Below are 56,627 nucleotides of genomic sequence, written 5' to 3'. Positions count from 1 at the left end.
CCCGAAACCCAAAGCGTATCGTCGGCATCGTAGCCGAACTGCGGGTGATGGGTGCCGAAGCAGGTATCGATGAAGCTGTACTTCTGGGTCTTGGGATCGAACACCGTCACTTGCCGCCCCGAACGTTCGAGCGGGAAGGCCTTGGCCGACGGGTGGTCGGACCCTTTCCGGCAGTAAGTCGGATTTTCGATGCCGCGCACCGCCGCCGCCAACCACACGCGGCCCTTCTTGTCGAACATGCTGTTGTGATTGTTGGTCCGCTGGCTCCAGATCTTCTCGTCACCCCAATAGGCCGAGGGGCTGACCGGATTGAGGAGAGCCGTGCCATGGAGCGGAGGGCCGAAAGATTCCGGTGCATTGGGATCGGCGACCGGCATCCTGGAGAACGTCACCTTGTGCGTCTTCGGATCGAGGATCGGCATGTCGTCGGATGAGTATTCGTTCGCGCCGTACAGTGGGCCGTAGGCGTTGACCGTCGGATAACGCCGATCCGAGGAAATCAGATCGTGGACGAAGTGCTTCTCCGTCGCCCATTCCCACGACGAGACGACGACGTTGCGTTCGATGCCGGCCGGCCGCGGCGGTTTGGATTTCGGCAGTTCGCCCTTGGCGACCCGATCGGTCCAGTCGCCGAAATACTTGAACGGTACGCCGCCGAGCTGGCCCGCGAGCCGATTCACCATCCATTCCCCGGTCTGGCCTGAGGAGATGCGGCGTATCCAGGCTTCCTCGCCCGATTTGAATTCGCCGAACGCGCCCGGGATCGTGCGGGTGGATTCCTGGCCGAGCTGATGGCAGCCGATGCAGTCGACATTGTTCATCCGCTGGCGCCAGATATCCTGCGTGATCTCCTTCGGGATGTCGGTAGTACCGCCGAAATCCTTCGCCGGCGGGATCTTCATCATCGTGTACCAATAGATCGCCGAATAATAATGGGCGGCTGCGGCCTCGTTCGGGGCCGGTACCGCCGTGAGGTTGACCTGCTGGCCGGGCTTGGCGCGCAACCTGGGCGAATCCACCAGCCCATAGCCGCGCACCCAGACCGCGTAGTTCACGCTCAGTGGCAGGTCCGGGATCACGTAACGGCCCTGATCGTCGGTGACGACGATCTTGGCGAATTTCGTCGGCAACTCATTCGTTTCCGCGATGACCCAGACGCCGGCCTCCGGGCCGTTGGGTCCGGCTACCACGCCGCCGATGTCGTCATTGTCGATCGCAACCGCCGGCGGTTGCTGCGCATGCGCCGGCGCCGCCAAGGTGAGCACGCCCGCTGCCGCAGCCAGGGTGAAGGAGAACAGGATCCGATTGAGATTCATCGCTTCTCTCCCCGTGGCCGTGAGCTTGCCGCTCGTTGTTTGGCGCAAGCCTACATCAAATTAGGGTTGAGGCGCGAGCATGTCACGCGCGCGATTTCCTCATGCTTGATGCCGCGAACGGCCAGCGTGCGTCGCAGCAACGCACAAGCGTCGCATATGTCTTTTGCTTTTGGGGCGACTGGGCTAGACACGCCAATTCTCATGAGAAGGCGTAACTCCGATGATCACCGAAATCGCACAAATCGACGTCAAGCCCGGCACCGAGAAGGATTTCGAGGCTGCCGTTGCCAAGGCGCGTCCGCTGTTTCTGCGCGCCAAGGGCGGCAAGGGCTTTGAGCTGCACAAATCGATCGAGAAGCCGCAGCGTTACCGGCTGATGGCGCAGTGGGAGACGCTGGAAAACCACACCGTGGATTTTCGCGGCTCGGAAGATTTCACCGCCTGGCGCGCGCTGGTCGGGCCGTATTTTGCTTCGCCGCCCGAGGTCGAGCACACCGAGACGGTGCTGACCACGGCCGACTAAGGGCGTTCAGGCGGCCGCTGCTTCGGCCGGCAGACGCTCGGTCTTGAAATGGTCGATCATCACCTTGGCGATCGCCATCAGCGGCAGCGCGAGCGCCAGGCCCCAGATGCCGAACACGACGCCGAGCAGGATCTGGAACGCAAACAGCGTGGCCGGCGGAATATCCAGCGCCTGGCGCTGGATGATCGGGGTCAGCACGTAGCTTTCCAGTGCGTGCACGCCGAGAAACAGGATGAAGGCGGAGAGGGCCGCGACCCATCCCGAGGCGACGCTGGCCAGCACCACGATCAGGCCGCCGAGGATCGCGCCCACCGTCGGGATGAAAGCGAGCAGTCCGGCCTGGATGCCGAGAATGAACGAACTCTGGATGCCGATGATCGATAGCCCGATCCAGGTCACCAGAAACACCGCGATCATGGTGATGATCTGCGCGATCAGCCAGCGCTCCAGCGTCTCGCCGATCCGGTCGACGATCGCGACCGCCCGCGTGCGGTGTCGGGCAGGCGCCATGAACAGCAGCCCGTCGCGGTAGACGCTTGGCTGGGTCGCAAAGGCTATTCCCAGGAACAGCACGATGAAGAAGTTTCCGACCGCGCTTGCGGTGCCCAGAATCAGTTTCAGGCTCTGGCTGAAGATGGCGCCACCGCTGGCCGCAATCGTGCCGGCGCTGGGAAGTGCGTGCGGCGTCGGCGCAGCGCTTGGGGCTGCCGGCGCGGCATCATCCGACGGCGAGGACACGGTGCCGAAGTCGAAGAAGCTGGTGTCGATGCCGTTCCGTTCCAGAAAACCCTTGACGTTGACGAGCTGCGATTTGAGCGTGTTGCTCAACGCCGTCGTCTGCTGGGCGATCGTGGTGCCGCCGAGAAAGACAATGCCCGACAGCATGCCCGCAACCACCAGGCAGACCACTGTGAGCCGCAGCGCATGCGGCAGCCGCACCACGCGCCCGAGCAGGTTGCTCATGGCGTTGAGCGCGACGCCGAGCAGGATACCGGAAAATATCAGAAACAGCGTCGCGGCGAAGTGCCAGGTGAACGCGAGCAGGGCGGTGAACAGCACCACGCCGATGCCGCCGACCGATATCGCCCACGCCAGATCGTTACGGGCCTGAAGGCGATTGTCAGCGGGACCTGTCACGTTGATTCCTTCTCGTGAGACATATTGCGTCGCCAGTCATTCGTCAAAATCGGGCCGGGATCAAGCGGGCGGGCGCGCGCCGGTTTGACGCTGTCGCACCCGGTATGCCAAGCGGTGCATGAATCTGATATGGCGGGCCGGCGAGGATGAGATGAATTTCAAATGGTTCGGCCCGATTGCGCTGCTGGCGGCGCTGGTGATCGGCGACCAGATCAGAATCAACCGGCCTGCCCACAAATATCGCCTGATGGTCGAGGTCGAGACGCCGGAGGGGCGCAAGTCGGCCTCTGGCGTGATGGCCGTCCATCCCGATCGCAGCTACACCCGCCGCGGTCAGACCCGCACGTTGGGTGACGCCGTTTTGGTCGATCTCGGGCAGGGCAAGAACCTCGTCGCGCTGTTGGCCCATGTCGACAATAATCTCGTCCTTGACGACATGAACTACGTGGCCTTGCGGGCCTATGCGGCGGCAGCCGGCAAGCGCGTGCCGTTCAGCGAGATGAGCCGGCTGACCGGCACAGTGCCGGTGAAGGGTGCGCTGATCCCGGTGTTCGTCAGTTTTACCGATCCGGCCACGCCCGGCACTGCGCGCCTGGTGCCGCCCGACGATGCCGAAGCGGTGCTCGGCAAGGGCTATCGCCTCCAGGGGATATCGACTGAGGTGGTGCCGAACGGATATTGGCCGCTTGATTTCGGCGGCGTGCTGGGCGAGCCGGTAACGCGCGGAATCCAGGCAAAATTGCCGTGGCTGAGCGGTGCCGGCGATTCGGCGGCCACGGCGCTCCGCGCGGCCGGGTTGCCCGGGGTCGAGGCGATCGGCGCCCAGGAGGCTTTCACGCGGAAATAGCAGGGCAGCCCCGCTGCCGCTCTGCGGATATTGATCCGCAGCCGGGCCGCAGGCATTATCTTCTGCAATCATGGCCCAACCCGGAATATCCTTGCACAGGACGATGACAGCGGAATTTTTGCGATGAGACGGCCCGTGGTCGGTGTGATCGGGAACGCCTATCGCGTCGAAAATCGTTTCCAGACCCAGATGGTCGGAGAGCGCAATTTGCGCGCTGTCACCGACGTGGCAGGGGCGCTGCCGCTGATGTTCGCGGGCTCGCCCGAGATTACCGATGTCGGCGCGCTTCTCGACGTCGTCGACGGCGTGGTGCTGACCGGAGCGCGGGCCAATGTGCACCCGACGCGTTTCAAGACCGAGCCGCATGAGAGGCACGAGCCCTACGATATCCATCGCGACGACGTCGCGCTGGCGCTGACGGAGGCCTGCGTCGCCCGCGGCGTGCCGATCTTCGGCATCTGCCGCGGCCTGCAGGAGATGAACGTCGCCTTCGGTGGTTCGCTGCATCCGGAAATCCGCGAGATCCCGGGCCGCATGAACCACCGCATGCCGCGGCTGGAGAATGGCGAAATCCATCCCGATCCGACAGTCGTGTTTGCCGACCGCCATGACGTCCACCTGACGCCCGGCGGCACCTTTGCAAATCTGCTCGGCTGCGAAACCATCCGCGTGAATTCGCTGCACGGGCAGGGCATCCTCGAACCTGGCGCGCGCGTCGTGATCGAAGGCATCGCCGAAGACGGCACCATCGAGGCAATCCGGATCGCGGACGCCGCGAGTTTTGCGCTCGGTGTCCAATGGCACGCCGAGTACGACCCGCAGCGCAACCCGATCAACCGAAAGCTGTTCGAAGCGTTCGGCGAGGCGCTGAAGGCGCACGCGCGAACCGGCTAGGCGACCGCAAAGAACGGTCGCATGACAAGGGAGGATGCGATGCGGGACCGCAAATGGTCGAGACGCGACCTGCTCAAGGCATCGACGGCGTCCGCTGCAGGCCTGCTGTTTGCCGAACCCCTGAAGGCCGCGGTGCCGCCGGCGGAGGAGGTGACGCCGGCCCTGATCGAAGCCGCGAAGAAGGAGGGCAAGCTGTCGTTCTATTCGGCGCTTGAACTCAATACCGCCGAGCGACTGGCGAGGACTTTTGAGGCGAAATATCCTGGGATCACCGTACGCGTGGAGCGCTCCGGTGCGGAGCGGATTTTCCAGCGCATCGCGCAGGAGCAGGGAAGCGGCATCAAGGCCGTCGACGTCACCAATTCGACCGATACCGCGCATTATCTCGAATGGAAGAAGAACGACTGGCTGGCGCCTTACCTTCCGAGCGACGTGGTCCGGCATTTTCCCTCCGATCAGATCGACCGGGACGGCATGTACGCGACGTCCTGCGCCTGGACGGAAGCGATCGGCTACAACACCAACCTCGTCAAGCGCGAGGAGGCGCCGAAAAGCTATGCCGACCTGCTCGATCCCAAGTGGACGGGCAAGATGGTCAAGGCCCATCCCGGCTACAGCGGCGCTATTCTGACCACGACGTTCCTGCTGGCGCGTGATCTCGGCTGGCCGTATCTGGAGAAGCTCGCGCAGCAGAAGATCATGCAGGTGCAATCGGCCGCCGATCCGCCGAAGAAGATCCTGCTCGGCGAGCGTGCCGTGATGGCCGACGGCAATGATTACAATCTCGTGCTGCTGAAGGACCAGGGCAAGCCGGTCGAGGTGGTGTATCCGGCCGAAGGCTCGCCGCTGATCATCGTGCCATCAGGCATTTTCCGCAGCGCGCCGAATCCGAATGCGGCAAGGCTTTTCCAGAGCTTCTTCTTCAGCGCGGAGGCCCAGCAGATGCTGGTCGACGTCTTTGCGCATCGCTCCTTTCACTCGCAGGTGAAGGAGAAAGGCGAGCACATCCCGCTTTCCAGCTTGAAACTGCTGAAGGCCGATCCGGCCCAGGTGCAGGCGCAAAGCGAGGAGATCAAGGCGCGCTACGCCAAGATCTTCGGGGTGTGATGCCGGCACCCTCCAGCGCGGGAAATACGCCGAAAGCGGTTGCAACTAAAAGGAATCATTGGATAGTACTGCAACCATCCGAATTTTGGGACGAATCATAAAGGCGGCCTGTATCAAGCGTCCTCCGTACTTCTACGGAGGCGGAAAAGATGGGATCGGGTCCGGGAAGTCGGCTAAGTCATCCATCATCTCCAGACTGGTGAAGCCATGACGCAACCAAGACGGCTCGCGCTGGCGATGGCGTTGCTGGTCGTCGTGACGTCCTGCGTCGTGAGTGCAGTGACCTATTATTTTGCGACGCAAGCCACGCCGGGCGGGCCTCTGGCGACGATTGTCAGCGCGGCGCTGCTGGGCGGTACGATTGCCGGCGTGCTCGCGGTGGCTGTCGCTGCCGGTCCTGCGCGATTTTGGCGTAGCGCGCTGCCCGACGTCACTGGCCCCGTGGATGGTCGCAGCGGACGGGAGCATGGGCTCGCTCATCAGGCGCTGACCGACAGTGAAATGGCGCAGGCGATCGTCGAAAACGCGCTCGATGCCTTCGTCCAGACCGATGGGTCCTGCGTCATTCTCGACTGGAGCCCGCACGCCGAGGCCTTGATGGGATGGACACGCGCGGACGCCGTAGGCAGGAGCGTGGAAGAGCTGGTGTTTCCGGAAGCACAACGCCCCGTGCACCGGCAATGGGTGGACCGCTTCCTGAGCGAGGCATCGGGCGACGCCGCCGGCGGGCGATACGAAACGCCGCTGTTGCACAAGGATGGACGCGAATTCTTCGCAGAGGTGTCGCTGACGGCGCTGCGCCGCGGTGAAGGCTACCTCATCAATGCGTTTGTCAGGGACATCACCGCAAAGCGCGCCGCTGAAGAACAATTGTTCCAGGCGCAGAAGATGGAATCGGTCGGGCAATTGACCGGCGGCATCGCCCACGACTTCAACAACATGCTCACCGTGATCACGGGCACGATCGAAATCCTGGCCGACGGCGTCAAGCACGATCCGGCGCTGACGTCGATCGCCAAAATGATCAATGACGCGGCCGACCGGGCGTCGCAGCTCACGGCGAACCTGCTTGCCTTTGCCAGAAAGCAGCCGTTGCGGCCGCTTGAGACCGACGTCAATGCGCTGATCGAGGAGGTGATCAAGCTCTTGGCGCCGACGCTCGGAAGGCGGATCGAGATCGGGACGGCGTTGAGCGAACAGGCTTGGCTGGCCCTGGTCGATCGCAGCCAGCTCACGTCGGCGCTGGTCAATCTCGCCATCAATGCCCGCGACGCTATGCCTAATGGGGGGAGGCTGCTGTTCAGGACGGGTAATTTCACGCGCGATGCATGCGACGCCGAAGTGGGCGGTCTCGGCGCGGGCGACTACGTCGCCGTCGAGGTCATCGATAGCGGCGCCGGCATTCCGCCTGCCATACGCGACAGGATTTTCGAGCCGTTCTTTTCGACCAAGCAGTTCGGCACCGGCACCGGACTTGGGCTGAGCATGGTGTTCGGCTTTGCAAAGCAGTCCGGCGGCAGCGTCGTGGTCGATGGCGAGGAGGGCAAGGGCGCCTGTTTCCGCATCTATCTGCCGAAGGCCGACGTCGAGCCTTCGGACGCGCTTCCGGCAAGCGATGCCTCGCCGCCTGACGACGACGAACTGCGCGGGGGATCGGAAACCATCCTGTGCGTCGAGGATGATGATGTCGTGCGGGCGCATGTCACCGGCCGTCTCGAAAGTCTCGGCTACAAGGTCATTGTCGCTTCCAACGCGACCCACGCTCTCGAACTGGTGAATTCCGGCGCAGCGTTCGACCTCCTGTTCACCGACATCATCATGCCCGGCGCCATGAACGGCCGGCAGCTCGCGCAACAGGTCGCCGAACTGCGCCGGCCGCTCCGGGTGCTCTACACCTCTGGGAACACCTTCGGCGCGTTCGATGCGAGCGGGCATCTTGGCGAAGGTGTGTTGCTGCTGACCAAGCCGTATCGCAAGGCCGAACTCGCGCGCATGGTGCGGCTCTGCCTCGACCGCGCGATCGACCACATGGGCGATCCGATCCCGCTGCCGTATTCGGTGCAGGAGGATCTGGAGCGGTTTCTGAGAGATAATCCGCCGGAAAAGAAGTAGCCGCGAACAAGCAATACGTAAGCCCGCATGAGCGCAGCGATATGCGGGGGCAGCGAAAATCCTGGATGTCGCTTTCGCTCATCCGGGCTACGCTTGCTGCACGCTCGCCAAGGCTACGCTGGCTGCATCGGAGGTCGCGACGAAGCGTAGTTGCGGTGACGCTGCGTTAGCGAAAACCGAAGCTTTGCAAGAGCCCAGGTGTCTGGCTATTTTGCACTGGCTGCTGCTCCGGTGCTCGGGCGTCCGGTACTGGCGCGATCGGCATCGGTGCACTTTCTTCCCGGGTCCTCACTCGATGATGTCGCGCGGGCCGGATCTCTGCTCGAGCATTTTGCACGGACCGGACCCGTCGGTGCTTTTTCACGGGCCGGACCTGCGCTGGGGCATCTTGCGCCACCCGTACAGGAGCAACTTGCACGGGCTGTTTGGGCTCGACCTGTGCCCGTGTATCTTGTTCGTCCGCCCAGGCCTGGAATTGCTTGAACAAGGCTTCGGTGAGCGGGTGGGCGATCTCGGCCTGGTTCTGATCAGCAGGTTCAACAGCCGCAGCAATTTCGTCGCGCGGCGGCGCCTCACTTGTCGTCGACGGCAAATCCTGAGTGCCGGCGATTGATTGAATTGCTGGTGCCGGCGGATCGGTGTCAGGCTGAAGCGCCGGCTTGTCGACCCATGTAGCCGTGACGTTCGCAACGAGCGCGACTGGATCTCCCACCGACAGGATCGCGATACCGATCGCTGCTGTCGCCGTCACCCCCAAAATACTCGCCTTGAGGATACGTGACGAGAGAGCCGCTCTGCCCAAAGCCTTCCCGATATCCTGCTGCACGGTTTCTTCGGCTTGCTCGGAGAGAAAGACAGGATAACGATCGTCCGGCGGGAAACCGTCTTTTGTCGCCATTTGGTCGATGCCGCCTCTTATTTGTTATCCTGCACCAGTACCTCGCCAGCGAGGTCTAAAAGCGACAATCACCGCCACAATTTAGGAGAAGTTTTGACTTCATTGGGATTCGGGAACCGCAAGATCACGTGGAAGCCCGGATTGCTGGCATAGGTGGAAATGACCGCTGCAAAAACAAAAGGCGCCCCGCAAGGAGCGCCTTTCGCATTTCTCGGCCAGTGTGCCGGCGGAAAATCCGCCAGCGATCACTGCGAATAGTACATGTCGAACTCCACCGGGTGCGGGGTCATCTCGAAGCGCTCGACTTCGGTCATCTTCAGCTAGATGAAGCTGTCGATGAAGTCGTCGTCGAACACGCCGCCGCTCTTGAGAAACGCGCGGTCCTTGTCGAGATTTTCCACCAGTTCACCAGCGATGATGTCGTCACTGGGCCGTGCGACGTGCGGGCGCAGTGGCCGGCCGCAGCTCCAGTGTGGATACGCCTGCGGCAATATTCACGCCCGTCTGCCCCTGCACGGATGCCGGCTGCATGATGACCCTGCGGTCCGGGCCTCCGACCAGGACGTTGGCACTCGCTCCGGCGCCGACCGTGCCGCCGGCGGTCGCACCCGTATGGGTTCCCGCTAATGCCCCCCGGCCCAACGTGGTCGGCGCAAAAACCGCCCAGGCCATCTGGCCGCCGGTCGTGGCACCGATGTCGAGGCCAAGCGTGCTGACGGTGCCCTCATAAGCGTCGCGCGCCCTGCCTCTCGCCGAGGCATAGATGCAGCTCAGTTGCCGCTGCCCCCCGACAACGAGGCCGACACCGGGCGATATGTTGCAGGTGAGCGTGCCGACCCTTGTCCGGTCCTGAGCCGTGGCCGAAGTCATGGCGAGGGCGAGCGCCAGGGCGGCGCATGTGGTTGCGAGACTATTCAAGGTTGTTCTATTCAGCGTTGCTTTGGTCATGGGCGTCCCTCCGTCGACGCATTTGATGGACCCCCTCAACGCGCAACGACACTGCGATGTTCCTGTTCCGAGCTGTAACGGTCGTGCAGGCGGGTCGGCAGGCGGGCGGTGGAAAATTCGCGGCGGCACTCGGCCATGAGTACACGAACCACGCGGCCGAAACGCCTGACTTTCCTACACAAAAAACAAAAGGCGCCCCGCAAGGAGCGCCTTTCGCATTGTTGGATGGTGATACGGGCGGCGCGAACGCCGCGCGAGATCACTGCGAATAGTACATGTCGAACTCGACCGGATGCGGGGTCATCTCAAAACGCTCGACTTCGGTCATCTTCAGCTCGATGAAGCTGTCGATGAAGTCGTCGTCGAACACGCCGCCGGCCTTGAGGAACGCGCGATCCTTGTCGAGGTTTTCCAGCGCCTCGCGCAGAGAGCCGCACACGGTCGGGATCGCTTTCAGCTCTTCCTTCGGCAGGTCGTAGAGGTCCTTGTCCATCGCCGGACCCGGATCGATCTTGTTCTTGACGCCGTCGAGGCCGGCCATCAGCATCGCGGCGAAGCCGAGATAGGGATTGGCCATCGGGTCGGGGAAGCGGACTTCGACGCGCTTGGCCTTCGGGTTTGCCGTATACGGAATGCGGCAGGAGGCCGAACGGTTGCGCGCGGAGTAGGCGAGCAGCACGGGAGCTTCATAACCCGGGACCAGGCGCTTGTAGGAATTGGTCGACGGGTTGGTGAAGGCGTTGATCGCTTTCGCGTGCTTGATGATGCCGCCGATGTAATGGAGGCAGGTCTCCGAGAGGTCGGCGTATTTGTTGCCGGCGAATACCGGCTTGCCGTCCTTCCAGATCGACTGGTGGCAGTGCATGCCCGAGCCGTTGTCGCCATAGACCGGCTTCGGCATGAAGGTGGCAGTCTTGCCGTAGATGTGGGCGACCTGGTGGATGCAGTATTTGTAGATCTGCATCTGGTCGGCCATCAGCGTCATGGTGTCGAACTTCATGCCGAGCTCGTGCTGGGCGGAAGCCACTTCGTGGTGATGCTTCTCGACCTTGACGCCCATCTTGGCCATGGCGCCGAGCATTTCGGAACGCATGTCCTGCACGGAGTCCTGCGGCGGCACGGGGAAGTAGCCGGCCTTGGTGCGGATGCGGTGGCCGAGATTGCCGCCCTCATATTCGGTGTCCGAATTGATCGGCAGTTCCGAGGAGTCGAGCTTGAAGCCGGTATTGTAGGGCGTGGTCTGGTAGCGCACGTCGTCGAACACGAAGAATTCGGCCTCGGGGCCGAAGAACACGGTGTCGCCGACGCCAGACGATTTTACCATCGCCTCGGCCTTCTTGGCGATGCCGCGGGGGTCGCGGTTGTAGGGCTCGCCGGTGGTCGGCTCGAGCACGTCGCAGACGATGACCATGGTGGTCTCGGCGAAGAACGGGTCGATCGTCGCGGTCACCGGGTCGGGCATCAGGCACATGTCGGATTCGTTGATCGCCTTCCAGCCGGCGATCGAGGAACCGTCGAACATCTGGCCTTCAGCAAAGGTGTCTTCTTCGATCATGCCGACATCGAAGGTCACGTGCTGCCACTTGCCGCGCGGATCGGTGAAGCGCAGGTCGACGTATTTTACGTCGTTGTCCTTGATCGATTTCAGGACGTCTTTAGCGGTCTTCATGAATACCCCTTTTAGCTACGGACGGTTTCCAGGACGCGACATTTTCGCAGACGATCGCTCGAGACATCGCGAACGAAATCAGGCCGCTGAAGCAGCCAATTTCTTGTTTTTTAGTCGCAAAATTCGGATAGCACCCGGCTTAGATAGCGTCCAGCCCGGATTCTCCGGTTCTGATCCGGATCGCTTCCTCGATGTTGGAGACGAAGATTTTGCCGTCGCCGATGCGCCCGGTCTGGGCGGCGCGGCGGATCGCGTCGATCGCCTTCTCGACCAGATCATCCCCGATCACGATCTCGATTTTCACCTTGGGCAGGAAATCGACGATGTATTCCGCGCCGCGATATAGTTCGGCGTGTCCCTTCTGCCGGCCGAAACCCTTTGCTTCGGTGACCGTGATACCTTGCAGTCCGACTTCCTGAAGCGCCTCTTTCACCTCGTCGAGCTTGAATGGCTTGATGATGGCTTCAATCTTCTTCACTGAGCGCCTCCCGGGCATTTCCAAATTCAGAGTGCAGATGGTTTCGATGTCGCGCGAGGCGCCGTCTGGTTTGATCCTTGCATCCGGCAAAGCCGGATTGCTCATAATTGCCGCTAACTGCGACGATCATGTGCTCGGTTTTCCAACCGGCTTCCTCAAAAGCAGGGTCTATGCCAAGTTGTTAACGCGGCTGATTTCGAAACGTTATCAGACTTTTAACGGGCAAGTGGAAGAGGTTGAGCCGGACGACGTATGATAGCGAAGCTTACAAAATAGGCAAATCGATCAATTCATGTGCAGGCGAGGCCGGGAGGGCCGCGGGGTGCGACGTGGATATGCCTCCAGAAAAGGCTGACGGATCGAGGATTCGGCATGGAAGTTTTGACCACGACTGAGATGGAGCGTGCTGACCGGTTGACTATTACCGCCGGCACGCCGGGCTTCGCGCTGATGATGAGCGCAGGGCAAGCCGTGGCGGAGGCCGCAATGGCTCTCGTCGAGGAAGGACCCATCATGGTGGTCGCCGGCCGCGGCAACAATGGCGGCGACGGTTTTGTGGCGGCGGCCGAACTGGCGGCGCGCGGCCGCGAAGTGTCGGTCATCCTGCTGTGCGAGCGCGACAGCCTGCAGGGCGATGCCGCGCTCGCTGCACGTGGCTGGAAGTATCCGGTGCTGCCGTTCAACCCACAGGCGATCGGCAAGCCGGCGCTGATCATCGATGCGCTGTTCGGTGCCGGACTCAATCGTCCGATCAAGGGCGACCCGCTCGAGATGATCGAGGCGGTCAACGCCAACGGCGCGCCGGTGCTTGCGGTCGACCTGCCGAGCGGGATCAACGGCACGACCGGCGCGGTAATGGGTGCCGCAATCAACGCCGTGGAGACCGTGACCTTCTTCCGCCGCAAGCCGGCGCATCTGTTGATGCCGGGACGCAAGCATTGCGGCCGGGTCCGCGTCGCCGATATCGGCATCGATGCGCAGGTGCTCGAGGAGATCGCGCCGCGGACATTTGAGAACGTTCCGCAGAGCTGGCAAAAATCCTTCCCCGTGCCTGATATCGACGGCCACAAATATGCCCGCGGCCACGCCGTCGTGCTGTCGGGTGAACTGGCGTCGACCGGGGCGGCGCGGCTCGCGGCCCGCGGCGCCTTACGGGCGGGCGCCGGGCTGGTGACCGTAGCCTCGCCGCGCGACGCGCTGGCGGTGAATGCTGCGGCGCTGACCGCGGTGATGGTTCGCCCCGTCGATACCGTGGTCGAATTCGCCGACATGGTCAGCGACAGGCGCCTCAATTCCATCGTGATCGGGCCGGGCGCCGGCGTCAGCGCCCGGACGCGCGATCTCGTCCACACGGCACTGTCGGCGAAACGCGGCCTCGTGCTCGACGCCGACGCGCTGACGAGTTTTGCCGAAGCGCCGGAGCGGTTGTTTGAAGCGATCAAGGCTGCCGAGGACGCCCACGTCGTGCTGACCCCGCATGAGGGCGAGTTTCCGCGCCTGTTCAGCGACATCAGCAACAAGCATCCCGGCCGCTCCAAACTGGAGCGGGTGCGCGACGCCGCCGAGCGCGCGGGCGCGGTGGTGCTGTTGAAGGGGCCGGATACCGTGGTGGCATCACCGGATGGCCGCGCCAGCATTGCTTCCAACGCGCCGCCCTGGCTCGCCACCGCCGGCGCCGGCGACGTGCTGGCTGGAATGATCGCAGGGATGCTGGCGCAAGGCGTACCAACGTTCGAGGCCGCCTGCATCGGCGTATGGATGCACGGCGAAGCTGCAAGCGAGGCGGGACCGGGGCTGATCGCCGAAGATTTGCCGGAGGTGCTGCCCGCGGTGTTCAGGCGACTCTATGACGGGTTCGGGATCGAGTATTAGGCAACTCGAACTTGCCGACATGGACGTGGCGGCGGGCGTCCATCGCGCGGCGTTCGACCATGCATTGCCCTGGCTTACCGGTCTGCACACGCCCGACGAAGACCGGTGGTTCTACCGGGAACGTGTGTTCACGGAATGTCACGTGCACGGGGCTATCGAGGGCGGTGCGCTGGCCGCAATCATCGCCTTCCGAAGCGATTGGATCGATCAGTTGTATGTGCTGCCGGAAGTACAAGGACGCGGCGTCGGTAGCGAATTGCTGCAGGTCGCAATGCGCGCGTTCGATTGCCTCCAGCTTTGGACGTTTCAGCGCAATCTACGAGCGCGACGCTTTTACGAAGCGCGGGGCTTTGCGCTGGTCGAGGAAACCGACGGTGCCCGCAATGAGGAGAAGGAGCCGGACGCGCGCTATCTTTGGACGCGCCCGTAAGGTGCTATCCGACGAGGTATTTCGCCACCGCCGCCTCATTCCATTTCAGCCCAAGCCCGGGGCCTCGCGCGGTCACCGTGCCATCGATAACCTTGGCCGGCTGAGCGAGGATCACGCTGGCGAAATCGAGGAATTCGAGCCAGTGCGCGGTTGGTGTCACCGCAAGCATATGGGCGCTGGCCTCGGCGAACAGGTGGCTCGACATCGGAATGTTGGCGGCTTCCGCTTGGGCTGCGACTTGCAGCCAGCCGGTGACGCCGCCGCATTTCATCAGATCGGGCATGATGAAGTCGCTGGCGCCGGCTTCGATCGCTTCCGCAAAGCCGCGCGGGAACCACCAGTTTTCGCCGGCCTGAATAGGTGTCGGCGAGGTCTCGCGCACTTTTGCGTGTCCAGACAGATTTTCCTGCGGCACCGGCTCTTCGATCCAGTGCAGATCGTAGGGTTCGAGGCGCGCGATACGGCGCGATGCTTCCGTGGGATCGAGCGACTGGTTGAAGTCGATCATCAGCGCGACATCGGGGCCGATGAGGGCGCGCACGCCCTTGACCACCCGCTCGTCTTTGGCGGCGTCACCGTCGCCGACCTTGATCTTGATGCCGCGAAAACCCTGCTCCAGCGAGCGGCGCAGCGGCTTCTCGTCGGCTGTGGGATCGACCACGCCATAGCTATCATAGGCCTTGATCGGCCGCGCTGAGCCGCCGAGCAATTCGGCCACTGGCCGGTCGGCGATCTGGCCGAGCGCGTCCCAATAGGCCATGTCGAGACCGGACACCGCCATGCCGACGAGGCCCTGCCAGCCGAGCAGGCGGAACTTGGCGTCCATCGTTGCCATCAGGTCATAGGGCGCGATTGGCTTACCAATAAGCTCGCGTCCGATCTCCTCGATCAGGTGGACCAGCGGCTTCACCGTCATCCGGGCGTAGGCGAAGATGTAGGAGTGGCCGGTAACGCCCTGATCGGTTTCGACATCGATCAGGACAAGCGGCCCGACGTCGATCACACCGAACGCGTTCTTCACGGGGCGGGCGAGCGGCACGACGATGCCGCGCGCCTTGACGCTGCGGATGGCGGGGATCGGTTTGCTCATGGCTTGCTCCTCACTCGACACTGTACCACCGCACCAGCCGCGGCGCCGCCCAGTCGGTCGCCACGGATTCGATCAGGTAGCGCCCGGCATGTTCGGCCAAAAAGGCGATGCGCTGGGTCTGGCCGGGCTCGATCGCCAGCGTATCCAGCCAGAATGGCTTCCAGCCATCGTCGAGCCGGTCCAGCAGCCGGAAGTGATGGCCGTGGAGGTGGAAGACGGTGGCGGTGGCGGCGCGGTTGGTCAGCGCCAGCACGACAACGCGGCCGGTCTTGGTGCGGAAGGCGGCTGGGGCGGATGCGGCGAAATTGGCGGGCGTAACCCAGTCGCGTGTCGGTCCGCCAAGCGGCAGTTCGACCCGGGTGGCGTTCTTGAGGTCGAGCCGTTCGGGGAGGCCGTTGGAGGGCAGTGGCGGCGCCGGTGGCAGCGGGGCGGGGCGGATCGGCGGCTCACCGGCAACGCGAATCTTGCCGATCGGGCGGGCTTCCTTACCATCGTGCAATAGGATCGGGGTTTCGCTGCCGGCCGCCGCTGTGACGTCGACGAACGCGTCGATCCGGCGGCCCGGCGCCAGCACCACCGCGCCATTTCGGGCCTGGAACGGCTCGGACGGTTGGCCGTCGACGGCCATCACGCGGACCTCGAGCCCCTCCAGTTTGAGAGCAATAACAGAGCGTTGACAGCCTCTAATGATGCGGATCCTGACCCGTTCGTTGATCCGGGCTGAGAGATCGAGCGAAGTCCGGCCGTTAATCGTATGGACTGGCACGATGTCTCCGGGATCGGTCCCCGGTGCCATCGCGGTTCCATCCGATCTCACCCGCCAATCCTCAATCAGCAGAACCTCGTCGCGGTCGACGGCGACAGGCTCGGTTTCCCGGACGATCAATGGCCGTGGCCGCGATGGGTGGGTCTGGCCATCGCCAAGCAGCCCGGATTCGCAGAGGAAGGTCCCGGCGTGGCGCAGCAGCAGTTGCGCGGCGTCCTTGCCGCCGGTCGCCAGCGGAGCCCGGCCCGTCAGCGGTTCGGTTGCCGAGGCGCCATCGATCCCTCGCCAGTTGAGGACTGCAGGCACTGGCAGCTCATTGCCAAAGTCGACCGCCAGCGTATCGCCGCGCTTGAAGGTGAGTTCAGGCCCTTGCAGCGACCAGATTGGCGTGGCCGCACTTCCCGGGCGGAGTGCGAGGCTGTCGGGCTTGGCCTGCAATGCCAGGGAGGGACGGTCGTGGAGACTACCTTGTTGGGCCCGGCCTGACACGGGCAACATCGGGACCAGTGCGGCCGCCCCCAGCCCAGCCATCAGTTCGCGTCGATCCAGCGGGAATTCGGGGCTTGCCATCGGACCAATGCGGACCATTTTTTGTTGTGCCTGTCCTAGCTGTGACGCCTTGCCCCGGTGCTGTCAAAAAGGGCCATTTTTTTGCTGCGGAGGTGTAGGCTCATGTTATAAGCCCGCCGCCCGCGGCATCGCGGCCGGGTATGGATGCTTTTCACGCGGGCGTGGCGGAACTGGTAGACGCGCTGGATTTAGGTTCCAGTGACGAAAGTTGTGGGGGTTCGAGTCCCTCCGCCCGCACCAAGCGCTCTATCCAGGCGTTTGCATGACGAACACTGGAGGGCCTGCTTTCCCATCGGGGGAGCCAAGGTCCGCCGAACCACCGGCGCAGGCTGCAAAGCCAAGCCTCGAACATTTGACACTGCCGGGCCGCTCTAGCCCGGCGCAAGCGGAAGAAGATTGACACCATGCAGGTCACCGAGACCCTCGCCGAGGGATTGAAGCACGAGTTCAAGGTCAGCGTTCCCGCATCGGATCTCGATGCCAAGGCGGGCGCCAAGCTGGTCGACCTCAAGGACAAGGTGAAGCTCAACGGCTTCCGCCCCGGCAAGGTGCCGGTAAGCCATCTGAAGAAGGTGTATGGCCGCTCTGTCATGGCCGAGACCATCGACCAGACCATCCGCGACACCAACACGCAGATCTTCACCGACCGCGGTTTCCGCCTCGCGACCGAGCCGAAGATCACGATGCCGACCGAGACGAAAGAGGTCGAGGAGTTGCTCGCCGGCAAGACCGACCTGACCTACACGGTTGCGATCGAGGTGGTGCCGACGATCCAGCTCGCCGATTTCAAGACTTTTTCGGTGGAGAAGCCGGTGGTCGAAGTGACCGATGCCGAGGTCGATGAGGCCATCAAGCGCATCGCCGACCAGAACCGTCCCTATGCCGCGAAGGCCGAGGGCGCCAAGGCCGAAACCGGCGATCGCGTCACCATCAGCTTCAAGGGCTCTATCGACGGCGTTCCGTTCGACGGCGGCACGGGCGAGGGTATCCCGGTGGTGATTGGCGCCGGGCAGTTCATTCCGGGTTTCGAGGAGCAACTGGTGGGCATCGGAACCGGCGAAACCCGTACGCTGAAAGTGTCGTTCCCGAAGAACTATGCCAGCGAGAAGCTCGCCGGCCAGCCGGCCGAGTTCGAGACCACCGCAACCCTGATCGAAGCCCCGGGTGAAACCAAGGTCGACGACGAGTTTGCCAAAACGCTCGGCCTGGAATCGATCGACAAGCTGAAGGAGGCCGCACGCGAGCGTCTGGTCGCCGAGTTTGCAGGGGCCACGCGCCAGCGCGTCAAGCGCGCGCTGCTCGACCGTCTCGACGATAGCCACAAATTCGAGGCGCCGCCGTCGCTGATCGAGGAAGAGTTCAACCTGATGTGGAACTCGATCAAGGCCGAGATGGAATCCTCAGGCAAGACCTTTGCCGACGAGGACACCACCGAAGAGGCCGCGAAGGAAGAGTACAAGAAGATCGCCGACCGCCGCGTCCGGCTCGGCCTCGTACTGTCGGAAATCGGCGAGAAGAACAAGATCACCGTGACCGATGACGAAGTCGGCCGCGCGGTGATCGAGCGTGCGCGTTCGATGCCCGGCCGCGAGAAGGAAGTCTGGGACTACTATCGCAGCAATGCCAATGCGCTGGCCCAGCTTCGTGCGCCGATTTATGAAGACAAGGTGGTCGATTTCATCCTCGAACTCGCCAACGTGACCGAGAAGAAGATCTCGCGCGAGGACCTGTTCAAGGACGAAGACGAGAAGAGCGCAGCCTGACCGGGTTGGTCAGGTTGATGTTAATGATGAACGGCGAAAGCGGCGTGATGGCAGCATCCGTCGCTATGAGATCGCCTGCGAATCAGCTTGAACTCGTCTCATTCGGCTCGCCATTGCCCGGCCTTGTCGCCGGGAAATTGGCTCATATCTGTGAGCGGCTCGCTACCCGCGAGTTCTGAGCCGAAGTCCTGCATCACGGGACGTTCGTCCGTGCGCGGCAATCATGCCTGCCTTGCCGATGGATGTTCGCCCCCGCTGTTCTCTACCTAACCCTCTACTAACCCTTGGGGTGACTAATGCGCGATCCCGTTGAAACCTACATGAACCTCGTGCCCATGGTGGTCGAGCAGACCAACCGCGGCGAACGCGCCTACGACATTTTCTCGCGGCTCCTGAAAGAGCGCATCATCTTCGTGACCGGTCCGGTCGAAGACGGCATGTCGACGCTGACAGTCGCGCAGCTCCTGTTCCTTGAGGCGGAAAATCCCAAGAAGGAAATCTCGATGTACATCAACTCGCCGGGCGGCGTGGTGACATCGGGGCTTGCGATCTACGACACAATGCAATTCATTCGTCCGCCGGTGTCGACGCTGTGCACCGGGCAGGCCGCCTCGATGGGTTCGCTGCTGCTCGCGGCCGGCGCAAAGGACATGCGCTTCTCGCTGCCCAATTCGCGCATCATGGTGCATCAGCCCTCGGGCGGCTTCCAGGGGCAGGCCACCGACATCATGCTGCATGCGCAGGAGATCCTGAATCTCAAGAAGCGCCTCAACGAAATCTATGTGAAGCACACCGGCCAGACCTACAAGGCGATCGAGGACGCGCTCGAGCGCGACAAATTCCTGACCGCCGATATGGCTCGCGACTTCGGCATCGTCGACAAGGTGATCGACAAGCGTCCCGAAGAGGCGGCGGTAACGAAAATCCCGTAAGGACACGGATTAGCGTCTTTCGCGTTGACCTTAACGGCTGGTTGCGCTGAAACGGAAAATGTGGCCGCTGGCGCCCTGTCCATGCCCCCGCATGGACAGAAAGTTCCAGTTTCGTGCCGGTTTTGCTGCGTGGCAAACGCGCAACGCTCGCTCGATTTCGTCAACTTCTCCCCGTGCCAACGCCGCAAATCACGGTATTGTCACGGGTAGCCAATCCGCGCCCGATTAGCGAATTCTTGATAGTCGGGTGTCAGCATGATTGGCTGTGACGGTTGGGCTAAGATCGCGGGGGATTCGAGAAACCGTGATTCGCACGGTGCGTATTTGAGTTAGGGTCTTTTCTGGTACGGAATTTGCTCTATCTACCTTCAGGTCCGGTGAAGTGCCGGAATGGGTCGATCGGGTAACGGATCGAACGGCGGACGGAGACAAGAATGAGTAAGGTTGGCACGAGCGACTCCAAGAACACGCTGTATTGCTCGTTCTGTGGCAAGAGCCAGCACGAAGTCCGCAAACTCATCGCGGGTCCAACCGTATTCATCTGCGACGAGTGCGTCGAACTCTGCATGGACATCATCCGTGAGGAGAACAAGTCTTCGCTGGTGAAGTCGCGCGACGGCATCCCGACGCCGAAGGAAATCTGCAAGGTGCTGGACGATTACGTGATCGGCCAGAGCCATGCCAAGAAGGTGCTCTCGGTTGCGGTCCACAACCACTACAAGCGCCTCAATCACCAGACCAAGCACAACGACGTCGAGCTCGCGAAGTCGAACATCCTGCTGATCGGTCCGACCGGCTCGGGCAAGACGCTGCTGGCGCAGACGCTGGCTCGGATTCTCGACGTGCCGTTCACGATGGCGGATGCGACCACGCTGACCGAAGCCGGCTACGTCGGCGAAGACGTCGAGAACATCATCCTGAAGCTGTTGCAGTCGGCCGACTACAATGTCGAGCGCGCGCAGCGCGGCATCGTGTATATCGACGAAATCGACAAGATCAGCCGCAAGTCCGACAATCCGTCGATCACCCGCGATGTGTCCGGTGAGGGCGTGCAGCAGGCGCTGCTGAAGATCATGGAAGGCACGGTCGCCTCCGTGCCGCCGCAGGGCGGCCGCAAACACCCGCAGCAGGAGTTCCTGCAGGTCGACACGACGAATATCCTGTTCATCTGCGGCGGCGCCTTCTCTGGCCTTGAGAAGATCATCTCCGCGCGCGGACGTTCGACCTCGATCGGTTTCGCCGCCCAGGTTCTGGCGCCCGAAGATCGCCGCACCGGTGAAATCTTCCGCCATGTCGAGCCGGAAGATCTCCTGAAGTACGGCCTGATCCCGGAATTCGTCGGCCGTCTGCCTGTGGTCGCAACGCTGGAAGATCTCGACGAGGCCTCGCTGAAGAAGATCCTGACCGATCCGAAGAATGCGCTGGTGAAACAATACCAGCGGCTGTTCGAAATGGAGAACATCGAACTCACCTTCGCCGACGAGGCGCTTGGCGCGGTTGCCCGCAAGGCGATCGAGCGCAAGACCGGCGCGCGCGGACTGCGTTCGATCCTCGAAAGCATCCTGCTCGAGACCATGTTCGATCTGCCGGGCCTGGAAGGCGTCGAAGAGGTCGTGATCTCGCGCGAAGTTGTCGAGGGAACTGCCCGTCCGCTCTACATCTATGCGGACCGTTCGGACCGGGCCGTCGAGAGCAGCGCCAGCGCCTGATCGCGCTCGTCATACCTCGCTTGGACTACCCCGATGAGGATGGCTGCCGGACGTTCCGGCGGCCGTTGTTGCGTCAGCGTTTTGCGCGCGTTTAGCCCCAATTAGTGGGCATTTTTCCGTGACTTGACACCCCCATACCCGATAGCCACCTAATGCCAATGGTGGCGGAAATCACGTTCGAGATTCGTCGCAAAATCATCCGGTGAGAGGCGGCAGCGAAGGCGGCCGAGTGACCCGGAACTCCCGGCACCTTGTGGCGGTTGCGCTAAACGAAGCGGACTGCGTGCAAGGGGGCAAAACAAAAGGAATAGGCCATGACCACCCCAAAAACCCGGCCAACCATCGTTCTCGGCGAAAGCCATTCGTATCCGGTGTTGCCGCTCCGCGACATCGTGGTTTTTCCGCACATGATCGTGCCGTTGTTTGTCGGCCGCGAGAAATCGATCCGCGCCCTCGAAGAGGTGATGAAGAACGACGCGCTGATTCTGCTCGCGACGCAGAAGAACGCGTCCGACGATGATCCAAGCCCGGATTCGATCTATGAGGTCGGTACGCTCGCCAGCGTGCTGCAGCTGCTGAAGCTTCCCGACGGCACCGTGAAGGTGCTGGTCGAAGGGCTCGAGCGCGCGCGCGTGCAGAAATATTCCGACCGCAGCGAATATTACGAGGCGACCGCGATTGCGCTTGCCGACACCGACGCCAATTCGGTTGAAGCCGAAGCGCTGGCGCGCTCGGTCGTGTCCGACTTCGAAAGCTATGTGAAGCTGAACAAGAAGATCTCCGCCGAAGTCGTCGGCGTGGTTCAGGCGATCACTGATTTTGCCAAGCTGAGCGATCAGGTCGCGCAGCATCTCGCCGTCAAGATCGCCGATCGCCAGGGCATCCTGGAGACGCTGTCCGTCACGCAGCGCCTGGAGAAGGTGCTGGGCCTGATGGAGAGCGAAATCTCGGTGCTGCAGGTCGAGAAGCGCATCCGCTCGCGCGTCAAGCGCCAGATGGAGAAGACCCAGCGCGAGTATTACCTGAACGAGCAGATGAAGGCGATCCAGAAGGAGCTCGGCGACGACGAAGGTCGCGATGAGCTCGCCGATCTGGAAGAGAAGATTGCCAAGACCAAGCTTTCCAAGGAAGCGCGGGAGAAGGCGCAGCACGAGCTGAAGAAGCTGCGCCAGATGTCGCCGATGTCCGCGGAAGCAACCGTCGTGCGCAACTATCTCGACTGGCTGTTGTCGATCCCGTGGAACAAGAAGTCCAAGGTCAAGAAGGATCTGGAGGCCGCGCAAGCGGTGCTGGACGCCGACCATTACGGGCTTGAGAAGGTCAAGGACCGCATCGTCGAGTATCTCGCCGTGCAGTCGCGCGCCAACAAGCTGACTGGACCGATCCTGTGCCTGGTCGGACCTCCCGGCGTCGGCAAGACCTCGCTCGGCAAGTCGATCGCGAAGGCGACGGGCCGCGAGTTCGTTCGCGTGTCGCTCGGCGGCGTGCGCGATGAAGCCGAGATCCGCGGTCACCGCCGCACCTATATCGGCTCGATGCCCGGCAAGGTCATCCAGTCGATGCGCAAGGCGAAGACCTCGAATCCGCTGTTCCTGCTGGACGAGATCGACAAGATGGGCGCCGATTTCCGCGGCGATCCGTCGTCGGCGCTGCTTGAGGTGCTGGATCCCGAGCAAAATGCGACCTTCAACGACCACTATCTGGAGGTCGACTACGATCTGTCGAACGTCATGTTCATCACGACCGCGAATACGCTGAATATTCCCGGCCCGCTGATGGACCGCATGGAGATCATCCGGATCGCCGGCTACACCGAGAACGAGAAGGTCGAGATCGCGCGCAAGCACCTGATCCCGAACGCCATCTCCAAGCATGGCCTCGATTCCAAGGAATGGTCGATCGACGACGATGCCTTGTTGCTGATGATCCGCCGCTACACCCGCGAAGCGGGCGTGCGTAATCTGGAGCGTGAGCTCTCCACACTTGCCCGCAAGGCGGTGAAGGAGCTGATGATCTCCAAGAAGAAGTCGGTCAAGGTCACCGAGAAAACGCTCGAAGACTTCCTCGGCGTGCCGAAGTACCGCTTCGGCGAGATCGAAAGCGAGCCACAGGTCGGTATCGTCACCGGACTTGCCTGGACCGATGTCGGCGGCGAGTTGCTGACCATCGAAGGCGTCATGATGCCCGGCAAGGGCAAGATGACGGTCACGGGCAATCTGCGCGACGTGATGAAGGAGTCGATCTCGGCGGCGGCGTCTTACGTCCGCTCGCGGGCGATCAACTACGGCATCGAGCCGCCGCTGTTCGACCGGCGCGACATCCACGTCCACGTGCCTGAGGGGGCGACCCCGAAGGACGGACCGTCGGCGGGTGTGGCGATGGCCACCGCGATCATCTCGGTCATGACCGGCATCCCGGTTCGCCACGATGTCGCGATGACCGGTGAGATCACGCTGCGCGGTCGCGTGTTGCCGATCGGCGGTCTGAAGGAGAAGCTGTTGGCGGCTGCCCGCGGCGGCATCAAGACGGTGCTGATCCCCGAGGACAACGCCAAGGATCTCACGGAGATTTCCGATGCGATCAAGGGCGGCATGGAGATCATCCCCGTGGCCCGGCTCGACGACGTCGTCGCCAAGGCGCTGGTCCGCACGCCGGTGCCGATCGTCTGGGAAGAGGACACCAAGGTGCCGGTCAAGCCCGATGGCGCCGACGAAGCGGCCGGTGGCCTCACGGCCCACTGAGCCAGTTTGTTGCGAAATGATAAAACGGCGCCTTCGGGCGCCGTTTTTGTTTTGCAAGGGTCGAAACTTCGATTTGGCAAGCGGAGTTGGAAGGGGATGGAAATCGACGGGCAATGCCACTGCGGGCGGGTGACCTATCGGGCCGATATCGATCCCGCGAAAGTATCGATCTGTCACTGCACCGATTGTCAGAACCTGACGGGCTCACCGTACCGGGTCACGGTGATCTGCTCCGAAGCCCAGGTCCGCATGACGGGCGCGCCGGCGAAGATTTACGCGAAGACCGGCGACAACGGCCGCACGCGTTTCCAGCATTTTTGCGAGGGCTGTGGTTCCCCGCTGTTCACCAGCGGCGACGGCGGGCCGGACGATTGGGGCGTCCGCTGGGGCAGCATCCGCCAGCGCAATCAGATCAAGCCGGCGCGGCAAATCTGGTGCCGCTCGGCTGCGCCGTGGATCAACGATCTCAGGGAGTTGCCGGGCAGGCCGGGCGACTAGTGCGACCGGACACCCGAGCTATCCAACCCTTGCATCAAAGGGGGCCGCAGGGCTAAACAGGCGGCTCAAGGGCGGCTAGCTCAGCTGGTTAGAGCATCTCGTTTACACCGAGAGGGTCGGCGGTTCGAATCCGTCGCCGCCTACCAGCCTTCGCGCTGACGCGCTACGGCTCGGCAAGCCAGCCTTGGCGTCAGCGCGAAGGCTGTCGCGCCGAAGCTCGAAGAGCGAAGGCGGACTGATCGAAAGTTTCCGCGCACATGGACGCCCCCCAAGGCCACGAACAAAACGCTGACCAGGTCGCCTACTGGAATGGACCGGCCGGGCAACGCTGGGCCGCGCGGCAGGCGGAGCAGGACGTCGTGCTCGGGCCGGTCGCCGACCTAGTGATTGACCGGGCGAAGCTGAAGCCGGGCGAGCGCGTCATCGATATCGGCTGCGGCAGCGGCGCCACGACGATCGCGTTCGCGCGCGAGGTCGCGCCGTCAGGCCATGTGCTCGGCGTCGACATATCCGGCCCGATGCTGGAACGGGCGCGGCAGAGCGCGCCGAAGGATTTACCGGTCGACTTCGTTCTTGCCGACGCCACCGTCTATCCGTTTGAGCCCGCCAGTTTCGATGTGCTGGCTTCGCGGTTCGGCGTGATGTTCTTCGCCGATCCCGCGCTGTCGTTTGCCAACATGCGCAAAGCGCTGCGGCCCTCGGGCCGGCTGGCGTTCGCCTGCTGGCGCGAGCCGCGCGAAAATCCGTTCTTCATGGTGCCGCTGCAGGCCGCCTACAAGCACGTGCCGAAACTGCCGCAACAGGGGCCGGAAGATCCCGGGCCGTTTGCGTTCGCCTCGGAGGCGCGCGTCCGCCGCATTCTCGATGTGGCCGGCTTTACCGACGTCGAGATGGAGGCGTGTCCGCTGCTGCTGGATTCCGCGATCGGCCGCGGTCTCGAAGGCGCGGTGCAGGGCGCGCTGGAGATCGGTCCGGTGAGCCGCGCGCTGGAGGGCCAGCCGGAAGAACTCCGTAAGGCCGCCGCCAATTCGATCCGCGAAGCGCTGACGCCATTCGCCAAGGGCGATGCCGTGCTGTTGCCCGCGTCGGTGTGGATCGTGACTGCAAGGGCATCGTGATTCAAACGGCGCTCTCGCGCTACACCGTCATTGCGAGCGAAGCGAAGCAATCTATCTCGCTTGCGGGATGCATGGATTGCTTCGCTTCGCTCGCAACGACGGGGTGAGAGCCACGCTCTCTCCTCCCGGATCATGGCCAGACGCACGATGGTCTCGGCGGCCTTTTTCATGTCCTGGCGGCTGACCCATTCCAAATAACGCTGGATGGCCACCGCTACGCCACCAAATCGCCTGACGACTCACCGACGCTTGTTGCATCGGGCTGGCGGCGATGCGCATGGGTGCAGCAATGATGCGCTTGTCCGATCTGCATCTGACTCCGGCCCGGACCGGGTTGATTATCGTCGCAGCATTTCTGCTTTGCGCGATCGTCGTTCGAGTCATCACTGTGTCCGAACACAGCGAGATCCGCACGCACGCCACTCCTGAGAACGGCAGCCGAATACCCTTGGATGTTGGTGTCGCAGACCTTAGGGGATCGCTGCCTTAGATAGCTTGTTGGACGACAATGCGCGTCCGGCATGCAATGGACACGAGGAACGCTATTTGATCGTCGCCTGCACGGTAATTACCGACGTGCCGGAAGCCGTCGGCCCCTGACCCGTCGCTTTGATGGCAAAGCTATCGCTTCCCTTATATCTAGCCTTCGCCTTGTATTCGTACGTCGTTATGTTGAGCTTTTTCAACTTGCCGTGCGCCGGCTTTTTTAAGATATCCGAACTGGTCACCGTCCCGCGCATCGTGATTGGGAACTGGCAACTTTGCCCGGACGTGACGCTGATGTCGCCGGTCGAGTTCTCGCCCCAATCCGCTAATTCCACTAATTTTGGACAGTCAGAAGCGGCTAGCGCTGGAGACGCGGACATTGAGCCTGTGGCTCCAACGATAAGCGCAAAAGCGGCGACCTTGGACAACCGCATAGCCGGCTCCCTCATTTTCAAAATCGTGGCGTACCTGGCTTTTAACCACGTCGCCATCGCTCCCTTGCGCAAACGTTTGGCGTTTGTCGCAGGCATCGGCGGGATGGAGCGTCGCCGAACTCGCTACGCCCGTTCTTCCCAGATCATGGCCAGGTGCACAATCGTCTCCGCCGCCTTTTCCATGTCCTGGCGGCTGACCCATTCGAGCCGCGAATGAAAGGCGTGTTCGCCGGCGAAGATGTTGGGGCAGGGCAGGCCCATGAACGACAGCCGTGAGCCGTCGGTGCCGCCGCGGATCGAGCTGCGCACCGGTGTCAGGCCTGCGCGACGGATCGCCTCTATGGCGTAGTCGACGGTTTCGGGGTGGCGGTCGATGACCTGCTTCATGTTGCGGTATTGCGCCTTGACGTCCATCCGGTATGTCGAGCGCGGATAATCCTTCATCACCTCTTTGACGATGCTTTCGAGCAGCGCTTCCTTTTGCTGCAGCCCCTCGTCGGTGAAATCGCGCACGATGAAGCCGATGGTGGCTTTCTCAAGTGCGCCGGAAATGCCGATCGGATGCAAAAAACCTTCCTTGCCCTCGGTGGTCTCCGGCGAGCAGGTGTCCCTGGGCAGGCGGTCGACGATGGCGGCCGCGATCTTGATCGCGTGCTCCATCTTGCCTTTTGCAAAGCCGGGGTGGGTCGAGACACCCTCGATGGTGATGATGGCGCCGTCGGCCGAAAAGGTTTCGTCCTCGATATTCCCGGCGGTTTCGCCGTCCATCGTATAGGCGAAGTCGGCGCCGAGTTTCTTCAGGTCGGCCTTGTCGACGCCGCGGCCGATCTCCTCGTCGGGCGTGAACAGGATTTTGATGGTGCCGTGCCGGATGTGCGGATTTTGAATCAAAAACCGCGCCGCATCCATGATCTCGGCGAGGCCGGCCTTGTTGTCGGCGCCCAGCAGCGTGGTGCCGTCGGTGGTGATGATGTCGTGGCCGATCTGGTCGGCGAGCGCGGGGTGATCGGCGGTGCGGATCACCTGCGTGGGATCGGCCGGCAGCACGATGTCGCCGCCGCGATAATTCTTCACGACCTGCGGCTTGACGTTGGCACCGGTGCAATCAGGAGAAGTGTCCATGTGCGAGCAGAAGCAGATCACCGGTACCTTTTTGTCGGTATTGGCCGGGATCGTCGCATAGACATAGCCGTGCTCGTCGAGATGGGCGTCTGCGAGCCCGATCGCCTGCAACTCGGACGCCAGCAGGCGGCCCAGATTCTTCTGCTTCTCGGTGGAAGGGCAGGTCGGCGACGTCGGATCGGACTGGGTGTCGATCACGACATAGCGCAGGAAGCGCTCGGTGACATCGTGGGTGAAGGCGAGGGGGGAGGCCGGCATGACGATCCGAAAAGCTGGGGCAAGGGAAGCGCTCTATAACAGAAAAGCGCCATTCCGGGTCCCCCGCCGGAATGGCGCTTCTGGTCGGATCAGGAGGGCGCGTCGGATCACACGGCTTCCTTGAGTTCCTTGGCCGCGCGGAAGGCGACCTTCTTGCTGGCCTTGATCGGGAGCGGTTCGCCGGTGGCGGGGTTGCGGCCCATGCGGGCGGCGCGCTTGCGGACCTGGAGGATGCCGAGCCCCACGATACGGACCCGCTCGCCCTTCTTCAGGTGTTTTGCGATCTTGCCGACCATGTCGGTCAGGATCGCCTCGGCGGCTTTCTTCGACAAATCATGCTCCTCGGCCAGCGCTGCGGCCAGATGCTTGAGTGTGATGGTGGCTGGAGTCGCTGCTTTCTTCGCCATATCTGGCCCTCCTCGTTGGTTGAATGGCTTTCAAGCGCGTTTGTGAAACCGGTCCGCGCCGGGAAAATGCCTTGCGTGGTGACTTGAAACCCCGGGGATACGGTGCGACCAGAGTGGGAGGGTTTCAAGAAACCCAGACGTATCAGGCCTTAAACGATTCGGGCGATAGCTGCCTGCGCTGTTTTGCCCGGAAACAGGCCATTATTTGCATCGGAATCGCAGAAACGCCCGTCTGACGGGGGGATTCGCAACGTCCTTGACTAAGCGGTAGCGGCCCTTTATGCCCTCGGTTCTGCGCGGATCAGAATATGATTGCGGCATCCGCGGGAGTAGCTCAGTTGGTTAGAGCGCCGCCCTGTCACGGCGGAGGCCGCGGGTTCGAGTCCCGTCTCTCGCGCCATTTATCAATGGCTTAGCTGGTTCCCGTTTTTGGAAAAGTATTTTCATAGGCTCCGCGGAAATACTTTTGGCCGGGTTTTGTTCTATTGAATCCCCGACCTTTCGGTTTACAAGACCCGTAGTGCGATTTGTGCCAGCACTTTTCCCCGTCCGGGCCTGGCGGGTTTTGGCCCGAACTGTCAGGTAGCGCTGCCGAACCACCGCATCTAATGATCGATGGATGAGGCGCCCGTTAGTTGCCGACATAAATCGGCAGACGACCTTCCGCCTCGGCTTTGCGGCCCTCCAGAAAGTCGTTCGTGCGATATAGCGCGCCATATTGTGCATCGAGTTCGCGGTAGGCTGCGTTCTCTGCCCCATCTATCGCGAGGTGCGCTGATGCGAGCGTCGTTCGGATGCCGAGCGGCGCGCAGCCAGCGACCCGTTCCGCGATCTCGATACCAAGAGCAAGCGCCTTCTCGCGGTCAGGCGCGATCTCCTGAACGACCCCAATGCGGTGCGCTTCGTCCGCTCCCCAATGGTCGCCGGTCAGCATGTATCTCATCGCGTTCGCCCAGCCTGCCTCGCGGACGAACCTCACCGTCGCACCACCACCCGGAAAGCGGCCATGAGTGTTTTCATCCTGGCCGAATCGAGCATCGGCGGCAGCGATCCGGATATCCGCGGTGAGCAGGAGTTCATGCCCCATGTTCCATGTATCGCCATGCGCGACCACAATCAGCGGCTTGCTCAGGCGCTTGATCTTTCCGAGCGGATCCAGCTCTCCTTCGACGAGTGCGGTCGGCTTTCCAGTCTTGGCAAGCTCCGTGAATGCGTCGACATCAACGCCGCGCGAGAAGTTTTCGCCCTGCCCAAAAAGGACGGCCGCTCTCAGCGAACTATCGTGATCGTAGTCGTAATAGACTTTTGCAAGAGCATGATATGCCTCGGGGTCAATACGATTGTGAATGTAAGGTCGGTTGATCCCGATCAGAAGGATACGTCCTCGACGTTCGATCGTAATCTTAGCGCCGCTTTCGGTGCATCCATCGTCCATTGTCGTGTCCTTTAACTTCACGTTGAGCGCGGTAAATCAACAAGGCGAACGGCCCCGGGCGCACTTTAACCGGGGCCGCCCACTCCCCGCTGGGGCTTGGGGGCTATAAAGCCGGAAGCGCGGATTCGACTCTTCGGGGAACTTCAGGTTCCATGCCCATCCTGATTTCAGTTCCCGAGCGTCCTAGTTAAGGACAGCACCGACTGTGCGGTGCCGTCCGTATTCGATCCCCGGTGTCGTGGTTTGATTTTAGGGGGTGTCCTAATTTTGCGGCTGGCGTGATAGCGTGTGGGTGTAGCCGAAAGAGGTCGACGATGAGGGCAAAATCGCTGTCAGGGTCTTTTGGGATTATTGCGGTCATACTTGCCGCAACCAGCTTCGGTGTCAGCGCTGGCGACGATTCTGCGCGTGGCCGATCAAACGATGTCATCAAATCACGACCCGCCACGGCTTCGAATAATGCTCAGAAGTATCGGCCGAAGCGCGGGTGCTTTGCGACGGGAACTCGGGATACATCCGGTCATTCCCAAATGGTTTGCTGATGAGTGTAGAGGCCGCCTCAGTTGGCGGCCCTCCGGAACAGTGAAATACTTTTCGCCATTTTAATCACTTCCCGGCCTCTGTGAGCAGCAGCGGACGGCCCGCCACGAACCATTCACCGCCGGTCCGATAGGCCGAGAACAACTGCCCCTCCAAACCGTGCAACAGGGGCCGGGATGTCGCGTACTCACAATTCATATTCAGATGCGCGATACACTCGCCTGCACGCGTACCGCCAAATGATTACCTACGGATTGTATCTGCGATTGCCACTCTTCCCCAATTATTCTCCAATTATAGTGCCTAGCGCTTGAGATGGAGCGGCCCAGGGGATGCCTCTGACTAATGGTGCAGGGTCTTTTCATGAGGGTTTCGCGGAAGGGGCGTTCCGTTCCAATGATCAGGCCGTCGCGCATTCGCAACTGACTGCCTTCATGCAATGGTGCGAGGTCCGGACGGGACAGCACCTGCCTGATCATGCTGCGATGGACCGCTTCTCGGTTGAGGACTTCCGCCGCTTTTGGCGCCTCTTCCTGGAGTGGTCCGACCTGCCCTGGCACGGCGGGGTCGAGCCGGTCTGCGTCGGCGATGCCTGCGAGACCGCGCGCTTCTTCCCAGATCTTCGTCTCAACTACGCCGAATGCCTCCTCACCGGCAGTCCCGGCCAGTCGGTCTTGACGGCCTGCCATGCTAACGGCAGCCGCGACCGGCTCACGCGGGGCGCTCTGCGCTGCACGGTTGCCCGGTTGGCGAAGTCGCTGCAGCAGCTCGGTGTGCGCCCCGGCGATCACGTCGTGGCGATCGCACGCAACAACGCCGAGGCGGCCATTGCCTGCCTGGCCACCACGGCCATTGGTGCGACTTTCGCTAGCTGCGCGCCGGACATGGGTGTGCCTGCGATCCTCCTGCGCTTCGCCCCTCTGGAGCCTGTGGTGCTCTTCGGTTGCCTCAGAGCTGAGCCATGGGATCCGGGCGTCCCCGTCTCCGAGCGCGTCGTCGGAGCGGCGGCCGGCCTGCCGGGCCTTACCGCGATAATTGCTCTGGACGACGGCTCGCTTCCCGCCGGCGAGATCATGGTGCCTCTGCACAGGCTTAACGATCTGATCCGCGATGACGACACCGACAAGGACCCACCCGGCTGGCCGCGCTATCCGTTCAACCAGCCGCTGTTTACCATGTTCTCCTCCGGCACCACGGGCGCGCCAAAATGCATCCAGCATGGCGCCGGCGGCACCCTGCTGGAGCATGTGAAAGAGCACCGGTTGCACTGTGATCTCGGGCCGGGCGACAAGCTGTTCTTTCAGACCTCCTGCGGTTGGATGATGTGGAACTGGCAGCTCTCCGCGCTCGCCTCCGGCGTGGAGATTGTCCTCTACGATGGGCCGCTCGGGGCGCCAGACACGTTCTGGCGGATCGTCGCCGAGGAGCGCGTGACCGTCTTCGGCACCAATCCTGCCTATCTGCACTTCTGCGAGCAGAAAGACTCTTCCCCGGGTCGGATGTTCGACCTTTCAGCCCTGCGGGCTATGCTTTCCACCGGTTCCACCCTGTATCCCCGCCAGTACGACTGGGTCCGCGGCGAAGTGAAAGCGGCGATGCCGCTGCAGTCGATCTCGGGCGGCACCGACATCATCGGCTGCTTTGTCCTGGGCAATCCGGACCTGCCCGTCCATCGCGGCGAGGCACAGTGCCGCAGCCTCGGCCTCGATGTCCGCTCGCTCCCGCCGCCTCACGATCCGGAGGCGCGCATCGGCGAGCTCGTCTGCGGCAACCCTTTTCCCTCGCGCCCCCTTGGCTTTCACGGTGATGTCGACGGCACGCGCTTTCATGCCGCCTACTTCGCCCAGAACCCCGGCCTCTGGACGCATGGCGATCTGATCGAAGCCACGCCCCATGGCGGTTGGCGGTTGCATGGCCGTTCCGACGGAGTTCTCAATGTGCGCGGCATCCGCACAGGCACCGGGGAGATCTACCGCATCCTCGATTGTATCGAGGACGTCCTCGAGGCTATTGCGGTCGAACAGCAAGCAGAAGAGGAGCCAGGCGGCACACGCATGGTTCTCTTGCTCGTGCTGCGCGAAGGTCTGGTACTCAACGACAAGATGGTGAATCACATCCGCTCGGAGCTTGCGCGGTGCGGCTCGCCGGCCTTCGTGCCGGCGCGTATTGCACAAGTCGAGGCGCTTCCTGTCACCTTCAACGGCAAGCGGTCCGAAGCCGCGGCGCGGGACGCGGTGAATGGCCGCCCTGTACGAAATCGCGACGCTCTGCTGAACCCGGAATGCCTTGATGCCATTGCCAAGCATCCGGTTCTCCGCGTGCCTCCGGCTGTCAGGGGGGCGCGGGGGCCACCGCCAGGCCGTGGGGCGATCCCGGACCCTGACCGGCTACGGCAGGACCTGCAGGCGATCTGCGAACGCGTGCTGGGCGTTGCGCCCATCGGCTGGTCCGATAATCTTCTTGGCTTCGGTGCGGACTCGCTCACAGTGGTGAGCCTGTTGCTCGAGATCGAGAGCTATGCCGGGTATCCCGTGCCCCTCTCGGCCTTTCTGGCGGCGCCCTCGATCGAAGGCCTGATCACGGTCCTCTCCGTCGGCGAGGAGGCAGTGACGGCGCAGCAGTTTAGTCAGTCCGGCCCGCGTCTCCGTGCCGTGGGTCCGGACGACCGAGAGCCGATCTGCCGCTTCCTTGAGGAATCCTTCCGCGAGTCGGGCATCAATGCCGCGACATGGCGTCGGCTGTTCGACCATGAGTGGTCCGATCACGGGCGCGGCTTCATACTCCTTGACGGCGACGCAATCGCTGGGTTCATCGGGGCTGTTACCGCCCGGCGGCAGGTGAACGGTGAGGCCGTGCTCGTCTGCAATCTGTCCTCCTGGGTCGTACACGCGCAATACCGCGGCTGGGGCATGGCCCTGCTTGCCTCGCTGCTGGAGGAGGAGGGCCTCACCTATACGTGCTTCACCCCACAGCCGACATCTTGGGCTGCCCTGATGGCGCAGCGTTTCAAGCCGCTGGAGTCGCACAGGATCGCCATGCCGCCATTGCTACAGGCCGAGACGCTGTTCGGGCCGAACCGGCCGGTCATCAGCTTCGATCCGGCTGTGATCCGCGAGAGGTTGACCGGCGAACAACGACAGATCTTCGACGATCACGCAACGTATGACGCCCTGCAGCTCACCGTCAGCGACGGGGCCGACTATGCCTATCTCGTGGTAAAGCGCCGCATTCACCGTGTTGCGGCGAGCCGACTGGGAGGACTGGCGCGAGTTCTGCCGCTGGGAATCCCCTATTCGGACATCCTGCATTGTAGTGCACCGGAGCTGCTGTTGCGGCATCTCGAGCGCGTCAAGCTAGCGATCCTGCGGCGACAGCGGACGGCGGCGCTCGTCGGGGAGGCGCGGCTGTTTCCGGTCCAGCCACGAGGTGTGATGCTCTCGCTGCGCGCCTGTTACCGTTCCCCGCAACTCGCGGCCGGCGACCTCGACAGGCTGTATTCGGAAATCGTGCTGCTGCCCATCTGATAGGGTCGTCAACCTCTTCTTGCACGCAGTGTGTGTCCGAGGAGATTTCAAATGGTCGCCGAGTAAGGGCGCTGCGCCATTTTTCAATGGCTTGATACCGATTTCTTCACGACCGGCCGCAAACAAAAAGGCCACCCGAAGGCGGCCGTTTTTATTCCAATAAAATCGATACCGCTAACGGACCGTCGAGGTGTTCGAGCTGGTGACGACCACCGCCTTGCCGGCCTTCACGACCTGCGCCGTCTGGCTGTAATCCGCACCGGTCCGGGCGGAAATGCCGAAAGCTGCCACCGCGATCCCCGCCACGAGCGCGACAACCACGATCTTCAGGTGGGTACTGCGATCCGCTGAGTGAATTGAGTGGTTCATGTGATGCCTCCCGGACGCCTTCCGCGTCCCTGCTGTGAGAGAGGTACGCCCTGTGTGTTTCAGGATCGTTTCGCCGTTTCGGCAAAATGGTTTCATTCGGCCGGTATTTCGCCTGTTTTCTGCCAAATCATCCGTGATGTAGATCACATACAGATCCTAACCCACAGCGATGCGGGCCGCGGGGACGCGGGCCGGTATCAAAACAACAATAAAAACAAAGGAGGAAGCGCCGGCGGCGAGCCGGCCGGTCAGCTCGCCCGCTGAATGTCGGCGCGTATCGACCGTGCCGCCCAGATGAACAAAAGGGCGCCGAGCGTGGTCGTGACCGCAGCCGACAGCAGCGAATACCGCACGGCCTGCGCGCCATAGTCATTCTTCAGCGCGTCGTTGAGCATGCCGACCGCGAGCGGGCCGACGCCCTGGCCGAATCCGGCGGCTGTCAGCAGCATGATGGCGGAAGCCAGCGCCCGCATGCTCGGCTTGGCGACGGTTTGCGCGATTGCAAAGATCGGGCCGAGATGAAAGCCGACCAGGAGCGAGGTGGCGGCCAGTGTCGCCACCATCGTGGTGAAGTCCGGTGTCAGCATGCAAAGCGCAAACACCGGTCCCGCGAGGCCTGACGTGATCGCGGGTGCCCACAGCTTCCAGCGATCGTCGCGGCGGCTGATCTGGGCCACCATGAATCCGCCGAGCAGCGTGCCGGCGATGCCGCACAGCCCCTTGAAGGTGCCGGCATAGGTGCCGATTTCGGCGCTGGAGAGATGGTGCACCCGCGCCAGGAACGGCGGAATCCAGGCCGAGGTCGCGTAGTTGGTGTAGGTGGTGAGACAAAAGCCCGCGAGCAAAATGACAAACGTTCGCTGCGAGGCGAGGAAGCCGAGCGTCGGCCTGATCGGCTCCGGCGTGAACGTCTCCGCCATCGCCCCGCGCTTCGGCTCGGAGATCGTCAGCCACAGCACCGCGGCGAGCGCGATGCCGGGCAGGCCGGCGACATAGAACGCCATCCGCCAGCCGTAGTACTGGTTGATATAGCCGCCGATGAAATAGCCGAGGAATACGCCGAGATAAGTGCCGATGGCGTAGACGCCGAGCGCGCGCGGGCGTTCGTTCTTGCTGAAGAGATCGGCAATGATCGACTGCGAGGCGGGCGTGCCGCCGGATTCGCCGATGCCGACGCCGATGCGCGCGAGCGCCAGCGTCGTCACGCTGTGCGCCATGCCGCAGAACACCGTCATCGCGCTCCAGAACGCCAGCGCAACGGCCACGATGTTGCGGCGGTTGAAGCGGTCGGCGAGGCGCGCGATCGGGATGCCGAGCAGCGAATAGAACAGCACGAAGCCGAAGCCTGCCAGCAGGCCCATCGTGGTGTCGCTGAGCGCAAACTCCTTTTTGATCGGCTCGATCAGGACGTTGAAGATGGTGCGGTCGAGGAAGTTCAGCGCATAGATGCCGGTCAACAGCGCGAGCACGTAATAGCGCCGGATCGAGGGCCTTGCGGCGGCCTCCGCTTGAACAGTCGCCTGCGGCGCGAGATCGACCATGCTTTCCCCCTGGATGTTGTCTTTTGCCGAACGTGCCGGCTCACGCCTCGCGAATGAAATTCCCCGCCTCGAATTCAACCGGCGGCGCGTTTGAATCAAAGGAGACGCCGATCGGATCGCGGCCCGCGGCCAAAGCTTCCAGCTGATCGCCCAGCATCCGCCGGATCATCAGGATGCCGCGGTCGCTCTGGCCGAAATGCTCTTCTGAGTGCAGCGTCACCGGGCCCTGGCCGACCTGCGCCTCGTAGTCGCCCGGGAATTGCTGGTGCTCCTGTTCGGTCATGTCCCACCAGAACTTGCCGTTGAATTTTGAGCGCATCCGCCCGATGTCGCCCGAATTCTTCACCCGGCCGGCGACATAGATGCGGAACGACGTGTCGTCGATCGGCAGCGTCCAGCCGATCGATTCGACGCGGGCGAATTGCGCGACGCGCGGATTGGGCACCACGCGCAGCGTGGGGAGGGCGGCTTCCGTCACCCGATAAAACACCTTGCCGTCGTCCTGACGTCGGATCGAGCGCACGATGACGCCGCGCGGCGACATCTCGAACTTCACCTCCGGCATCGAGGCCATCATGTTGGTGAATTGCGGCCCCGAGAACGAGCCGTGCAGCACCGGGACGTGGTAGGGGTCGACCACGTTTTCGAAATGCTGCAGCCAGTTGCAGGGGATGACGGCGGGGCCGCCGCCACCGATGGAAGAGTCATCGGCCTCGACGAACTCGCCATCGTCCATGTTTTCCAGGCATTCGTAGCGCGGCAGGGCCGGCCGCTTCTCGGCGGGCCCGAGGTAGGCGAAGATCAGGCCGTAGCGTTCCTGCAGGGGATACCAGGGCTGGCGCACCTTGTCCTTGAACAGGCCGCCTTCGGGCTCGCAGGGTTGTTCGAGGCAACGGCCCTCGGTGTCGAACTTCCAGCCGTGATAGCAGCAGCGGATGCCGTCTTCCTCGACCTTGCCGTAATAGAGCGTGGTGCCGCGATGGCAGCAGCGGGCGTGCAGCAGGCCGACTCGGGCGTGCCTGTCGCGAAACAGCACCAGGTCCTCGCCGAGCACGCGTAGTTTTCTGGGGATATCGGTAGCGTCGGCAACAAGTCCGACGGGGTGCCAGTAGCGCCGCAGCAGTTCGCCCATCGGCGTGCCGCGGCCGACCGAGGTCAGTTCGGTCCGCGTGGTGGACGGCTTCATGGCATAGCCGGTCCCGAGATCGCGATCCCGCTGCGTAATGTTCATGCCGTTTCCTCCCGCCGCGGCTTTTGGCGCCGCGGTCGTATGGAAGTTTAGTGAAATGCAAATAGATGACAATGTCAACGATCGTCATATCGTATCGGTCGATTGTCTTGTTCGATCGCCATCGCCGGCGAGCTTGGCACCGGCCTACTTTGTTGGCAGAGGTTTGCTATGAACCAGAAACCGGGAAAGCAGGCCGCGCCGCCGCCCGCTGCGGCTGAGGAGCTGGCGCCGATCACCGCGATGATGTCGTCGCGGCTGATGGTGCTGGCCAATCTGCTCAAGCGCGGCGCGATCCTGCGCTACAAGCGGCTGGCGGGGCTGTCCTCGGTGGAGTTCGGTCTGGTGGCCTCGCTGGGGCGGCGGCCGCCGATGAGCGTCATCAGGCTCGCGGAAGCGGTCGGCATGGACAAGGGGCAGATCAGCCGCGCACTGGCGGAACTGGTCACGCGGAAGCTGGTCGCCAAGGAGGTCAATCCGCGGGACAACCGCGAGACGCTGGTTTGCCTGACCAAGGCGGGCCTGGCGGCGCATGACACCATTGTGGCAGGCGCGCAGGAGCGCAACCGGCGGCTCCTGGAACAGCTGGGCAAGGACGAGCTCGAGGTACTGCTGGGGCAGATCGACCGCCTGACGGACACGGCCGCCCAGATGCTCGCAGATGAAAAGGATTTGAACTGAAATTCGGCACCTTGCGGCCCGGCGCGCGTTGGTCGGGCGAGGCCGGAACGCAACACTTTTTCGGGTTCTGCGGATGCGTCAAACGCAGGCATTACCCTCAAGCCGGCTTGTCTTGCGCCCTCTGTTGCGCTGCGCTAAGCCAAGAATAATTCCAATCAACGAATCTGCGGCCAAATCCGCAGGAAAAGGCACCGCCGATGACCGGCATCCTGCAGAATTACCTTCCACTTGTCGTGTTTATCGGGGTGGCGAGCCTGATCGGTCTGGCGCTCCTGATCGCTCCGTTCCTGGTCGCGTTCCAGCAGCCGGATCCGGAAAAGCTCTCCGCCTATGAATGCGGATTCAACGCATTCGACGACGCCCGTATGAAGTTCGACGTCCGCTTCTATCTGGTCGCGATCCTCTTCATCATCTTCGACCTCGAAGTGGCGTTCCTGTTCCCGTGGGCGGTCGCCTTCGGCAAGCTCGGCGCCACCGGCTTCTGGTCGATGATGGTGTTCCTCGCCGTCCTCACGGTCGGCTTTGCTTATGAGTGGAAGAAAGGCGCGCTGGAATGGGACTGAGCCCGACAGCAACAGGCTCTTCGCCCGCGATCGCGCAGGCGCCGAAGGGCATTCTCGATCCCGCTACCGGCAGGCCGGTCGGCGCCAATGATCCGTTCTTCCTCGAGGTCAACCACGAGCTTTCGGACAAGGGCTTCTTCGTCGCCGCCGCCGACGACCTGATCACCTGGGCGCGGACGGGATCCCTGATGTGGATGACGTTCGGCCTTGCCTGCTGCGCGGTCGAGATGATGCAGGTGTCGATGCCGCGCTACGACGTCGAGCGCTTCGGCTTCGCCCCGCGCGCTTCGCCGCGGCAGTCCGACGTCATGATCGTGGCGGGCACGCTGACCAACAAGATGGCGCCGGCGCTGCGCAAGGTCTACGACCAGATGCCTGAGCCGCGCTACGTGATCTCGATGGGGTCGTGCGCCAATGGCGGCGGCTACTATCACTATTCCTACTCGGTGGTGCGCGGCTGCGACCGCATCGTGCCGATCGACATCTACGTGCCCGGATGCCCGCCGACGGCGGAGGCGCTGCTCTACGGCATATTGCTGCTGCAGAAGAAGATCCGGCGCATCGGGACCATCGAACGCTAAGGTTTAGGTAATGGACGACGGCAAGCTCGACGCCCTTGGGCAGACGATTGTTAGCGCGCTTGGCGGCGCGGCGAGCGCCCATGCGGTCGCGTTCAACCAGCTCACCGTCACGGTCGATGCGACGAAGATCGTCGAGGTCATGAAGTACCTGCGCGATGATCCCGCGCTGCGCTTCATCAACATCACCGACGTGACGGCGGTCGACTATCCCGGCCGCGAAAAGCGCTTCGACGTGGTCTACCACCTGTTGTCGCCGACGCTGAATGAGCGCATCCGCGTCCGCGCCGAGGCCGACGAAACCACGCAGGTACCCTCGATCATCGAGGTGTTTCCCGGCGCCGACTGGTTCGAGCGCGAGACCTACGATCTCTACGGCGTGATCTTCACCGGCCACCCCGATATGCGGCGGCTATTGACGGATTACGGTTTTGACGGCCATCCGCTGCGCAAGGATTTCCCGCTCACGGGCTTCGTGGAGGTCCGCTACGACGACCAGGAGAAGCGGGTGGTCTACGAGCCGGTCCGCCTCAACCAGGAATTCCGCAAATTCGATTTCCTCTCGCCGTGGGAAGGCGCGGACTATCCGCTGCCGGGCGATGAGAAGGCTGAGCCGAAGGCCTGACCATGAACGAACAACCGCAAAACCTTCGCAATTTTACCATCAACTTTGGGCCGCAGCATCCGGCCGCGCATGGCGTGTTGCGCTTGGTGCTGGAGCTCGATGGCGAAGTCGTCGAGCGCGTCGATCCGCATATCGGCCTTCTGCACCGCGGTACCGAAAAGCTGATCGAGCACAAGACCTATCTGCAGGCGATTGGATATTTCGACCGGCTCGATTACGTCGCGCCGATGAATCAGGAGCACGCGTTCTGTCTCGCGGCGGAAAAGCTGCTCGGCATCGCGGTGCCACGCCGCGGGCAGTTGATCCGCGTGCTCTATTGCGAGATCGGCCGCATCCTGTCGCATCTGCTCAATGTCACCACCCAGGCGATGGACGTCGGCGCGCTGACGCCGCCGCTGTGGGGCTTTGAAGAGCGCGAAAAGCTCATGGTGTTCTATGAGCGGGCCTCCGGCGCGCGCATGCATGCGACCTATTTCCGCGTCGGCGGCGTGCATCAGGACCTGCCGCCGAAACTGATCGACGACATCGAAGCTTGGTGCGATCCGTTCCTGCAGGTGGTCGCGGACCTCGAAACGCTTCTGACCGGCAACCGCATCTTCAAGCAGCGCAACGTCGATATCGGCGTGGTGACGCTGCAGCAGGCCTGGGAGTGGGGTTTTTCCGGCGTGATGGTGCGCGGCTCGGGCGCTGCCTGGGACCTGCGCAAGGCGCAGCCCTATGAATGCTACGCCGAGATGGATTTCGATATTCCGATCGGCAAGAACGGCGACTGCTACGACCGCTACTGCATCCGCATGGAAGAGATGCGCCAGTCCGTGCGCATCATGAAGCAGTGCATTGCGAAACTTCGTGCGCCGGATGGCCAGGGCCCGGTCGTCGTCGAAGACAACAAGATCGCGCCGCCCCGTCGCGGCGAGATGAAGCGCTCGATGGAAGCGCTGATCCATCACTTCAAGCTCTATACCGAAGGCGTGCACGTGCCGGCCGGCGAGGTCTACGCCGCGGTAGAGGCGCCGAAGGGCGAGTTCGGCGTCTATCTGGTCTCCGACGGCACCAACAAGCCCTACAAGTGCAAGATCCGCGCGCCGGGCTTTGCCCATCTGCAAGCGATGGATTTTATCTGCAAAGGCCATCTGCTCGCCGACGTCTCCGCCATTCTCGGCTCGCTCGATATCGTGTTCGGAGAGGTCGATAGGTGATGGCGCAGGCGCCCATCCAGTTTGACCGGGCTTCGGGCGCGCTCGTTGGCGCGAACGCGTGGGAGCGTTTGGCCGCGATTGCGCTGGTGCTGGGTTCGAAGGTGGCGTCGAATTTTTCGCACCGCGGCTACAATATGTGCGCCAATCTCCTGCGCACGACGCTGCCCGAGCGCGGCATCCAGATCAAACTCAATCCCGACGCGACCTTCGAGTTTCCCTATGGCGACGGCTACTGGAGCAAGCTGCTCAACCGCACCTACCATTACGAGAACGAACTCGAGTTGCTGTTCAAGGATTCCGCCGACGTCGACTACACGCTGCTCGATTGCGGCGCCAATTACGGCTACTGGTCGGTCCTGGTATCGAGCAAGCCGTTTGGTTCGCGCAGGGCGATCGCGATCGAACCGTCAGGGCAGAATTTTCCGAAGCTTGCCAACAACGCCAAAATCAACGGCAATCGCTTCGAAGCCATGAAATGCGCGATCGGCGCGACACGCGGCACCGCGCGGCTGTCCGGCACCAAGCATGAGGCCTTCAGCATCGCCGGCGACCAGTCTGATGGCGAGGAGGTGCCTGTCATCGCGCTGGATAACCTGCTCGACGACGGCAAGGTCGCCCCCGGCGGCAAATATCTGATCAAGCTTGACGTCGAGGGCGTCGAGATCGAGGCCATGAAGGGCGGCGTGCGGTTGATGCAGGGTGACAGCGTGCTGCTCTGTGAGGAACACGGCAACGATCCCCAGCACACCGTGTCGCGCTACATGCTCGAACAGACTCCGCTGAAGCTGATCGTCTACGACCCGCGCAGCAATCGCCTTGAAACCGTGACCGACCTTTCGATTCTGGACCGGATCAAGGTTTCAACCCATGTCGGCTACAACGTGTTCGGCACCGCAAGCGCATTCTGGCTCGCCCGGATCGATGCGCTCAATGCGAAAGCCGGGCGCCGCGTGCAATGAGAGACTGAACGATGTCCGTCCGCCGCCTCGCACCGAAGGAATTGCAGCCCGCGAGCTTCACGTTCTCGGAAGAGAACCTCGCCTGGGCCAAGGCGCAGATCGAAAAGTATCCGCCGGGTCGCCAGGCGTCCGCAGTGATTGCGATCCTGTGGCGCGTCCAGGAACAGCATGAGGGATGGGTTTCGGAGGCCGCGATCCGCGCCGTCGCCGACCTCCTCGAAATGCCCTACATCCGCGTGCTGGAAGTGGCGACCTTCTACACGATGTTTCAACTGCAGCCGGTCGGCAAGAAAGCCCATGTGCAGGTCTGCGGCACCACGCCGTGCCGCCTGCGCGGCGCCGAGGACATCATCAAGGTGTGCCAGAGCCGCATCCATCACGATCCCTTCCATCTGTCGAAGGACGGCAATTTTAGCTGGGAAGAGGTCGAGTGCCTGGGCGCCTGCGTGAATGCGCCGATGGTGCTGATCTGGAAGGACACCTACGAGGACCTGACCAAGGAAAACTTCGGCAAGGTGCTCGACGGCTTCGCGTCAGGCAATCCGCCGAAGCCGGGACCGCAGATCGACCGTCAGTTCTCGGCGCCGGTGGGCGGGCCGACGACGCTGAAGGAAACCACATGAAGCGTGACGGCACATTGCCCGTGGTCGGGCAGGGAAGGGTCAGCGCGATGAAGAACTGGCGCTATATCGGCATGCACGCCATCGCGGCGGCCGTTTTCATTTTTCTGCTGCAGCGTTACGCGCTGAGCGCGACGCTCGAATCCAGCCTGTTGTGGGCGTTGACCTTCGGCGGATGCGCCGCGGGTCTCGCTTACGCGCAGTCCAATCGTTGATCTGAGGAAGCTTCAAGTCATGCTCGACGACAAGGATCGCATCTTCAAGAACCTCTACGGCCTCCACGACTGGGGGCTTGAGGGCGCGCGCCGCCGTGGCGCGTGGGACGGCACCAAGGCGATCATCGACAAGGGCCGCGACTGGATCATCAACGAGATGAAGGCCTCCGGCCTGCGCGGGCGTGGCGGCGCCGGATTCCCGACCGGCCTGAAATGGTCGTTCATGCCGAAGGAATCCACCGATGGGCGGCCGAGCTATCTGGTCGTCAATGCCGATGAGTCCGAGCCCGGCACCTGCAAGGACCGCGAGATCATGCGGCATGATCCGCATCTGCTGGTCGAAGGCTGCCTGCTCGCCAGCTTCGCGATGAACGCGCATGCTTGCTACATCTATGTGCGGGGCGAGTTCATCCGCGAGCGCGAGCATCTGCAGGCCGCGATCGACCAGGCCTATGAGGCAAAACTGGTCGGCAAGGACAATATCAACGGCTGGCCGTTCGACATCTATGTCGCCCACGGCGCCGGCGCTTATATCTGCGGCGAAGAGACCGCGCTGCTGGAGAGCCTCGAAGGCAAGAAGGGCCAGCCGCGGCTGAAGCCGCCATTCCCGGCCAATGTCGGCCTCTACGGCTGCCCGACCACCGTCAACAATGTCGAATCCATTGCAGTTGCGCCGGACATTCTCAGGCGCGGCGCGGCGTGGTTCGCCGCGATTGGCCGGCCGAACAATGTCGGCACCAAGCTGTTTTGTATCTCCGGTCATGTCGAGCGGCCCTGCAACGTCGAAGAGGCGATGGGGATTCCGTTCCGCGAACTGATCGAGCGCCATTGCGGCGGCATTCGCGGCGGCTGGGACAACCTGAAGGCCGTGATCCCCGGCGGCTCGTCGGTGCGCATGGTGCCGGCCGAGCAGATCATCGACACGCCGATGGATTTCGATAGCCTCAGCAAATTGCGCTCCGGTCTCGGCACCGCCGCCGTGATCGTGATGGACAAGTCGACCGACCTGATCCGGGCGATCGCGCGCATTTCCTATTTCTACAAGCATGAGAGCTGCGGCCAGTGCACGCCGTGCCGCGAAGGCACGGGGTGGATGTGGCGCGTGCTGACCCGCATGGCCGACGGCCGCGCCCACAAGCGCGAGATCGACATGCTGCTGGAAGTCACGAAGCAGGTCGAAGGCCACACCATCTGCGCGCTCGGCGACGCCGCGGCCTGGCCGATCCAGGGCCTGATCGCGCATTTCCGTCACGAGATCGAGGCGCGCATCGACCAGTATTCGCACAAGGCCGATATCGACGATATCGGCGTGCGCGATCCCGTGAACATGGTCGCGGCGGAGTAGGGATGACGATGTCGCAACCGAGCTTCTGGTGGCAGAGATACGGGACGCTGGCGCAGATGGCGCAGGCAGCCGTGGCGCTGCTCGGCTTTGTTGCGATCCTGTTCCAGATCAACGAGATCCGCACCAACAACCGCGCCACCAGCGCGCGGCAGGCGTTTCTGGGGTACACCGATCTGGCATTCAAGAATCCGAAGTTCGCGCAGCCGGACTACGAGAAGATCAAGGCTACGGGGCGCGACGAGCAGGTGCAGTACGAGAGCTTCGTCACCTACTTCCTTTACGCCTGCGAGGAGGCGATCGGTGCCTTCGCGGGAAAGCGCGAGTGGCTGGCCTCCTGCGACTACGACCTGAAGCCGCATCTGCCGTTCCTGTGCGAGAAGAGCGCGGCGCAGCCGGCCTATCTCGCGACCTATGGCGCCGAGACCCAGCAATGGATCAAGACGTCGCTGAAGACCGCCAGCGTTACACCGCCAGACTGCAAGCTGGGAAAGACCTGAGACCGCAATGACCAAACTCATCATCGACGGCAAAGAGATCGATGTACCCGCAGAGTTCACGCTGCTGCAGGCGTGCGAGGCCGCGGGCGCCGAAATTCCGCGCTTCTGCTACCACGAGCGGCTGTCGATCGCCGGCAATTGCCGGATGTGCCTCGTGGAGGTGAAGGGCGGCCCGAAGCCGGTCGCAAGCTGCGCCTGGGGCGTGCGCGACTGCCGGCCCGGTCCGAAGGGCGAGCCGCCGGAAATCTCGACCCGTTCGCCGATGGTGAAGAAGGCGCGCGAAGGCGTGATGGAATTCTTGCTGATCAACCACCCGCTGGATTGCCCGATCTGCGACCAGGGCGGCGAGTGCGATCTGCAGGACCAGGCGATGGGCTACGGCGTCGACACCTCGCGCTTTGCCGAGAACAAGCGGGCGGTCGAGGACAAATATCTCGGCGCGCTGGTCAAGACCTCGATGAACCGCTGCATCCAGTGCACGCGCTGCGTCCGCTTCTCCGCCGAAGTCGCCGGCGTCCCCGAGATGGGCGCGACCGGCCGCGGCGAAGACATGGAGATCACGACCTATCTGGAGCAGGCGCTGACCTCGGAATTGCAGGGCAACCTCGTCGATATCTGCCCCGTGGGCGCGCTGACCTCGAAGCCGTTTGCGTTCGCCGCGCGCCCATGGGAGCTTGGCAAGACCCAGTCGGTGGACGTCATGGATGGCGTTGGCTCGGCAATCCGCGTCGATACCCGCGGCCGTGAGGTGATGCGGATCCTGCCGCGCATCAATGAGGCCGTGAACGAGGAATGGATTTCGGACAAGACCCGCCACGTCGTCGACGGCCTGCGCACGCAGCGGCTCGACCGGCCCTATATCCGCGACAACGGCAAGCTGCGCGCCGCGTCGTGGCAGGAGGCGTTCGCGGCGGTTGCGGCCAAGGTCAAGATGAGCGACGGCAAGCGGATCGGCGCCATTGCCGGCGATCTCGCCGCCGTCGAGGAGATGTTCGCGTTCAAGGATCTGCTCGGCCAGTACGGTTCGACCAATCTGGCCGTGCAGGGCGGCGACGCCTTCGACGCCAAGGCGGGACGGGCGACCTGGATCTTCAACCCGACCATTGCCGGGATCGAACAGGCCGATGCGCTCCTGATTATCGGCGCCAACCCGCGCAAGGAAGCCGCCGTCCTCAACGCGCGCATCCGCAAGCGCTGGCGCACGGGCCAGCTCAAGGTCGGCGTGATCGGCGCCAAGGCCGATCTCACCTATGAGTACGACTATCTCGGCGCGGGCACCGATACGCTCGGTGAACTCGCAACCGGCAAGCATTCCTTCGCCGAGGTGCTGAAGGGCGCCAAGCACCCGATCGTGCTGGTCGGCGCCGGCTCGCTTTCGCGGCATGACGGCGCGGCGGTGCTGGCGCTGGCGGCCAAGGTCGCGGCAGGCACGGGCGCGCTCAAGGATGGCTGGAACGGCTTTGCCGTGCTGCAGGATACGGCGTCTCGCGCGGGCGCGCTCGATATCGGCTTCGCGCCCGGCAAAGGCGGCCTCAGCCTGGCGCAGATGACGACCTTCGGCACGCTCGACGTGCTGTTCCTGCTCGGCGCGGATGAAGTGAAAGTGCCCGATGGTACGTTCGTGGTCTATATCGGCACCCATGGCGACCGCGGCGCGCACCGCGCCGATGTCATCCTGCCCGGCGCGGCCTATACCGAAAAATCCGGCCTCTACGTCAATACCGAGGGCAGGGTGCAGATCGCGAACCGCGCGGCGTTCCCTCCGGGCGAGGCGCGCGAGGACTGGGCGATCGTCCGGGCGTTGTCGGACGTTCTCGGCAAGAAGCTACCCTATGATTCGCTCGGGGCACTGCGTCAGGCCCTGTTCAAGGCCGTGCCGTATCTGATGCGGATCGACCAGATCGAGGCCGGCAAGGCCAGTGACGTCAAGGCGCTGGCGGGTAAGAAGGGCGGCAAGGTCGACAAGACCCCGTTCAAGAGTTCGGTCGAGGATTTCTATCTGACCAACCCGATCGCCCGGGCCTCGGCGGTGATGGCGGAATGCTCCCGGCTTGCGTCCGGGAAGATGCTGACGGCAGCGGAGTGAGCGTGATCTGATGGCTGATTTCTTCGCAAGCTCGTTCTGGACCGGTTTTCTCTGGCCGCTGATCGTCATGGTCGCGCAGAGCGTCCTGCTGCTCGTCGTGCTCCTGATCGCGATCGCCTACATCCTGCTCGCCGACCGCAAGATCTGGGCGGCGGTGCAGATCCGCCGCGGCCCCAACGTCGTCGGCCCCTGGGGCTTGCTGCAATCCTTCGCGGATCTGCTCAAATTCGTGCTGAAGGAACCGGTCATTCCCTCCGGCTCCAACAAGGGCGTGTTCCTGCTGGCGCCGCTGGTGTCCTGCGTGCTGGCGCTGGCCGCCTGGGCCGTCATCCCGATGGATCTCGGCTGGGTCATCTCCGACATCAATGTCGGCGTGCTCTACATCTTCGCGATCTCGTCGCTGTCGATCTACGGCGTCATCATGGCCGGCTGGTCGTCGAATTCGAAATATCCGTTCCTGGCCGCGCTTCGTTCCGCGGCGCAAATGGTGTCCTACGAAGTCTCGATCGGCTTCGTCATCATCACCGTCTTGCTGTGCGCCGGCTCGCTCAATCTCTCGGCCTTGGTGGAAGCGCAGAACACCCGCGGCTTCGCCAGTCTGATCGGCCTGCCGCAGCTCACCATCCTGAACTGGTATGTGTGGCCGCTGTTCCCGATGTTCGTGGTGTTCTACGTCTCGGCGCTGGCCGAAACCAACCGCCCGCCGTTCGATCTGGTGGAGGCGGAATCCGAACTGGTCGCGGGTTTCATGACCGAATACGGCTCGACGCCGTATCTGCTGTTCATGCTCGGCGAATATGTCGCGATCACCACGATGTGCGCGCTGGCGACGATCATGTTCCTCGGCGGCTGGCTGCCGCCGGTGGACCTGCCGCCGTTCAACTGGATCCCCGGCGTGATCTGGTTCGCGCTAAAAGTGTTCTTCATGTTCTTCCTGTTCGCGATGGCGAAGGCGATCGTGCCGCGCTACCGCTACGATCAACTGATGCGGCTCGGCTGGAAAGTGTTCCTGCCGCTGTCGCTGGCGATGGTGGTGATTGTGGCCGGCGTGCTGCAATTCGCCGGCATCGCGCCGAAGTGAGGCCGTCATGAGTGTCAACGTCAACGCAACCGCCCGGGCGCTTCTCTTGAGCGAATTCGTATCGGCGTTCTTTCTCGCCATGCGCTATTTCTTCAAGCCGAAGCCGACCATCAACTATCCGTTCGAGAAGAACCCGATCTCGCCGCGCTTCCGCGGCGAGCACGCGCTGCGCCGCTATCCGAACGGCGAAGAGCGCTGCATCGCCTGCAAGCTGTGCGAAGCGATCTGCCCCGCGCAGGCGATCACCATCGAGGCCGGCCCGCGCCGCAACGACGGCACCCGCCGCACCGTGCGCTACGACATCGATATGGTGAAATGCATCTATTGCGGCCTGTGCCAGGAAGCCTGCCCGGTCGATGCCATCGTCGAGGGACCGAATTTCGAATTCGCGACCGAGACCCGCGAGGAACTCTACTATGACAAGGCGAAACTGCTCGCCAATGGCGATCGCTGGGAGCGCGAGATTGCGAAAGCAATCGAACTCGACGCGCCGTACCGGTGAGGTGAGGGCATGATCCTGACCGCGCTGTTCTTCTATCTCTTTGCCGGCGTCTGCGTGGCGTCGGCGGTCATGGTGATTGTGTCGCGCAATCCCGTGCACTCCGTGCTGTTCCTGATCCTGGCGTTCGTCAACGCTTCCGGCCTGTTCATCCTGTTGGGCGCCGAATTCCTCGGGATGATGCTGATCGTGGTCTATGTCGGCGCGGTCGCCGTCCTGTTCCTGTTCGTGATCATGATGCTCGACGTCGATTTCACCGAGTTGCGCGAAGGCTTTCTGGAATATCTGCCGATCGGCCTCGTGATCGGCGGCATCTTCCTGGCCGAACTGCTGCTGGTTGCCGGCGGCTGGGTTATCAGTCCCGGCACCGTCAAGCAGATCACGGCGGCGATCCCGACCAATGTCAGCAACACCGAGGCGCTCGGGCTGGTGCTCTATACGAAGTACATCCACTACTTCCAGATCGCCGGCATGGTGCTTCTGGTGGCCATGATCGGCGCCATCGTGCTGACGCTGCGCCACAAGGCGAAGGTCAAGCGGCAGGACATCAACGTGCAGAACGCGCGGACGCCGGAGCTCGCGATGGCCGTGCGCCAGGTGGCGTCCGGGCAGGGCCTGCAGGATGCGGATGCGGCGGAGTGGGTGAAATGACGATCGGTCTGGGACACTATCTCGCGGTCGGCGCCATCCTGTTCACGATCGGGATTCTCGGCATCTTCTTAAACCGCAAGAACATCATCGTCATCCTGATGTCGATCGAGCTGATCTTGCTCGCGGTCAACATCAACCTGGTGGCGTTCTCGACCTTCCTCGGCGACATCGTCGGCCAGGTGTTTGCGCTTTTGGTGCTGACGGTCGCGGCGGCTGAAGCTGCGATCGGTCTTGCCGTGCTGGTGGTCTATTTCCGCAACCGCGGCTCGATCGCGGTTGAAGACGTCAATCTGATGAAGGGCTAAGGGCGCGGCTATGGTTCAGGCAATTGTCTTTCTGCCGCTGCTGGGCGCCATTCTGGCCGGCCTGATCGCGATCTTCGGTGCGCATGCGCGCAATCCGAGCGGCGATGAGGTCAAGCATCACGATCACAGCCATGGCGCTCACGCGCATGCCGCCGATGCCCATGACGAGCATGCCCATGATGATCACGGCCATGACGATCACCACGTCACGGAGCCGGCGGCGCAGGGGTCGCGCGCGGCCGAGCTGATTACGACGGGGCTTCTATTCGTTTCCGCAGCGCTATCCTGGGTGACGCTGGTCGATGTGGGCTTCATGCACCACGACGCCAGGATCGCGCTGTTCCCCTGGATCAATTCCGGCGATCTGCAGGTATCGTGGGCGCTGCGCGTCGATACGCTGACGGCCGTGATGCTGGTGGTGGTCAACACCATCTCCTCGCTCGTGCATCTCTATTCCATCGGCTATATGGACGAGGATCCGTACCGGCCGCGGTTCTTTGCCTATCTGTCGCTGTTCACTTTCGCGATGCTGATGTTGGTGACGGCTGACAATCTGGTACAGCTATTCTTCGGCTGGGAGGGCGTCGGTCTGGCGAGTTATCTGCTGATCGGCTTCTGGTACCACAAGCCCTCGGCGAACGCGGCGGCAATCAAGGCCTTCATCGTCAACCGTGTCGGCGATTTCGGCTTTGCGCTTGGCATTTTCGCGATCTTTATGCTGATCGGCTCGACCGACTTCGAGACGATTTTTGCGGGCGCGCCCGGGCTGTCGGGCAAGACCATCGATTTCTTCGGCTGGCATGCCGATGCGCTGACGCTGACCTGCCTGTTGCTGTTCATGGGCGCGATGGGCAAATCGGCCCAGTTCCTGCTGCACACCTGGTTGCCGGACGCGATGGAAGGCCCAACCCCGGTCTCCGCGCTGATCCACGCCGCGACCATGGTGACGGCCGGCGTGTTCATGGTGGCGCGGCTGTCGCCGCTGTTCGAGCTCGCGCCCAACGCGCAGGCCGTCGTCATGTTCTTCGGTGCGACCACCGCGTTCTTTGCGGCGACCGTCGGCCTCGTGCAGAACGACATCAAGCGCATCGTCGCCTACTCAACCTGTTCGCAGCTCGGCTACATGTTCGTGGCGATGGGGGCAGGGGCCTATTCGGTCGGCATGTTCCATCTGTTCACGCACGCCTTCTTCAAGGCGCTGCTGTTCTTGGGCTCAGGCTCGGTGATCTACGCGATGCATCACGAGCAGGACATCCGCAACATGGGTGGGCTGAAGGACAAGATCCCCTACACCTATAGTGTGATGGTGATCGGCACGCTGGCGCTGACCGGCTTTCCGCTGACGGCCGGCTATTTCTCCAAGGACGCGATCATCGAGTCTGCCTATGTCGCGCATAACCCGTTCGCGTTCTACGGTTTCGCGATGACGGTGATCGCGGCGGGCCTGACCTCGTTCTATTCTTGGCGCCTGATCTTCAAGACGTTCCACGGCGAGCCGCACGACCGGCATCACTATGAGGCCGCTCACGAGGCGCCGATGTGGATGCTGGTGCCGATCGGCATTCTCGCCGCTGGCTCCATCCTGGCCGGCTTCCCGTTCAAGGAGGTGTTCGCGGGCCATGGCGTGGAAGAGTTCTTCGGCCAGTCGCTCAAGATGCACCCGCACATCATCGATGAAATGCATCACATTCCGCAGGCGATTGCGTTCCTGCCGACGGTCATGATGGTGCTGGGCTTCCTGGTGTCGTGGCTGTTCTACATCCGCCGGCCGTATCTGCCGGTCGAACTCGCCGGCCAGCACCAGATGCTCTACCAGTTTCTGCTCAACAAATGGTACTTCGACGAGCTCTATGATTTCATCTTCGTCCGCCCGGCCAAGCGGATCGGTTATTTCCTCTGGAAAAAGGGTGACGGCTTGGTCATCGACGGCTTCGGCCCGGATGGCGTTTCGGCGCGCGTGCTCGACGTCACCCGCAACGTGGTGAAGATCCAGACCGGTTACCTCTATCACTATGCTTTTGCGATGCTGATCGGGGTCGCGGGGCTGATCACCTGGTTCATGTTCGGCTTGGGAGGCCAGTAATGACAACCTGGCCCATCCTTTCGGTTGTCACGTTCCTGCCGATCATCGGCGCGCTGGCGATCTATCTCACCCGCGGCGACGACGAGGCCGCACGGCGCAATGCGCGCTGGATCGCGCTGTGGACCACGCTGGTCACCTTTGCGGTGTCGCTGATCCTGGTCTGGCGCTTCGACGCCGCCAATCCGGATTTCCAGTTCATCGAAAAGGCGAACTGGCTCGCCAGCGGCATCACCTATCACATGGGTGTCGACGGCATTTCGCTGCCGTTCGTGATCCTGACCACCGCCTTGATGCCGTTCTGCATCATCGCGAGCTGGAAATCGATCACGATGCGCGTGCGCGAATACATGATGGCGTTCCTGCTGCTGGAAACGCTGATGGTCGGCACCTTCTCCGCGCTCGACCTCGTGCTGTTCTACCTGTTCTTCGAAGGCGGCCTGATCCCGATGTTCCTGATCATCGGCGTCTGGGGCGGCCCGCGCCGGGTCTACGCGTCGTTCAAGTTCTTCCTCTACACGCTGCTCGGCTCGGTCTTGATGCTGCTCGCGATCATGGCGCTGTACTGGAATGCCGGCACGACCGACATCCCGACGCTGATGCAGACGGCAGTGCCGCGCTCGTTGCAGACCTGGGCGTGGCTGGCGTTCTTTGCCTCCTTTGCGGTGAAGATGCCGATGTGGCCGGTGCACACCTGGCTTCCCGATGCCCACGTCGAGGCGCCGACCGCGGGCTCGGTGATCCTGGCCGCGATCCTGTTGAAGATGGGCGGCTACGGCTTCCTGCGCTTCTCGCTGCCGATGTTCCCCTTGGCGTCGCATGATTTCGCCTGGATCATCTTCACGCTGTCGGTGATCGCCATCGTCTACACCTCGCTGGTGGCCTTGATGCAGGAAGACATCAAGAAGCTGATCGCCTATTCGTCAGTGGCCCATATGGGCTTCGTCACCATGGGCATCTTCGCCGGCACCACGCAGGGCGTGGCGGGCGGCGTGTTCCAGATGGTCTCACACGGCATCGTCTCCGGCGCGCTGTTCCTGTGCGTCGGTATCGTCTACGACCGCATGCACACCCGCGAGATCGTCGCCTATGGCGGCCTCGTCAACCGGATGCCGCTCTACGCGCTGGTGTTCATGGTGTTCACTATGGCCAATGTCGGCCTTCCCGGCACTAGCGGCTTCGTCGGCGAATTCATGACGCTGGTCGGCACCTTCAAGGTCTCGATCCCGACGGCGACCTTTGCCACGCTCGGGGTGATCCTGTCGGCGGCCTATGCGCTGTGGCTCTATCGCAAGGTGGTGTTCGGTGCGCTGACAAAACCGTCGCTCGCCAGCATCAAGGACCTGACGCTGCGCGAGAGCCTGACGCTGTTCCCGCTGGTCGCACTCACCATCCTGTTTGGCGTCTATCCGAAGCCGGTGCTCGACATGTCGGCGGCTTCGGTCCAGCAACTCGTCAACAATTACAATGCCGCCGTGACTGCCGTGAAGGCAGCCGCGCTGGTCCAGTAAGGCCGCCACCATGAGCTTCTCAAGTGCAGGTTATCAGTTGCTGCCGGTGCTGCCGGAATTGGTGCTGGCCGTCGGCGCCATGGCGCTGTTGATGCTGGGCGCCTATCGCGGCGAGGGGACGACCAGGCTGGTTACCACGCTTGCGGTGCTGCTGCTGGTCGTGACCGGCGCGCTCGAGCTGATGCTGCCGGCCGGCAAGCTCTCGACCTTCGGCGGCAGCTTCATCGTCGACGATTTTGCCCGCTTCCTGAAGATCCTTGCCATCATCGGCTCGGCGGTGACGCTGATCCTGTCGACGGAGTTTTTGTCCGATCCGTCGCGGCGGATTTTCGAATATTCGATCCTGGTGCTGCTCTCCACGCTCGGCATGATGGTGCTGATCTCGGCCGCCGACCTCATCATGCTCTATCTCGGGCTCGAGCTGATGTCGCTCGCGCTCTACGTGGTCGCTACCTCTAACCGCGACAACGCCAAGTCCACCGAGGCCGGGTTGAAGTACTTTGTGCTCGGCGCGCTGTCCTCCGGCATGCTGCTGTACGGCGCCTCGCTGATCTACGGCTTCACCGGCACGGTCGATTTTGCCGGCATCGCCGCCGCAGTGAAAACCGGCAGCGTCGGCATCGTGTTCGGCCTGGTGTTCCTGCTGGCCGGGCTCTGCTTCAAGGTATCCGCCGTGCCGTTCCATATGTGGACGCCCGACGTCTATGAGGGCGCGCCGACGCCGGTCACCGCCTTCTTTGCCTCGGCGCCGAAGGTCGCAGCCCTTGCGGTGTTCACCCGCGTGACGTTGACCGCGTTCCCCGGCATCGTCCCGCAGTGGCAGCAGATCCTCGTGTTCGTGGCGATCGCCTCGATGGCGCTGGGTTCGTTTGCCGCCATAGGGCAGAAGAACATCAAGCGCCTGATGGCCTATTCCTCGATCGGCCATATGGGCTTTGCGCTGGTCGGGCTCGCATCGGGCACGGTGGAGGGCGCGCAGGGCGTGCTGGTCTATATCGCGATCTATGTCGCGATGACGCTCGGCACCTTCGCGGTCATCCTTTCCATGAAGCGCGACGGCCAGCCGATGGAGCAGATCAGCGATTTCGCAGGCCTCTCGCGCACCAATCCGCTGCTGGCCTTCTTCTTCGCCATGCTGCTGTTCTCGCTGGCGGGCATTCCGCCGCTCGCGGGGTTCTTCGCCAAATGGTACGTGTTCGTGGCCGCGATCAAGGCGGGCCTGTTCACGCTCGCCGTCATCGGCGTGCTCACCAGCGTGGTGGGCGCGTTCTACTATCTCACCATCATCAAGGTGATGTATTTCGACGAGCCGGCCGGCCATATCGAGCCGATGCGGATCGAACTGCGGACGGTGCTGGCGGTCGCGGGCATCTTCAACATCTTCTTCTTCGTCTATCCGGGGCCGCTGGTCAGCGTCGCCACGACGGCGGCGAAGTCGCTGTTCCCAGGATGACTTTTACGCTCGGTTCCAAAGCCAGATCGGCGGGCTACGGCCTCGCGGCCTTCGACCAGATCGGGTCGACCAACGCCGAAGCCATGTCCCGCGCCCGCGATGGCGAGCGGGGTCCTGTGTGGTTCGTGACGACGGAACAGACCGCGGGCCGGGGTCGCCGGCAGCGCGCCTGGATCGCGCCGCGCGGCAACCTCGCCAGCAGCATTCTCGAAGTCATGGACGTGTCTCCCGGCGTCGCCGCTACGCTGGGCTTTGCCGCAGGGCTGTCGCTGGAACGCGCGCTGCAAAAACTCAGCATCGAAGCCAATTTGCGGCGGGCCGGCGCCGGGCCTCTGAGATACGCCCTGAAATGGCCCAACGACGTCATGGCGGACGGGCAGAAGCTCGCCGGCATTCTGCTGGAGGCCGAGGCCGTAGCCGGCAATCGCCTGGCCGTGGTGGTCGGCATCGGCACCAACGTCATTGCGGCGCCCGAGGGCACGCCGACGCCGGCGACCTCGCTGGCCGCGCTCGGCGTTCAAATCGGCGCGGAGGAACTGTTTGCGGCGCTCTCGGATGCCTGGGTCGAATTCCATGGCATCTGGGACAATGGCCGCGGCTTTGCCGATATCCGAAAACTTTGGCTGGAGCGCGCGTTCGGCCTTGGCGAGCGGGTTGCAATCCAGACTGGAGCCGCGACCGTCGAGGGCACGTTCGATACCATCGACGAGAGCGGCTGCCTGATCGTCCGCACAGCCGAGGGCAAGCGTGCGGCCGTCACCGCGGGCGAGGTCTATTTCGGCGCTGCGGCGTCAGTGGGAGCGGCCTGATGGCGCGGCCGGATGAACTGACCTTTGCGCCGCTCGGCGGCGTCGGCGAGATCGGCATGAACCTGTCGATCTACGGGCTCGGCAACCGAAACCAGCGGTCCTGGCTCGCGGTCGATCTCGGCGTTTCCTTCGGCGATGAGGAGCATCTGCCGGGCATCGACCTGATCATGCCCGACATCCGTTTCCTGGAGAAGGAGCGCAAGAACCTGATGGGCCTCGTGCTGACGCATGCCCATGAGGACCATTTCGGCGCGATTATGGACCTCTGGCCGAAGCTGCAATGCCCGGTCTATGCCACCAAATTCAGCGCTGCCTTGTTCGAGGCCAAATGCGCCGCCGAGCGCAATCCGCCGAAGATCCCGGTGACCGTGGTGCCGTCAGGCGGCCGGGTCAATCTCGGGCCGTTCACCGTCGAGTTCATCCCGGTCGCGCACTCGATTCCGGAATCGCATGCGCTGGCGATCCATACCTCCGCCGGCACCGTGCTCCACACCGGCGACTGGAAGATCGACCCGACGCCGATCATCGGCCTGCCGACCGACGAGCGGCGCCTGCGCGAACTCGGCGATGCCGGTGTGCTGGCGCTGGTCGGGGATTCCACCAACGCGGTGCGGGAAGGACGCTCGCCCTCGGAAACCGAGGTTGCCGCCACCATCGCCAAGCTGGTGAAGGGCGCCAAGGGCCGGGTCGCCGTCACCACCTTTGCCTCCAACGTCGCGCGCGTGAAAGCGGTGGCGGATGCCGCCAAGGCCGCCGATCGCGAGGTGGTGGTGGTCGGCCGCGCCATGGAGCGCGTGGTGCAGGTCGCCCGCGAGACCGGCTATCTCGACGGCGTGCAGAATTTCCGTGGCGCCGATTATTATGGGCATTTTCCGCCGGACAAGGTGCTGGCGCTGTGCACCGGCAGCCAGGGCGAGCCGCGTGCGGCGCTCGCCCGGATCGCCAATAACGACCATCCGCAGGTGACGCTGAACAAGGGCGACAGCGTGATCTTTTCCTCGCGTACCATCCCCGGCAACGAGAAGGCGGTCGGCGCCATCATCAACGGGCTGGTGGTGCAGGGCATCGAGGTCATTACCGACCGCACTGATCTCGTCCACGTCTCCGGCCATCCGCGCCGCGACGAACTGCGCGACATGATCTCATGGGTACGCCCGCAGATCCTGATTCCCGTCCATGGCGAGGCGCTGCATCTCTCCGAGCATGCCAAGCTGGCGCGCACCGCCGGCGTGCCGAAGGTCTTGACCTGCCGCAATGGCGATCTGGTCAAGCTCGGGCCCGGTGATCCCGGCATCATCGACGAGTTGCCGTCGGGGCGGCTCTACAAGGACGGCAACATACTGGAGGATTCCAAGTCCCGCGCCGTGGTCGAGCGGCGCCGGATGGGATTTGCAGGCTGCGCCTTCGTGGCGATCGCCATGACCGACAAGGGCGAACTGGCCGACGATCCCGAGGTCGATCTCGTCGGCATCCCCGAGAAGAATGCGGCCGGCGAGGTGATCGATGAGGTCGTGTTCGATACGGTGGTTTCGACGGTGGAAAACCTGCCGCGGGCGCGCCGGCGCGATGCGGACGCGACGGCGGAATCGGTGCGTCGCGCGGTGCGGGCCGTCATCAACGAGCAGTGGGGCAAGAAGCCGATTTGCCTCGTTCATGTTCTGACGGTTTGAGGTAAAAAGGGCGTCGTCAGGCGAGCCGGCGGGCTCTCGTCGGGAAGACGCGGGAAGCAGGGAGTGAGTGTCATGCTAGGCCGGCTCAATCATGTCGCGATCGCGGTCAAGGACGCGGAAAAAGCCGCCAAGATCTATGGCGGCGCGTTCGGCGCCGAAATCTCCGGCGCGGTGCCGCTGCCGGAGCATGGCGTCATCACCGTGTTCGTGACGCTGCCCAACACCAAGATCGAGTTCATCCAGCCGCTCGGCGAGGCCTCGCCGATCGCCAAATTCGTCGAGCGTAACGCCGACGGCGGCATCCATCACATCTGCTATGACGTGCCCGACATCATCGCCGCGCGCGACAGACTGATCAGCGAGGGCGCGCGCGTCCTCGGCGACGGCGTGCCGAAGATCGGCGCCCACGGCAAGCCGGTGCTGTTTTTCCATCCGAAG

At 62.9% G+C, this 56,627-nt stretch carries 53 protein-coding genes, 3 tRNA genes and 1 pseudogene (2 of these 57 running past the window's edge); 41 read left to right on the top strand and 16 right to left on the bottom strand.

Annotation, left to right across the window (positions count from 1 at the left end; genetic code table 11):
• On the bottom strand, positions 1-1,316 hold the 5' portion of the coding sequence (locus tag V1286_RS17325; protein WP_334481213.1) for a carboxypeptidase regulatory-like domain-containing protein. 835 nt of this gene lie to the left of the window's left edge; only the first 1,316 of its 2,151 coding nucleotides appear in the window; the start codon lies at positions 1,314-1,316; the stop codon falls past the left edge of the window.
• A gap of 220 nt (positions 1,317-1,536) precedes the next feature.
• Between V1286_RS17325 and V1286_RS17320 the strand changes: the two genes are divergently transcribed.
• Complete coding sequence (locus V1286_RS17320) at positions 1,537-1,839, top strand: antibiotic biosynthesis monooxygenase family protein (RefSeq protein WP_108513521.1); 303 nt, start codon at positions 1,537-1,539, stop codon at positions 1,837-1,839.
• Positions 1,840-1,845: 6 nt separating this feature from the next.
• Here the strand turns inward: V1286_RS17320 and V1286_RS17315 are convergent, their stop codons facing one another.
• On the bottom strand, positions 1,846-2,976 hold the full coding sequence (locus V1286_RS17315) for an AI-2E family transporter (RefSeq protein ID WP_334481210.1): 1,131 nt from the start codon (positions 2,974-2,976) through the stop codon (positions 1,846-1,848).
• 118 nt (positions 2,977-3,094) lie between these two features.
• Here V1286_RS17315 and V1286_RS17310 point away from each other — a divergent pair, with 118 nt between their 5' ends.
• The 4 genes from V1286_RS17310 (at position 3,095) to V1286_RS17295 (ending at position 7,936) form a co-directional block, all read left to right on the top strand.
• Positions 3,095-3,823 carry a hypothetical protein gene (locus V1286_RS17310; RefSeq protein WP_334481208.1) on the top strand — a complete coding sequence of 243 codons (729 nt, stop codon included), beginning with the start codon at positions 3,095-3,097 and terminating at the stop codon, positions 3,821-3,823.
• A gap of 123 nt (positions 3,824-3,946) precedes the next feature.
• Entirely contained in the window at positions 3,947-4,717 is a 771-nt protein-coding gene (locus tag V1286_RS17305; protein ID WP_334481206.1) for a gamma-glutamyl-gamma-aminobutyrate hydrolase family protein, read from the top strand.
• A gap of 39 nt (positions 4,718-4,756) precedes the next feature.
• Positions 4,757-5,824 carry an extracellular solute-binding protein gene (locus tag V1286_RS17300; protein ID WP_334481205.1) on the top strand — a complete coding sequence of 356 codons (1,068 nt, stop codon included), beginning with the start codon at positions 4,757-4,759 and terminating at the stop codon, positions 5,822-5,824.
• 207 nt (positions 5,825-6,031) lie between these two features.
• On the top strand, positions 6,032-7,936 hold the full coding sequence (locus V1286_RS17295) for a PAS domain S-box protein (RefSeq protein ID WP_334481204.1): 1,905 nt from the start codon (positions 6,032-6,034) through the stop codon (positions 7,934-7,936).
• Between the two features lie 166 nt (positions 7,937-8,102).
• Here V1286_RS17295 and V1286_RS17290 read toward each other — a convergent pair whose 3' ends face one another.
• From V1286_RS17290 to V1286_RS17270, 5 genes and pseudogenes are all read right to left on the bottom strand, one after another.
• Positions 8,103-8,834 (bottom strand): hypothetical protein, encoded by a 732-nt coding sequence (locus V1286_RS17290; protein WP_334481202.1) that lies wholly within the window; start codon positions 8,832-8,834, stop codon positions 8,103-8,105.
• 245 nt (positions 8,835-9,079) lie between these two features.
• Positions 9,080-9,241 (bottom strand): annotated as a pseudogene (gene glnA, locus V1286_RS17285) (glutamine synthetase); the annotation flags it as partial.
• Positions 9,242-9,257: 16 nt separating this feature from the next.
• Positions 9,258-9,782, bottom strand: coding sequence for a DUF992 domain-containing protein (locus tag V1286_RS17280; protein WP_334481201.1), 525 nt, complete (start codon positions 9,780-9,782; stop codon positions 9,258-9,260).
• 259 nt (positions 9,783-10,041) lie between these two features.
• The gene (gene glnA, locus V1286_RS17275) at positions 10,042-11,451 is read right to left on the bottom strand and encodes a type I glutamate--ammonia ligase (RefSeq protein WP_334481200.1); all 1,410 of its coding nucleotides are present in this window, start codon (positions 11,449-11,451) and stop codon (positions 10,042-10,044) included.
• Positions 11,452-11,590: 139 nt separating this feature from the next.
• Positions 11,591-11,929 carry a P-II family nitrogen regulator gene (locus V1286_RS17270; RefSeq protein WP_011441447.1) on the bottom strand — a complete coding sequence of 113 codons (339 nt, stop codon included), beginning with the start codon at positions 11,927-11,929 and terminating at the stop codon, positions 11,591-11,593.
• Between V1286_RS17270 and V1286_RS17265 the strand changes: the two genes are divergently transcribed.
• From V1286_RS17265 to V1286_RS17255, 3 genes are all read left to right on the top strand, one after another.
• On the top strand, positions 11,907-12,185 hold the full coding sequence (locus V1286_RS17265) for a hypothetical protein (RefSeq protein ID WP_334481197.1): 279 nt from the start codon (positions 11,907-11,909) through the stop codon (positions 12,183-12,185). The two genes, V1286_RS17270 and V1286_RS17265, sit on opposite strands and share 23 nt — an antisense overlap.
• Positions 12,186-12,301: 116 nt before the next feature.
• The gene (locus V1286_RS17260) at positions 12,302-13,801 is read left to right on the top strand and encodes an NAD(P)H-hydrate dehydratase (protein ID WP_334481195.1); all 1,500 of its coding nucleotides are present in this window, start codon (positions 12,302-12,304) and stop codon (positions 13,799-13,801) included.
• A 19-nt stretch (positions 13,802-13,820) separates the two neighbouring features.
• Complete coding sequence (locus V1286_RS17255; protein ID WP_334481193.1) at positions 13,821-14,231, top strand: GNAT family N-acetyltransferase; 411 nt, start codon at positions 13,821-13,823, stop codon at positions 14,229-14,231.
• 4 nt (positions 14,232-14,235) lie between these two features.
• Here V1286_RS17255 and V1286_RS17250 read toward each other — a convergent pair whose 3' ends face one another.
• Both V1286_RS17250 and V1286_RS17245 read right to left on the bottom strand, forming a co-directional pair.
• Complete coding sequence (locus V1286_RS17250) at positions 14,236-15,321, bottom strand: enolase C-terminal domain-like protein (protein WP_334481192.1); 1,086 nt, start codon at positions 15,319-15,321, stop codon at positions 14,236-14,238.
• A gap of 10 nt (positions 15,322-15,331) precedes the next feature.
• On the bottom strand, positions 15,332-16,675 hold the full coding sequence (locus tag V1286_RS17245; RefSeq protein ID WP_334481190.1) for a multicopper oxidase family protein: 1,344 nt from the start codon (positions 16,673-16,675) through the stop codon (positions 15,332-15,334).
• 137 nt (positions 16,676-16,812) lie between these two features.
• Here V1286_RS17245 and V1286_RS17240 point away from each other — a divergent pair.
• The 9 genes from V1286_RS17240 (at position 16,813) to V1286_RS17200 (ending at position 25,908) form a co-directional block, all read left to right on the top strand.
• Positions 16,813-16,897 (top strand) — tRNA-Leu (locus tag V1286_RS17240).
• A 164-nt stretch (positions 16,898-17,061) separates the two neighbouring features.
• The gene (gene tig, locus V1286_RS17235; RefSeq protein ID WP_334481188.1) at positions 17,062-18,420 is read left to right on the top strand and encodes a trigger factor; all 1,359 of its coding nucleotides are present in this window, start codon (positions 17,062-17,064) and stop codon (positions 18,418-18,420) included.
• Between the two features lie 296 nt (positions 18,421-18,716).
• Positions 18,717-19,352, top strand: a complete 636-nt coding sequence (locus V1286_RS17230) for an ATP-dependent Clp protease proteolytic subunit (RefSeq protein WP_334481186.1) — start codon at positions 18,717-18,719, stop codon at positions 19,350-19,352.
• Positions 19,353-19,786: 434 nt separating this feature from the next.
• A complete protein-coding gene (gene clpX / locus V1286_RS17225) occupies positions 19,787-21,061 on the top strand; it encodes an ATP-dependent Clp protease ATP-binding subunit ClpX (protein WP_027537232.1) in 1,275 nt (424 codons plus the stop codon).
• Between the two features lie 314 nt (positions 21,062-21,375).
• A complete protein-coding gene (lon, locus tag V1286_RS17220; RefSeq protein ID WP_334481184.1) occupies positions 21,376-23,802 on the top strand; it encodes an endopeptidase La in 2,427 nt (808 codons plus the stop codon).
• 96 nt (positions 23,803-23,898) lie between these two features.
• The gene (locus tag V1286_RS17215; protein WP_334481183.1) at positions 23,899-24,300 is read left to right on the top strand and encodes a GFA family protein; all 402 of its coding nucleotides are present in this window, start codon (positions 23,899-23,901) and stop codon (positions 24,298-24,300) included.
• Between the two features lie 69 nt (positions 24,301-24,369).
• Positions 24,370-24,446: transfer RNA gene (locus V1286_RS17210), tRNA-Val, on the top strand.
• 111 nt (positions 24,447-24,557) lie between these two features.
• On the top strand, positions 24,558-25,418 hold the full coding sequence (locus V1286_RS17205) for a class I SAM-dependent methyltransferase (RefSeq protein WP_334481182.1): 861 nt from the start codon (positions 24,558-24,560) through the stop codon (positions 25,416-25,418).
• Positions 25,419-25,695: 277 nt separating this feature from the next.
• Complete coding sequence (locus tag V1286_RS17200; RefSeq protein WP_334481180.1) at positions 25,696-25,908, top strand: hypothetical protein; 213 nt, start codon at positions 25,696-25,698, stop codon at positions 25,906-25,908.
• 52 nt (positions 25,909-25,960) lie between these two features.
• Here the strand turns inward: V1286_RS17200 and V1286_RS17195 are convergent, their stop codons facing one another.
• The 3 genes from V1286_RS17195 to V1286_RS17185 form a co-directional block, all read right to left on the bottom strand.
• A complete protein-coding gene (locus V1286_RS17195; RefSeq protein WP_334481178.1) occupies positions 25,961-26,338 on the bottom strand; it encodes a hypothetical protein in 378 nt (125 codons plus the stop codon).
• A gap of 123 nt (positions 26,339-26,461) precedes the next feature.
• The gene (pepT, locus tag V1286_RS17190) at positions 26,462-27,718 is read right to left on the bottom strand and encodes a peptidase T (RefSeq protein ID WP_334481176.1); all 1,257 of its coding nucleotides are present in this window, start codon (positions 27,716-27,718) and stop codon (positions 26,462-26,464) included.
• A 107-nt stretch (positions 27,719-27,825) separates the two neighbouring features.
• A complete protein-coding gene (locus tag V1286_RS17185) occupies positions 27,826-28,125 on the bottom strand; it encodes an HU family DNA-binding protein (RefSeq protein ID WP_334481175.1) in 300 nt (99 codons plus the stop codon).
• 323 nt (positions 28,126-28,448) lie between these two features.
• Between V1286_RS17185 and V1286_RS17180 the strand changes: the two genes are divergently transcribed.
• Positions 28,449-28,525: transfer RNA gene (locus V1286_RS17180), tRNA-Asp, on the top strand.
• Positions 28,526-28,756: 231 nt separating this feature from the next.
• Here V1286_RS17180 and V1286_RS17175 read toward each other — a convergent pair.
• Positions 28,757-29,560, bottom strand: coding sequence for an enoyl-CoA hydratase-related protein (locus tag V1286_RS17175; protein ID WP_334481173.1), 804 nt, complete (start codon positions 29,558-29,560; stop codon positions 28,757-28,759).
• Between the two features lie 872 nt (positions 29,561-30,432).
• Here V1286_RS17175 and V1286_RS17170 point away from each other — a divergent pair.
• On the top strand, positions 30,433-33,624 hold the full coding sequence (locus V1286_RS17170) for an acetoacetate--CoA ligase (RefSeq protein WP_334481171.1): 3,192 nt from the start codon (positions 30,433-30,435) through the stop codon (positions 33,622-33,624).
• Positions 33,625-33,798: 174 nt separating this feature from the next.
• Here V1286_RS17170 and V1286_RS17165 read toward each other — a convergent pair whose 3' ends face one another.
• A complete protein-coding gene (locus tag V1286_RS17165) occupies positions 33,799-33,993 on the bottom strand; it encodes a hypothetical protein (RefSeq protein ID WP_108516300.1) in 195 nt (64 codons plus the stop codon).
• A gap of 54 nt (positions 33,994-34,047) precedes the next feature.
• Between V1286_RS17165 and V1286_RS17160 the strand changes: the two genes are divergently transcribed.
• On the top strand, positions 34,048-34,257 hold the full coding sequence (locus V1286_RS17160) for a hypothetical protein (protein WP_334481168.1): 210 nt from the start codon (positions 34,048-34,050) through the stop codon (positions 34,255-34,257).
• Here V1286_RS17160 and V1286_RS17155 read toward each other — a convergent pair.
• Positions 34,242-35,534 (bottom strand): spinster family MFS transporter, encoded by a 1,293-nt coding sequence (locus V1286_RS17155; protein ID WP_334481166.1) that lies wholly within the window; start codon positions 35,532-35,534, stop codon positions 34,242-34,244. The genes V1286_RS17160 and V1286_RS17155 overlap by 16 nt on opposite strands.
• Before the next feature lie 40 nt (positions 35,535-35,574).
• Positions 35,575-36,765 (bottom strand): aromatic ring-hydroxylating dioxygenase subunit alpha, encoded by a 1,191-nt coding sequence (locus V1286_RS17150; protein ID WP_334481165.1) that lies wholly within the window; start codon positions 36,763-36,765, stop codon positions 35,575-35,577.
• Positions 36,766-36,933: 168 nt separating this feature from the next.
• Here V1286_RS17150 and V1286_RS17145 point away from each other — a divergent pair, with 168 nt between their 5' ends.
• The 21 genes from V1286_RS17145 to mce all read left to right on the top strand — a co-directional run.
• Positions 36,934-37,443, top strand: coding sequence for a MarR family winged helix-turn-helix transcriptional regulator (locus tag V1286_RS17145; RefSeq protein WP_108516296.1), 510 nt, complete (start codon positions 36,934-36,936; stop codon positions 37,441-37,443).
• 197 nt (positions 37,444-37,640) lie between these two features.
• Positions 37,641-38,006, top strand: a complete 366-nt coding sequence (locus V1286_RS17140; protein ID WP_057856661.1) for an NADH-quinone oxidoreductase subunit A — start codon at positions 37,641-37,643, stop codon at positions 38,004-38,006.
• Positions 37,997-38,587, top strand: coding sequence for a NuoB/complex I 20 kDa subunit family protein (locus V1286_RS17135; protein WP_417021152.1), 591 nt, complete (start codon positions 37,997-37,999; stop codon positions 38,585-38,587). The genes V1286_RS17140 and V1286_RS17135 overlap by 10 nt, the downstream gene beginning before the upstream one ends.
• Positions 38,588-38,597: 10 nt before the next feature.
• Positions 38,598-39,209 carry an NADH-quinone oxidoreductase subunit C gene (locus tag V1286_RS17130; RefSeq protein ID WP_334481163.1) on the top strand — a complete coding sequence of 204 codons (612 nt, stop codon included), beginning with the start codon at positions 38,598-38,600 and terminating at the stop codon, positions 39,207-39,209.
• Positions 39,210-39,211: 2 nt separating this feature from the next.
• Positions 39,212-40,408: an NADH-quinone oxidoreductase subunit D gene (locus V1286_RS17125; RefSeq protein WP_334481162.1), complete on the top strand. Its 1,197-nt coding sequence runs from the start codon at positions 39,212-39,214 to the stop codon at positions 40,406-40,408.
• The gene (locus tag V1286_RS17120) at positions 40,408-41,367 is read left to right on the top strand and encodes an FkbM family methyltransferase (RefSeq protein WP_334481161.1); all 960 of its coding nucleotides are present in this window, start codon (positions 40,408-40,410) and stop codon (positions 41,365-41,367) included. The genes V1286_RS17125 and V1286_RS17120 overlap by 1 nt, the downstream gene beginning before the upstream one ends.
• Positions 41,368-41,378: 11 nt before the next feature.
• Positions 41,379-41,990: an NADH-quinone oxidoreductase subunit NuoE gene (gene nuoE, locus V1286_RS17115; RefSeq protein ID WP_108516285.1), complete on the top strand. Its 612-nt coding sequence runs from the start codon at positions 41,379-41,381 to the stop codon at positions 41,988-41,990.
• Positions 41,987-42,202 carry a hypothetical protein gene (locus tag V1286_RS17110; RefSeq protein ID WP_334481160.1) on the top strand — a complete coding sequence of 72 codons (216 nt, stop codon included), beginning with the start codon at positions 41,987-41,989 and terminating at the stop codon, positions 42,200-42,202. The genes nuoE and V1286_RS17110 overlap by 4 nt, the downstream gene beginning before the upstream one ends.
• Positions 42,203-42,221: 19 nt before the next feature.
• Positions 42,222-43,547: an NADH-quinone oxidoreductase subunit NuoF gene (gene nuoF / locus V1286_RS17105; RefSeq protein WP_334481159.1), complete on the top strand. Its 1,326-nt coding sequence runs from the start codon at positions 42,222-42,224 to the stop codon at positions 43,545-43,547.
• A gap of 2 nt (positions 43,548-43,549) precedes the next feature.
• A complete protein-coding gene (locus tag V1286_RS17100) occupies positions 43,550-44,044 on the top strand; it encodes a hypothetical protein (RefSeq protein WP_334481158.1) in 495 nt (164 codons plus the stop codon).
• Between the two features lie 7 nt (positions 44,045-44,051).
• On the top strand, positions 44,052-46,130 hold the full coding sequence (nuoG, locus tag V1286_RS17095; RefSeq protein WP_334481156.1) for an NADH-quinone oxidoreductase subunit NuoG: 2,079 nt from the start codon (positions 44,052-44,054) through the stop codon (positions 46,128-46,130).
• A gap of 10 nt (positions 46,131-46,140) precedes the next feature.
• The gene (gene nuoH / locus V1286_RS17090; protein WP_108516275.1) at positions 46,141-47,211 is read left to right on the top strand and encodes an NADH-quinone oxidoreductase subunit NuoH; all 1,071 of its coding nucleotides are present in this window, start codon (positions 46,141-46,143) and stop codon (positions 47,209-47,211) included.
• A 7-nt stretch (positions 47,212-47,218) separates the two neighbouring features.
• The gene (nuoI, locus tag V1286_RS17085) at positions 47,219-47,713 is read left to right on the top strand and encodes an NADH-quinone oxidoreductase subunit NuoI (protein WP_028345787.1); all 495 of its coding nucleotides are present in this window, start codon (positions 47,219-47,221) and stop codon (positions 47,711-47,713) included.
• Positions 47,714-47,722: 9 nt separating this feature from the next.
• The gene (locus V1286_RS17080; protein ID WP_108516271.1) at positions 47,723-48,361 is read left to right on the top strand and encodes an NADH-quinone oxidoreductase subunit J; all 639 of its coding nucleotides are present in this window, start codon (positions 47,723-47,725) and stop codon (positions 48,359-48,361) included.
• Complete coding sequence (nuoK, locus tag V1286_RS17075) at positions 48,358-48,666, top strand: NADH-quinone oxidoreductase subunit NuoK (RefSeq protein WP_108516269.1); 309 nt, start codon at positions 48,358-48,360, stop codon at positions 48,664-48,666. Before V1286_RS17080 ends, nuoK begins: the two co-directional genes overlap by 4 nt.
• Before the next feature lie 10 nt (positions 48,667-48,676).
• Positions 48,677-50,749 (top strand): NADH-quinone oxidoreductase subunit L, encoded by a 2,073-nt coding sequence (gene nuoL / locus V1286_RS17070; RefSeq protein ID WP_334481153.1) that lies wholly within the window; start codon positions 48,677-48,679, stop codon positions 50,747-50,749.
• A complete protein-coding gene (locus V1286_RS17065; RefSeq protein ID WP_334481151.1) occupies positions 50,749-52,257 on the top strand; it encodes an NADH-quinone oxidoreductase subunit M in 1,509 nt (502 codons plus the stop codon). The genes nuoL and V1286_RS17065 overlap by 1 nt, the downstream gene beginning before the upstream one ends.
• A gap of 10 nt (positions 52,258-52,267) precedes the next feature.
• Positions 52,268-53,710 (top strand): NADH-quinone oxidoreductase subunit NuoN, encoded by a 1,443-nt coding sequence (nuoN, locus tag V1286_RS17060; RefSeq protein WP_334481149.1) that lies wholly within the window; start codon positions 52,268-52,270, stop codon positions 53,708-53,710.
• Positions 53,707-54,519: a biotin--[acetyl-CoA-carboxylase] ligase gene (locus V1286_RS17055; RefSeq protein ID WP_334481147.1), complete on the top strand. Its 813-nt coding sequence runs from the start codon at positions 53,707-53,709 to the stop codon at positions 54,517-54,519. Before nuoN ends, V1286_RS17055 begins: the two co-directional genes overlap by 4 nt.
• Positions 54,519-56,189 (top strand): ribonuclease J, encoded by a 1,671-nt coding sequence (locus V1286_RS17050; protein ID WP_334481146.1) that lies wholly within the window; start codon positions 54,519-54,521, stop codon positions 56,187-56,189. Before V1286_RS17055 ends, V1286_RS17050 begins: the two co-directional genes overlap by 1 nt.
• A gap of 72 nt (positions 56,190-56,261) precedes the next feature.
• Positions 56,262-56,627 carry the 5' portion of a methylmalonyl-CoA epimerase gene (gene mce / locus V1286_RS17045; RefSeq protein ID WP_108516251.1) on the top strand. It continues 39 nt past the right edge of the window, so 366 of the gene's 405 nt are visible here — the first part of the coding sequence; its start codon is at positions 56,262-56,264; its stop codon lies off the right edge, out of view.

It is taken from the genome of Bradyrhizobium algeriense, from assembly GCF_036924595.1.
GTDB lineage: Bacteria > Pseudomonadota > Alphaproteobacteria > Rhizobiales > Xanthobacteraceae > Bradyrhizobium > Bradyrhizobium algeriense.
The sequence above is the reverse complement of the archived record's forward strand: the minus strand, read 5'-3'. Positions and strand labels throughout refer to the sequence as shown.

Bases quoted from the DNA above. Each gene is read 5' to 3' on its own strand.
- V1286_RS17320 (WP_108513521.1), top strand. From the start codon at position 1,537: ATGATCACCGAAATCGCACAAATCGACGTCAAGCCCGGCACCGAGAAG.
- V1286_RS17310 (WP_334481208.1), top strand. From the start codon at position 3,095: ATGAATCTGATATGGCGGGCCGGCGAGGATGAGATGAATTTCAAATGG.
- V1286_RS17305 (WP_334481206.1), top strand. From the start codon at position 3,947: ATGAGACGGCCCGTGGTCGGTGTGATCGGGAACGCCTATCGCGTCGAA.
- V1286_RS17300 (WP_334481205.1), top strand. From the start codon at position 4,757: ATGCGGGACCGCAAATGGTCGAGACGCGACCTGCTCAAGGCATCGACG.
- V1286_RS17295 (WP_334481204.1), top strand. From the start codon at position 6,032: ATGACGCAACCAAGACGGCTCGCGCTGGCGATGGCGTTGCTGGTCGTC.
- V1286_RS17290 (WP_334481202.1), bottom strand. From the start codon at position 8,834: ATGGCGACAAAAGACGGTTTCCCGCCGGACGATCGTTATCCTGTCTTT.
- V1286_RS17280 (WP_334481201.1), bottom strand. From the start codon at position 9,782: ATGACCAAAGCAACGCTGAATAGAACAACCTTGAATAGTCTCGCAACC.
- glnA (WP_334481200.1), bottom strand. From the start codon at position 11,451: ATGAAGACCGCTAAAGACGTCCTGAAATCGATCAAGGACAACGACGTA.
- V1286_RS17265 (WP_334481197.1), top strand. From the start codon at position 11,907: ATGATGGCTTCAATCTTCTTCACTGAGCGCCTCCCGGGCATTTCCAAA.
- V1286_RS17260 (WP_334481195.1), top strand. From the start codon at position 12,302: ATGGAAGTTTTGACCACGACTGAGATGGAGCGTGCTGACCGGTTGACT.
- V1286_RS17255 (WP_334481193.1), top strand. From the start codon at position 13,821: ATGGACGTGGCGGCGGGCGTCCATCGCGCGGCGTTCGACCATGCATTG.
- V1286_RS17250 (WP_334481192.1), bottom strand. From the start codon at position 15,321: ATGAGCAAACCGATCCCCGCCATCCGCAGCGTCAAGGCGCGCGGCATC.
- V1286_RS17245 (WP_334481190.1), bottom strand. From the start codon at position 16,675: ATGGTCCGCATTGGTCCGATGGCAAGCCCCGAATTCCCGCTGGATCGA.
- tig (WP_334481188.1), top strand. From the start codon at position 17,062: ATGCAGGTCACCGAGACCCTCGCCGAGGGATTGAAGCACGAGTTCAAG.
- V1286_RS17230 (WP_334481186.1), top strand. From the start codon at position 18,717: ATGCGCGATCCCGTTGAAACCTACATGAACCTCGTGCCCATGGTGGTC.
- clpX (WP_027537232.1), top strand. From the start codon at position 19,787: ATGAGTAAGGTTGGCACGAGCGACTCCAAGAACACGCTGTATTGCTCG.
- lon (WP_334481184.1), top strand. From the start codon at position 21,376: ATGACCACCCCAAAAACCCGGCCAACCATCGTTCTCGGCGAAAGCCAT.
- V1286_RS17215 (WP_334481183.1), top strand. From the start codon at position 23,899: ATGGAAATCGACGGGCAATGCCACTGCGGGCGGGTGACCTATCGGGCC.
- V1286_RS17205 (WP_334481182.1), top strand. From the start codon at position 24,558: ATGGACGCCCCCCAAGGCCACGAACAAAACGCTGACCAGGTCGCCTAC.
- V1286_RS17200 (WP_334481180.1), top strand. From the start codon at position 25,696: ATGGGTGCAGCAATGATGCGCTTGTCCGATCTGCATCTGACTCCGGCC.
- V1286_RS17195 (WP_334481178.1), bottom strand. From the start codon at position 26,338: ATGCGGTTGTCCAAGGTCGCCGCTTTTGCGCTTATCGTTGGAGCCACA.
- pepT (WP_334481176.1), bottom strand. From the start codon at position 27,718: ATGCCGGCCTCCCCCCTCGCCTTCACCCACGATGTCACCGAGCGCTTC.
- V1286_RS17185 (WP_334481175.1), bottom strand. From the start codon at position 28,125: ATGGCGAAGAAAGCAGCGACTCCAGCCACCATCACACTCAAGCATCTG.
- V1286_RS17175 (WP_334481173.1), bottom strand. From the start codon at position 29,560: ATGGACGATGGATGCACCGAAAGCGGCGCTAAGATTACGATCGAACGT.
- V1286_RS17170 (WP_334481171.1), top strand. From the start codon at position 30,433: ATGCCTCTGACTAATGGTGCAGGGTCTTTTCATGAGGGTTTCGCGGAA.
- V1286_RS17165 (WP_108516300.1), bottom strand. From the start codon at position 33,993: ATGAACCACTCAATTCACTCAGCGGATCGCAGTACCCACCTGAAGATC.
- V1286_RS17155 (WP_334481166.1), bottom strand. From the start codon at position 35,534: ATGGTCGATCTCGCGCCGCAGGCGACTGTTCAAGCGGAGGCCGCCGCA.
- V1286_RS17150 (WP_334481165.1), bottom strand. From the start codon at position 36,765: ATGAACATTACGCAGCGGGATCGCGATCTCGGGACCGGCTATGCCATG.
- V1286_RS17145 (WP_108516296.1), top strand. From the start codon at position 36,934: ATGAACCAGAAACCGGGAAAGCAGGCCGCGCCGCCGCCCGCTGCGGCT.
- V1286_RS17140 (WP_057856661.1), top strand. From the start codon at position 37,641: ATGACCGGCATCCTGCAGAATTACCTTCCACTTGTCGTGTTTATCGGG.
- V1286_RS17135 (WP_417021152.1), top strand. From the start codon at position 37,997: ATGGGACTGAGCCCGACAGCAACAGGCTCTTCGCCCGCGATCGCGCAG.
- V1286_RS17130 (WP_334481163.1), top strand. From the start codon at position 38,598: ATGGACGACGGCAAGCTCGACGCCCTTGGGCAGACGATTGTTAGCGCG.
- V1286_RS17125 (WP_334481162.1), top strand. From the start codon at position 39,212: ATGAACGAACAACCGCAAAACCTTCGCAATTTTACCATCAACTTTGGG.
- V1286_RS17120 (WP_334481161.1), top strand. From the start codon at position 40,408: ATGGCGCAGGCGCCCATCCAGTTTGACCGGGCTTCGGGCGCGCTCGTT.
- nuoE (WP_108516285.1), top strand. From the start codon at position 41,379: ATGTCCGTCCGCCGCCTCGCACCGAAGGAATTGCAGCCCGCGAGCTTC.
- V1286_RS17110 (WP_334481160.1), top strand. From the start codon at position 41,987: ATGAAGCGTGACGGCACATTGCCCGTGGTCGGGCAGGGAAGGGTCAGC.
- nuoF (WP_334481159.1), top strand. From the start codon at position 42,222: ATGCTCGACGACAAGGATCGCATCTTCAAGAACCTCTACGGCCTCCAC.
- V1286_RS17100 (WP_334481158.1), top strand. From the start codon at position 43,550: ATGACGATGTCGCAACCGAGCTTCTGGTGGCAGAGATACGGGACGCTG.
- nuoG (WP_334481156.1), top strand. From the start codon at position 44,052: ATGACCAAACTCATCATCGACGGCAAAGAGATCGATGTACCCGCAGAG.
- nuoH (WP_108516275.1), top strand. From the start codon at position 46,141: ATGGCTGATTTCTTCGCAAGCTCGTTCTGGACCGGTTTTCTCTGGCCG.
- nuoI (WP_028345787.1), top strand. From the start codon at position 47,219: ATGAGTGTCAACGTCAACGCAACCGCCCGGGCGCTTCTCTTGAGCGAA.
- V1286_RS17080 (WP_108516271.1), top strand. From the start codon at position 47,723: ATGATCCTGACCGCGCTGTTCTTCTATCTCTTTGCCGGCGTCTGCGTG.
- nuoK (WP_108516269.1), top strand. From the start codon at position 48,358: ATGACGATCGGTCTGGGACACTATCTCGCGGTCGGCGCCATCCTGTTC.
- nuoL (WP_334481153.1), top strand. From the start codon at position 48,677: ATGGTTCAGGCAATTGTCTTTCTGCCGCTGCTGGGCGCCATTCTGGCC.
- V1286_RS17065 (WP_334481151.1), top strand. From the start codon at position 50,749: ATGACAACCTGGCCCATCCTTTCGGTTGTCACGTTCCTGCCGATCATC.
- nuoN (WP_334481149.1), top strand. From the start codon at position 52,268: ATGAGCTTCTCAAGTGCAGGTTATCAGTTGCTGCCGGTGCTGCCGGAA.
- V1286_RS17055 (WP_334481147.1), top strand. From the start codon at position 53,707: ATGACTTTTACGCTCGGTTCCAAAGCCAGATCGGCGGGCTACGGCCTC.
- V1286_RS17050 (WP_334481146.1), top strand. From the start codon at position 54,519: ATGGCGCGGCCGGATGAACTGACCTTTGCGCCGCTCGGCGGCGTCGGC.